The sequence below is a fragment of the Amycolatopsis sp. NPDC051102 genome, from assembly GCF_040682815.1.
Lineage (GTDB): Bacteria > Actinomycetota > Actinomycetes > Mycobacteriales > Pseudonocardiaceae > Amycolatopsis.
The window spans coordinates 164,309-221,979 of sequence record NZ_JBFBBT010000011.1 but is presented as its reverse complement, the minus strand read 5'-3'; the positions used below and the strand labels follow the sequence as shown (position 1 = coordinate 221,979).

General features: G+C 72.8%; 46 protein-coding genes (1 of these 46 cut by a window edge). 13 read left to right on the top strand and 33 right to left on the bottom strand.

Translation table 11 applies throughout. The features are described from left to right. Positions 1–1,107: the 5' portion of a M1 family metallopeptidase gene (locus AB0M93_RS28955; protein ID WP_364278618.1), read on the bottom strand. The gene continues 327 nt to the left of window position 1, outside the view; the window shows 1,107 of its 1,434 coding nt (coding positions 1–1,107); the start codon lies at positions 1,105–1,107; its stop codon lies beyond the left edge, outside the window. Positions 1,108–1,253: 146 nt separating this feature from the next. On the opposite strand from AB0M93_RS28955, the gene AB0M93_RS28950 reads away from it, so the two are divergent. Continuing rightward, a complete protein-coding gene (locus tag AB0M93_RS28950; RefSeq protein ID WP_364278615.1) occupies positions 1,254–4,415 on the top strand; it encodes a BTAD domain-containing putative transcriptional regulator in 3,162 nt (1,053 codons plus the stop codon). 57 nt (positions 4,416–4,472) lie between these two features. On the opposite strand, the gene AB0M93_RS28945 is transcribed toward AB0M93_RS28950, so the two are convergent. The 5 genes from AB0M93_RS28945 to AB0M93_RS28925 are packed head-to-tail and all read right to left on the bottom strand — an operon-like array spanning position 4,473 to position 8,522. Beyond that, positions 4,473–4,886 carry an ATP-binding protein gene (locus tag AB0M93_RS28945; RefSeq protein WP_364278612.1) on the bottom strand — a complete coding sequence of 138 codons (414 nt, stop codon included), beginning with the start codon at positions 4,884–4,886 and terminating at the stop codon, positions 4,473–4,475. Between the two features lie 11 nt (positions 4,887–4,897). Next, on the bottom strand, positions 4,898–5,278 hold the full coding sequence (locus AB0M93_RS28940) for an STAS domain-containing protein (protein WP_364278610.1): 381 nt from the start codon (positions 5,276–5,278) through the stop codon (positions 4,898–4,900). Positions 5,279–5,288: 10 nt separating this feature from the next. Then, positions 5,289–5,729 carry a response regulator gene (locus AB0M93_RS28935; RefSeq protein WP_364278607.1) on the bottom strand — a complete coding sequence of 147 codons (441 nt, stop codon included), beginning with the start codon at positions 5,727–5,729 and terminating at the stop codon, positions 5,289–5,291. Continuing rightward, positions 5,726–7,330: an ATP-binding protein gene (locus AB0M93_RS28930; RefSeq protein WP_364278605.1), complete on the bottom strand. Its 1,605-nt coding sequence runs from the start codon at positions 7,328–7,330 to the stop codon at positions 5,726–5,728. Before AB0M93_RS28930 ends, AB0M93_RS28935 begins: the two co-directional genes overlap by 4 nt. Then, positions 7,320–8,522, bottom strand: coding sequence for a SpoIIE family protein phosphatase (locus AB0M93_RS28925; protein WP_364278602.1), 1,203 nt, complete (start codon positions 8,520–8,522; stop codon positions 7,320–7,322). Before AB0M93_RS28925 ends, AB0M93_RS28930 begins: the two co-directional genes overlap by 11 nt. Before the next feature lie 197 nt (positions 8,523–8,719). On the opposite strand from AB0M93_RS28925, the gene AB0M93_RS28920 reads away from it, so the two are divergent. Then, positions 8,720–9,076, top strand: a complete 357-nt coding sequence (locus tag AB0M93_RS28920; RefSeq protein WP_364278600.1) for a hypothetical protein — start codon at positions 8,720–8,722, stop codon at positions 9,074–9,076. 3 nt (positions 9,077–9,079) lie between these two features. Here AB0M93_RS28920 and AB0M93_RS28915 read toward each other — a convergent pair whose 3' ends face one another. The 3 genes from AB0M93_RS28915 to AB0M93_RS28905 all read right to left on the bottom strand — a co-directional run bounded on the left by AB0M93_RS28915 (position 9,080) and on the right by AB0M93_RS28905 (position 12,816). Further along, complete coding sequence (locus AB0M93_RS28915) at positions 9,080–10,417, bottom strand: DUF2252 family protein (protein WP_364278597.1); 1,338 nt, start codon at positions 10,415–10,417, stop codon at positions 9,080–9,082. A gap of 34 nt (positions 10,418–10,451) precedes the next feature. Next, entirely contained in the window at positions 10,452–11,510 is a 1,059-nt protein-coding gene (locus AB0M93_RS28910; RefSeq protein WP_364278594.1) for a DUF6801 domain-containing protein, read from the bottom strand. Positions 11,511–11,586: 76 nt separating this feature from the next. Next, entirely contained in the window at positions 11,587–12,816 is a 1,230-nt protein-coding gene (locus AB0M93_RS28905; protein WP_364278591.1) for a DUF6801 domain-containing protein, read from the bottom strand. A 333-nt stretch (positions 12,817–13,149) separates the two neighbouring features. Here AB0M93_RS28905 and AB0M93_RS28900 point away from each other — a divergent pair, with 333 nt between their 5' ends. Together AB0M93_RS28900 and AB0M93_RS28895 are read left to right on the top strand one after the other, a co-directional pair. Further along, complete coding sequence (locus AB0M93_RS28900) at positions 13,150–13,713, top strand: hypothetical protein (RefSeq protein ID WP_364278588.1); 564 nt, start codon at positions 13,150–13,152, stop codon at positions 13,711–13,713. After that, the gene (locus AB0M93_RS28895; RefSeq protein ID WP_364278585.1) at positions 13,710–14,894 is read left to right on the top strand and encodes a lipase family protein; all 1,185 of its coding nucleotides are present in this window, start codon (positions 13,710–13,712) and stop codon (positions 14,892–14,894) included. Before AB0M93_RS28900 ends, AB0M93_RS28895 begins: the two co-directional genes overlap by 4 nt. A 124-nt stretch (positions 14,895–15,018) precedes the next feature. On the opposite strand, the gene AB0M93_RS28890 is transcribed toward AB0M93_RS28895, so the two are convergent. Next, entirely contained in the window at positions 15,019–15,612 is a 594-nt protein-coding gene (locus AB0M93_RS28890) for a hypothetical protein (protein ID WP_364278583.1), read from the bottom strand. 39 nt (positions 15,613–15,651) lie between these two features. On the opposite strand from AB0M93_RS28890, the gene AB0M93_RS28885 reads away from it, so the two are divergent. Next, positions 15,652–16,131, top strand: coding sequence for a GtrA family protein (locus AB0M93_RS28885; RefSeq protein ID WP_364278580.1), 480 nt, complete (start codon positions 15,652–15,654; stop codon positions 16,129–16,131). On the opposite strand, the gene AB0M93_RS28880 is transcribed toward AB0M93_RS28885, so the two are convergent. Continuing rightward, positions 16,114–17,310 (bottom strand): helix-turn-helix domain-containing protein, encoded by a 1,197-nt coding sequence (locus tag AB0M93_RS28880; RefSeq protein WP_364278577.1) that lies wholly within the window; start codon positions 17,308–17,310, stop codon positions 16,114–16,116. The genes AB0M93_RS28885 and AB0M93_RS28880 overlap by 18 nt on opposite strands. A 195-nt stretch (positions 17,311–17,505) precedes the next feature. Here AB0M93_RS28880 and AB0M93_RS28875 point away from each other — a divergent pair, with 195 nt between their 5' ends. From AB0M93_RS28875 to AB0M93_RS28860, 4 genes are all read left to right on the top strand, one after another. After that, complete coding sequence (locus AB0M93_RS28875) at positions 17,506–18,705, top strand: helix-turn-helix domain-containing protein (RefSeq protein WP_364278574.1); 1,200 nt, start codon at positions 17,506–17,508, stop codon at positions 18,703–18,705. A 712-nt stretch (positions 18,706–19,417) separates the two neighbouring features. Continuing rightward, positions 19,418–20,323: an alpha/beta fold hydrolase gene (locus AB0M93_RS28870; RefSeq protein ID WP_364278571.1), complete on the top strand. Its 906-nt coding sequence runs from the start codon at positions 19,418–19,420 to the stop codon at positions 20,321–20,323. A gap of 216 nt (positions 20,324–20,539) precedes the next feature. Continuing rightward, entirely contained in the window at positions 20,540–21,895 is a 1,356-nt protein-coding gene (locus AB0M93_RS28865; RefSeq protein WP_364278567.1) for a helix-turn-helix domain-containing protein, read from the top strand. Positions 21,896–21,920: 25 nt separating this feature from the next. Beyond that, on the top strand, positions 21,921–23,114 hold the full coding sequence (locus AB0M93_RS28860; RefSeq protein ID WP_364278564.1) for a helix-turn-helix domain-containing protein: 1,194 nt from the start codon (positions 21,921–21,923) through the stop codon (positions 23,112–23,114). A gap of 149 nt (positions 23,115–23,263) precedes the next feature. Here AB0M93_RS28860 and AB0M93_RS28855 read toward each other — a convergent pair whose 3' ends face one another. From AB0M93_RS28855 to AB0M93_RS28790, 14 genes are read right to left on the bottom strand one after another with little or no spacing between them, the layout of a single operon-like run. After that, complete coding sequence (locus AB0M93_RS28855; protein WP_364278561.1) at positions 23,264–24,370, bottom strand: KR domain-containing protein; 1,107 nt, start codon at positions 24,368–24,370, stop codon at positions 23,264–23,266. Continuing rightward, entirely contained in the window at positions 24,367–25,668 is a 1,302-nt protein-coding gene (locus AB0M93_RS28850; RefSeq protein ID WP_364278559.1) for an AMP-binding protein, read from the bottom strand. Before AB0M93_RS28850 ends, AB0M93_RS28855 begins: the two co-directional genes overlap by 4 nt. Before the next feature lie 17 nt (positions 25,669–25,685). Further along, the gene (locus AB0M93_RS28845) at positions 25,686–26,288 is read right to left on the bottom strand and encodes a hypothetical protein (protein ID WP_364278556.1); all 603 of its coding nucleotides are present in this window, start codon (positions 26,286–26,288) and stop codon (positions 25,686–25,688) included. Further along, positions 26,285–26,791, bottom strand: a complete 507-nt coding sequence (locus AB0M93_RS28840; protein ID WP_364278553.1) for a hypothetical protein — start codon at positions 26,789–26,791, stop codon at positions 26,285–26,287. Before AB0M93_RS28840 ends, AB0M93_RS28845 begins: the two co-directional genes overlap by 4 nt. Continuing rightward, the gene (locus AB0M93_RS28835) at positions 26,788–27,894 is read right to left on the bottom strand and encodes an MlaD family protein (protein WP_364278550.1); all 1,107 of its coding nucleotides are present in this window, start codon (positions 27,892–27,894) and stop codon (positions 26,788–26,790) included. The genes AB0M93_RS28840 and AB0M93_RS28835 overlap by 4 nt, the downstream gene beginning before the upstream one ends. After that, complete coding sequence (locus AB0M93_RS28830) at positions 27,894–28,865, bottom strand: MCE family protein (RefSeq protein ID WP_364278547.1); 972 nt, start codon at positions 28,863–28,865, stop codon at positions 27,894–27,896. Before AB0M93_RS28830 ends, AB0M93_RS28835 begins: the two co-directional genes overlap by 1 nt. Continuing rightward, the gene (locus AB0M93_RS28825) at positions 28,862–29,860 is read right to left on the bottom strand and encodes an MCE family protein (protein ID WP_364278543.1); all 999 of its coding nucleotides are present in this window, start codon (positions 29,858–29,860) and stop codon (positions 28,862–28,864) included. Before AB0M93_RS28825 ends, AB0M93_RS28830 begins: the two co-directional genes overlap by 4 nt. Continuing rightward, positions 29,860–30,855 carry an MCE family protein gene (locus AB0M93_RS28820; protein ID WP_364278540.1) on the bottom strand — a complete coding sequence of 332 codons (996 nt, stop codon included), beginning with the start codon at positions 30,853–30,855 and terminating at the stop codon, positions 29,860–29,862. Before AB0M93_RS28820 ends, AB0M93_RS28825 begins: the two co-directional genes overlap by 1 nt. Next, positions 30,852–31,868 (bottom strand): MCE family protein, encoded by a 1,017-nt coding sequence (locus AB0M93_RS28815; protein WP_364278537.1) that lies wholly within the window; start codon positions 31,866–31,868, stop codon positions 30,852–30,854. The genes AB0M93_RS28820 and AB0M93_RS28815 overlap by 4 nt, the downstream gene beginning before the upstream one ends. Next, complete coding sequence (locus tag AB0M93_RS28810) at positions 31,865–33,061, bottom strand: MCE family protein (protein ID WP_364278534.1); 1,197 nt, start codon at positions 33,059–33,061, stop codon at positions 31,865–31,867. Before AB0M93_RS28810 ends, AB0M93_RS28815 begins: the two co-directional genes overlap by 4 nt. After that, complete coding sequence (locus AB0M93_RS28805) at positions 33,058–33,873, bottom strand: ABC transporter permease (RefSeq protein ID WP_364278531.1); 816 nt, start codon at positions 33,871–33,873, stop codon at positions 33,058–33,060. Before AB0M93_RS28805 ends, AB0M93_RS28810 begins: the two co-directional genes overlap by 4 nt. Continuing rightward, entirely contained in the window at positions 33,874–34,668 is a 795-nt protein-coding gene (locus AB0M93_RS28800) for an ABC transporter permease (protein ID WP_364278528.1), read from the bottom strand. Then, positions 34,665–35,390 (bottom strand): hypothetical protein, encoded by a 726-nt coding sequence (locus AB0M93_RS28795; RefSeq protein ID WP_364278525.1) that lies wholly within the window; start codon positions 35,388–35,390, stop codon positions 34,665–34,667. Before AB0M93_RS28795 ends, AB0M93_RS28800 begins: the two co-directional genes overlap by 4 nt. Positions 35,391–35,395: 5 nt before the next feature. Continuing rightward, positions 35,396–36,958 carry a DUF6801 domain-containing protein gene (locus tag AB0M93_RS28790; RefSeq protein WP_364278522.1) on the bottom strand — a complete coding sequence of 521 codons (1,563 nt, stop codon included), beginning with the start codon at positions 36,956–36,958 and terminating at the stop codon, positions 35,396–35,398. A 252-nt stretch (positions 36,959–37,210) separates the two neighbouring features. Here AB0M93_RS28790 and AB0M93_RS28785 point away from each other — a divergent pair, with 252 nt between their 5' ends. Together AB0M93_RS28785 and AB0M93_RS28780 are read left to right on the top strand one after the other, a co-directional pair. Further along, positions 37,211–38,140, top strand: coding sequence for an ATP-binding cassette domain-containing protein (locus AB0M93_RS28785; protein ID WP_364278519.1), 930 nt, complete (start codon positions 37,211–37,213; stop codon positions 38,138–38,140). After that, the gene (locus AB0M93_RS28780; RefSeq protein ID WP_364278516.1) at positions 38,137–38,970 is read left to right on the top strand and encodes an ABC transporter permease; all 834 of its coding nucleotides are present in this window, start codon (positions 38,137–38,139) and stop codon (positions 38,968–38,970) included. Before AB0M93_RS28785 ends, AB0M93_RS28780 begins: the two co-directional genes overlap by 4 nt. On the opposite strand, the gene AB0M93_RS28775 is transcribed toward AB0M93_RS28780, so the two are convergent. From AB0M93_RS28775 to AB0M93_RS28755, 5 genes are read right to left on the bottom strand one after another with little or no spacing between them, the layout of a single operon-like run. Continuing rightward, a complete protein-coding gene (locus AB0M93_RS28775; RefSeq protein WP_364278513.1) occupies positions 38,967–40,094 on the bottom strand; it encodes a nucleotide disphospho-sugar-binding domain-containing protein in 1,128 nt (375 codons plus the stop codon). The two genes, AB0M93_RS28780 and AB0M93_RS28775, sit on opposite strands and share 4 nt — an antisense overlap. Continuing rightward, positions 40,070–40,846, bottom strand: a complete 777-nt coding sequence (locus AB0M93_RS28770) for an alpha/beta hydrolase (protein ID WP_364278510.1) — start codon at positions 40,844–40,846, stop codon at positions 40,070–40,072. The genes AB0M93_RS28775 and AB0M93_RS28770 overlap by 25 nt, the downstream gene beginning before the upstream one ends. Continuing rightward, positions 40,834–41,124: a phosphopantetheine-binding protein gene (locus AB0M93_RS28765; protein ID WP_043782199.1), complete on the bottom strand. Its 291-nt coding sequence runs from the start codon at positions 41,122–41,124 to the stop codon at positions 40,834–40,836. The genes AB0M93_RS28770 and AB0M93_RS28765 overlap by 13 nt, the downstream gene beginning before the upstream one ends. Further along, positions 41,124–44,948, bottom strand: a complete 3,825-nt coding sequence (locus tag AB0M93_RS28760) for a beta-ketoacyl synthase N-terminal-like domain-containing protein (protein ID WP_364278506.1) — start codon at positions 44,946–44,948, stop codon at positions 41,124–41,126. The genes AB0M93_RS28765 and AB0M93_RS28760 overlap by 1 nt, the downstream gene beginning before the upstream one ends. Continuing rightward, complete coding sequence (locus AB0M93_RS28755) at positions 44,942–50,839, bottom strand: beta-ketoacyl synthase N-terminal-like domain-containing protein (RefSeq protein WP_364278503.1); 5,898 nt, start codon at positions 50,837–50,839, stop codon at positions 44,942–44,944. Before AB0M93_RS28755 ends, AB0M93_RS28760 begins: the two co-directional genes overlap by 7 nt. Positions 50,840–51,046: 207 nt before the next feature. Between AB0M93_RS28755 and AB0M93_RS28750 the strand changes: the two genes are divergently transcribed. Together AB0M93_RS28750 and AB0M93_RS28745 are read left to right on the top strand one after the other, a co-directional pair. After that, positions 51,047–51,832: an SDR family oxidoreductase gene (locus AB0M93_RS28750; protein ID WP_364278500.1), complete on the top strand. Its 786-nt coding sequence runs from the start codon at positions 51,047–51,049 to the stop codon at positions 51,830–51,832. Between the two features lies 1 nt (position 51,833). Continuing rightward, complete coding sequence (locus AB0M93_RS28745) at positions 51,834–52,799, top strand: aldo/keto reductase (protein ID WP_364278497.1); 966 nt, start codon at positions 51,834–51,836, stop codon at positions 52,797–52,799. On the opposite strand, the gene AB0M93_RS28740 is transcribed toward AB0M93_RS28745, so the two are convergent. The 3 genes from AB0M93_RS28740 to AB0M93_RS28730 all read right to left on the bottom strand — a co-directional run bounded on the left by AB0M93_RS28740 (position 52,796) and on the right by AB0M93_RS28730 (position 57,482). Further along, positions 52,796–55,405, bottom strand: a complete 2,610-nt coding sequence (locus AB0M93_RS28740; protein WP_364278494.1) for a CHAT domain-containing protein — start codon at positions 55,403–55,405, stop codon at positions 52,796–52,798. The genes AB0M93_RS28745 and AB0M93_RS28740 overlap by 4 nt on opposite strands. 90 nt (positions 55,406–55,495) lie before the next feature. Next, complete coding sequence (locus AB0M93_RS28735) at positions 55,496–55,666, bottom strand: hypothetical protein (RefSeq protein ID WP_364278491.1); 171 nt, start codon at positions 55,664–55,666, stop codon at positions 55,496–55,498. A 676-nt stretch (positions 55,667–56,342) separates the two neighbouring features. After that, on the bottom strand, positions 56,343–57,482 hold the full coding sequence (locus tag AB0M93_RS28730) for a serine hydrolase domain-containing protein (RefSeq protein WP_364278488.1): 1,140 nt from the start codon (positions 57,480–57,482) through the stop codon (positions 56,343–56,345). Positions 57,483–57,671 lie beyond the last annotated feature (189 nt).

Here is a 57,671-nt window from a genome sequence, read left to right as displayed (position 1 = left end):
CGCGTACTGCTTGTTCAGGTCGACGCCCTCCTTCGCCTCGTCCCACAGCCACTCGGCGTAGGAGGCGAAGCACTCGTTGAGGCAGACGTCGCGCCAGTGCGCGACCGCCACCGAGTCGCCGTACCACTGGTGGGCGTTCTCGTGGACGATCGTCGGGACCGTGCCGGCCCAGCCCGCGGAGTAGATCGGGCGGCTCATGGTCTCGAGCGAGAAGCCGATCTCCTCGTTGAGGAAGATGCCGCCCGCCGCGTCGATCGGGTACGGGCCGAACTTCGACTCGAGGAAGTCGAGGATCTCCGGCAGCCGGCCTTCGGCCTGCTTGGTCGCGTCCGGCGTGCCCGGGGCGAACGCGCTGACGACCGGGGTGCCGTCCTTGCGCTGCCGGCGGTCGAAGGTCCACTTGTCGATCGCGACCGTCGTCATGTACGGCACGATCGGCGTCTCTTCGGCCCAGACGTGCGTGGTGCCGCCCGGCGCCTTGTGCGTCCCGCGTTCGCGGCCGTTGGCGATCACGCCCCACTCGTCGGGCACGGTGATCGCCAGGTGGAACGTGGCCTTGTCGAGCGGGGTGTCGTTGACCGGGTACCAGGTGGTGGCCGACTTCGGCTCGCCAGCGACGAACGCGCCGCCCGCCTTGGCGTACTGCCAGCCGTTGTCGCCGAGCGACGGGTCGCTGATCGGCGCGGGCACGCCGTGGTAGGCGATCGCGACCTTGAAGTCCTGGCCGCGCCACAACGGCCGCGCCGGCGTGATGACGAGCTCGTGGTCGCCGGTCCGGGCGAACTTCGCGTCCCGGCCGTCGACCTTCACCGAGTCGACGGTCAGGCCGTGCAGGTCCAGGTCGAACGAGCTGAGCGACTGCGTCGCCCGCGCGGTGATGTCCTGGTGGCCGGTGAGCTGGTGCGACGCCGGGTCGTAGCCGACCTTCAGGTTGTAGTCGGCGACGTCGTAGCCGCCGTTGCCGTCCTGCGGGTAGTAGCTCTCGCCCGCGCCGTCGCTGCCGGGCTTGGCCGGGCCCCAGCCGTCGCCCGCCGCGGCGACGCCGGCGCCGAGGCAGAGACTGGCGACCACGGCGGCCGCCACCACGACCGGTTTCTGTCCCCTCATGAACGCTCCTGTCCGTGTCGGTGGACTGCGCCCGCAACGTATCGCCACGAACGGGTGAACCGGACGATCGCGTCGCATTTGTCCGGATAATCAGCACTTACGTCGGCCCGCCCCGGCGCCGCGCGTCCGTCTGGAAAGCTGGACACATGCGCGTTGCGCTGCTGGGCCCGCTGCGGGCGGCGGAAGACGACGGCACGCCGATCGACATCGGCGGCGCCCGCCTCCGCATGCTCCTGGCCAGGCTGGCGCTGGACGCCGGGCGGGCGGTGCCCGCCGACGCGCTCGTCGACGGGCTCTGGGGCGCCGAACCGCCCGCTGACGCGGCGAACGCCCTCCAGTCGCTGGTCTCCCGGCTGCGGAAAGCCCTGCCGGTGCCCGTCGAATCCGGGCCGGGCGGCTACCGGCTCGCGGTGGCGGCCGGTGACGTCGACGCCGAGCGCTTCGAACGGCTCGCCGCCGACGGCCGCCGCGAACTGGCCGCGGGCCGTGACGCCCGCGCCGCCGACCTGCTCACCGAGGCCCTCTCGTTGTGGCAGGGCGCCGCGCTCGCCGACGTCCTCGACGCGCCCTTCGCGCCGGCGCCGGCCCGGCGGCTCACCGAGCTGCGGGCCGAGGCGGCCGAGGACCGCTTCGAAGCCCTGATCCGGCTGGGCGACCACGCCGCCGTCCTGGCCGACCTGGCCGCGGCGGCCGACGCGGACCCGCTGCGCGAACGGCTCGCCGGCCTGCGGATCCGCGCGCTGTGTGCCGCCGGTCGGCAGTCGGAGGGGCTGGCCGTCTACGCCGGGATCCGCCGCACGCTGGCCGACCAGCTCGGCGTCGACCCTTCGGCCGAGCTGCAGGAGATCCACGTCGCCGCGCTGCGCGGCGAGTTCGCGCCGCCGTCGCCGATGGCCGACCGGCTGCCGACCCGGCTGACCACGTTCATCGGCCGCGACGACGAGCTCAAGCTGCTGGCCGAGCTGCTCGGCTCCGCCCGGCTGGTGACCCTGGCCGGGCCCGGCGGGGCGGGCAAGACGCGCTTGGCCACCGAAGCGGCGTCACGGCACCCGGCGCACCAGCAGGGCCGCGTCTGGTTCGCCGCGCTGGCCGGCGTCCGCGACCCCGACGACGTCTACGCCACGCTGCTGGGCGCGCTCGAGGTCCGGGAGATCCGCGCCGAGACCGAGATCAATCGCCGTCAGCCGGAACCGGTGGAGCAGGCCGTCGAGGTGCTCGGCGGCGCGGAAGCGCTGCTGGTGCTGGACAACTGCGAGCACGTCGTCGACGCCGCCGCCCGGCTGGCCGACGAACTGCTGCAGCGGGCACCGAAGCTGCGGATCCTGGCGACCAGCCGCGAACCGCTGGCGATCACCGGGGAAGCGCTGTGCCCGCTCGGCCCGCTGCCGGTGCCCGCGGAACGCGCCGCGCCCGCGGAGGCCGCCGAGCTCGACTCGACCCGGCTGTTCCTCGACCGGGCGGCCGCGGTCCGGCCCGACTTCGTGCTGGATGAGTCCACAGTGGACAGCATTGGCGAGATCTGCCGCCGGCTCGACGGAATGCCGCTGGCGCTCGAGCTGGCCGCGGCGCGGCTGCGGTCGATGACCGTGGCCCAGATCGCCGGACGGCTCGGCGACCGCTTCCGGCTGCTCACCTCGGGCAGCCGCACGGCGTTGCCGCGGCAGCGGACGCTGCGCGCGGTCGTCGAGTGGAGCTGGGACCTGCTGGCCGACGCCGAGCTGGTGCTGGCCCGGCGGCTCGCGGTGTTCACCGGCGGTGCCGAGGCGGCGGCGATCGAGGCCGTCTGCGCGGACGAGCTGCTGCCCGCCGCCGACGTGCCCTACGTGCTCGGCAGCCTGGTCGAGAAGTCCATAGTGGACACCGGGGATGGCCGCAACGGCGAGCCGCGGTACCGGATGCTGGAGACACTGCGCGCGTACGCCGCCGAGCGGCTGGTGGAGTCGGGCGAGCACGACCGGACGCGCCGGGAGATGGCGGCCTACTACGCCGAGTTCGCGCAGCGGCTGGAGCCGACGCTGCGCACCGCCGAGCAGCTGGTGGCGATCGACATGTTCGAAGCCGAGAGCGCGAACATGATCGCGGCCCTGCGCAGCGCGATCGAGATGTCCGATGTGGACAACGCGGTCGCGTTGCTGGACGGGATGTTCTGGTACCTCACTATCCTCGGCCAGGGCGGCCGGGTGGGCGGCCTGATCCGCGAGACCCTCGCGTTCGGCGACCGGCTGCCCGCCGACGTCGCCGCCGCCTACCGCGCCCTCCTGTACCTGATGGACGAGGTCCCGGTGCGGACCGACCGGACCGAAATGCTGCAGCTGGTCGACGAATGCGTGCGCACCGGCGCGGTGGACCGCTACCCCGGGCTCGCGGTGGGGCTGCCGATGCTGGCCTTCCTCGGCGGCGATCGCGAGGTCGCCGTCCGTGAGGTGCACCGCGCCGAGCAGCACCCGGACCCGTGGACCCGGGCCGGCGGGTACTGGGTGGACAGCTTCCTGCTCGACGACGAGGGTGACGTCGAGGGCGCGGACCGGGCGCGCGAGCTGGCCCACGCCGGGTTCGAGGCGGTCGGCGACCGCTGGGGCATCGCGATGACGCTGAGCTTCAAGGCGTACGCGCTGTCGCAGGACGGCGACAGCGCGAAGGCCATCGAGACCTACCAGCGTGGGCTGGCGCTTTCGATGGAGCTGCGGTCGCACGAGGACGCCGTGCAGCACTGGTGGCGGCTGGCCGTCGAGCGCGCGCGAACCGGCGACTTCGAGGCGGCCTGGCGCGATCAGGAGGCGGCCGAGCGCTACGGCCGGGACATCACGAACCCGCAGCAGCGCGCCATCCTGATGTTCGGCCGGCTCGAGCTGCTGCTGCGCACGGGCGAGCTGGCCGAGGCGCGGACCCTGCTCGACCGCGTGATCACGATGGGCGGCGACGACTGGTTCCCCGGCGGCATCGGCGACGAGTGGATCCACGCGTTCGAGGCGCGGCTCCTGCTGGCCCGCGACCGCGCCGACGAGGCGGAACCGCACGCGGCGATCGCGATCCGGGCCACGAACCAGCGCGGCGACATGCCGGACATGGCGGGGTCGGTGGAACTGCTGGCGATGATCCGGGCGCGGCAGGGCCGGTACGAGACGGCGGCGCGGGTGCTCGCCGCGTCGGCCGTCGTCCGCGGGCGGCTGGACCTCGGCAGTCCCGAGGTGCGGGCGCTCATCGCCGAGCTGCGCGCGGAGCTGCCGGACTACGACTCGGTCCACGACGAGGTCCGCCGGCAGTCCAAAAAGGACGCCATTGCCTGGCTACTGGCCGAGCTGGGCTGACGCGGTCGTGAGTGGTAAGGCGAGTTAGAACTCGCCTTACCACTCACGACCCGGGGTTCAGCGTGCGTCGGCGACCGGATCCAGGTCCCAGGTCAGCGTCACGACCGTGCCCGCGTCTCCGGACGAGATGTCCGCTCGGTCGGCGCTTGCCCGCAGCAGCAGCAAACCGCGGCCCCGCAACGAGACCGGCTGAGTGTCCGGCACCGGCGTCCGCCACTGCCCGTGGTCGGTGATCACCACCTCGACGCGGTCCGGGGACACCGAGGCGTCGACGTCCACCAGCCCGTCCCCCGATCCGTCGTAGGCGTGGTCGGCCACGTTCGCCAGTGCTTCGTAGGCGGCCAGCACGATGTCGCCCGCGCGGCCTTCGTCGACGCCCGCCGCCAGCACCCACGCCATCAGCTCGTGCCGCAGGCGACGGAGGGCGTCCGGGACCGCGGGCACGCCGTGGCAACCGAACGTTTCCTGCATCCGCGTTCGCCTCACTCGAGTGCTTCGTCGACCGTTGCGTGGACGCCGATCCACGTGTCGAGCCCGGTCGTTCGCAGCGGGCCCGACGTCACCGCCGAATCGCTCACGACCCGCAGCGCGCGCTCGGCCAGCCTGCGGTGGGCGGCCGCGAGCACCTGCAGCCCCGCCGAGCAGAAGAACGTCACCTCGCGCAGGTCGACCACCAGCTTCTCCGGCCCGCCGGCCAGCACCACGTCGACGACTTCCGCGAACTCCGGCGCACTGACCAGGTCGATCTCCCCGGCCACGGCGAGCACCGCGGTGCGGCCACGCCAGTCCAGCGCGACCGCCAGGTCGGTGGCAGGCAGATCCGGCGTCGAAGGGGGCACGGCCACCCATCGTGCCTCACTCACCGCGAATCGGCTACCGGTGCGGGAGCTGCACGACGGTGACCCAGAAGTCGTCGATCTTCCGGACCACTTCGACGAACTTCTCGAAGTCGACCGGCTTGGTGACGTAGGCGTTGGCGTGCAGCTCGTAGCTGCGCAGGATGTCCTCCTCCGCCTCGGACGTCGTCAGCACGACCACCGGGATCGTGCGCAGGCCGGGGTCCTGCTTGATCTCGCCGAGCAGCTCCCGGCCGTCCTTGCGGGGCAGGTTGAGGTCGAGCAGGATCAGCCCCGGCCGCGGCGACTCCCGGAACGGCCCTTCGCGGTGGAGGAACCGGAGCGCCTCGACGCCGTCCTCCGCGACGTGCAGCGCGTTGCGGATCTTGTGGTGCGCGAAGGCTTCCCGGGTCATCAGCACGTCCCCGGGGTCGTCCTCGACGAGCAGGATGTCGATCGGGGCAGGCACCTGCGTCATGCGTCCCCCTTGTCCTCGCGGGCGGGCAGGGTGAAGCGGAAGGTCGTGTCCGCGGCTTCGGTGTCGAGCCAGATCCGGCCGCCGTGGTACTCGACGATCCGGCGGCACAGGGCGAGACCGATGCCGGTGCCCGGGTACGCCGAGCGCGTGTGCAGCCGCTGGAACAGCGCGAACACCCGTTCGGCGTACTCCTCGTCGATGCCGATCCCGTTGTCCGCCACGGAGAACACCCAGTCGTCGCCGTCGCGCTCGGCGGTGACCCGGACCTCCGGCGGCGCGTCACCCTTGAACTTCAGCGCGTTGCCGATGAGGTTCTGGAACACCGCGGTCATCAGCGCCGGCTCGACGCGCACCGCGGGCAGGTCGCCGCGGGAGACCTTGCCGCCGCTGAGCGACAGCGCCACCTCCAGGTCCGCCACCGCGTCGTCGACCAGCGCGCCCGCGTCGGCCAGGACGTGTTCGCCCGGCTTCCGGCCGACCCGGGAGAACGCCAGCAGGTCGTTGATCAGCACCTGCATCCGCTTCGCGCCGTCGACGGCGTACTCGATGTACTGCTCGCCGCGCTCGTCGAGCAGGCCCTGGTAGCGCCGCTGCAGCAGCTGGCAGAAGCTGGCCACCTTCCGCAGCGGTTCCTGCAGGTCGTGCGAAGCGACGTAGGCGAACTGCTCCAGGTCGGCGTTGGACCGCTCGAGCTCGCGCGTGCGGCGGTCCAGCATCGCGTTCGACTCCTCGGCCTCGCGCGTCCGGCGGTCCAGCATCGCGTTGGACTCCTCCGCCTCACGCGTCCGCCGGTCCAGCAGCGCGTGCGCCTGCTCGAGTTCGGCGACCTCGTCCAGGATGCGCTGCCGCATCGCCTCGACGTCGGCGCCGAGCTGGGCGATCTCGCGCGGCCCGCTCCCGTGCACCGGGTGGTGGATGTCGGCGTCCGCGACCTGGCGGACCTCGCCGGCCAGCCGCAGGATCGGCCGGGTGATCACCTGCCGCAGCCCGACGAACAGCATCGCGAACAGGAGCAGGACCAACCCGCCGATGACCACGAACATCGCGTTCAGGAAGTTCGCCGCCGCGTTCAGGTCGACGCGGCCGGCGTCGCGGATCGCGGTGAGGTGGTCGAGCTGGGCGTCGAGGGCCGTGCGGACGTCGACGAACAGCGCCCGGCCGCGCTCGACCTGCGCCGCGGTGACCGGCGGCGCGCCGGGGGCGATGGTCGGCGCGGCCGCGGCCTGCCAGGCTTCGGCCGCGCGGAGCACGGCCGCCAGGTCGTCGCCGATCCGGGTGCCCGGGGCCGCGCCGAGCTGCCGCAGCTGGGCGACGGCGTCGGCCTGCGAGCGGACGCCGTCGGTGTAGGGGACGAGGAATTCCGGCTGCCGGCCGAGCTGGAAGCCGCGGACGCCGCTTTCCTGGTTCAGCAGCGCGGTGGACAGCTGGGAGGCGGCCAGCCGCTGCGGCGCGATCATGTCGAGCAGCCGGGTGCGGGCCTCGGTGAGGTTGTGCAGGGCGATCCCGCCGGCCACCAGCGCGGCGACCAGCAGCACCGCCTCGACGGCGGCGAGGACGGCCAGCCGGCGGCGGATCGGCCAGCCTCGTGCGTCACCGCTCATCGGTCGCGTCTCCCGGGTCGTGGCTGAGCAGGGCGAGGGCGACGTCGTCGTCGAGCGGGCCGGAGTTGAGCCGTTCGGCCCGGGCGATCAGCTCGTCGAGCAGGGCCCGGTTGTGGATGCCGGTCTCCCGCTTGATGTCGAGCACGAGGGCGGCCATCCGCTCGTGGCCGAGCCGTTCGGACCCGGCGCCGACGCGGCCCTCGAACACGCCGTCGGTGTACAGCATCAGTGACCACCCGGGGTCGAGCGGCACTTCCAGCGCGTCCCACTTCGCGCCCTCGACGACGCCGAGGGGAACGCCGAGGCGTTCGCCGGAGAGCAGGTGCCCGTCGCCGGGGGTGAGCAGCAGCGGCGGCAGGTGCCCGGCCAGCGACAGGCGCAGGGATCTTCGGTCCGGCGCGACGACGACCATGCAGACGGTGGCGAACAGCGGCTCGATCCGCTCGTGCACCAGTACCCGCTCGACCATGCTCAGCACGTCGGCCATCGGCAGGCCGGCCATCACCAGCGAGCGCCACGCGATCCGCAGCGCGACGCCGAGCGCGGCCTCGTCCGGGCCGTGGCCGCAGACGTCACCGATCATCATGTGCACGGTGCCGTCGGCGAGCTCGATCGCGTCGTAGAAGTCGCCGCCCAGCAGGGAACCGTTGCGGCCGGGCCGGTAGCGTGCGGCCAGGTGCAGGTGCGGGTCGCGCAGCAGCGGGCTGGGCAGCAGGCCGCGTTCGAGCCGCGCGTTCTCCCGCGCGAGCAGCTGCTGCTGGAGGAACTGCTGCTCGACCTGCTCGGCGCGCTTGCGTTCGCGGGCGAACCGCAGCGCCTTCACCAGCAGCGGGCCGTCGACCTGGTCCTTGACCAGGTAGTCCTGCGCGCCGGCGGCGACCGCGGCGACGCCGGTGGCCTGGTCGTGCTGCCCGGTCAGGACGACCACGGCGACGCCGGGGGCGTGCTGGCCGAGCTTGGTCAGGCCCGACAGCCCCATGGCGTCGGGCAGCTGCAGGTCGAGCACCACGCAGTCGGCGGTGAGCGGGCCGCTCAGCGCGGCGGTGAGCGTTTCGACGCGTTCGAGCGTGTACGGCACGGCCGTGTCCGCCAGCATCTCTTCGACCAGGAGGGCGTCTCCGTCGTCGTCCTCGATCAGCAGCACCCGCAGGCGCGTGCGGGGATCCTGCGATGAGTCGAGCGCGGCGGTCACCGGCGTCTCCCGTTCGGCTGCTCTTGAGCCAGCACATCCAGACGATCAACCCTAGCGGCACCGGCGGCGGCCGCCTACGGCCGTGGAACCGGTCCCACCGGGGTAGCGTTTTATAGCACCCCGGTGTGACACCGGCTCGATAACGGTTCGGGTCACGGCCGTGCCGGAACCGGACGTCCCGTGCCTACGCTGCGCGGATGGCCCACTCCGCCGCCCGTGCCTGGTGGGGTGCGGCGGTGTGCTGGTTCCTCGGGACACTGGCCGGCCGGCTGACCGGCAGCCACACCGCGATCACCGGGGCCGTCCCGCTGCCGGTCGCGGTGCTCCTGTCCGCCGTCTGCGCCGGGCTGTGGGCGTTGCTCGTGTACGCGGCATACCGAGGCAGCAAAGGCGCCCGTCCGGCGCTGGCGGTGGCCGGCGGGCTCGGCATCGTGGACCTGGTGGTGCAGCTCGTCGGGGACGTCGTGACGCGCAACTTCGTGCACGGCGGCTTCTTCCTGGTCGCGCTCGTCCTCTCCGGCGCCGGGTTCACGCTGATGTTCCGGCCGCGCTGACGCTCAGAACAGCGGACGGCCGCTGTTCTTCGCCGTGACGTACGCCTGCCAGTCGCGGGTGACCTGGTCGGCGTAGCTCGTCGCGAAGGCCCGCGTCTCGGCCTGCAGCCCGGGGACGGACGTGATCGCGCCGTCGATCGCCGCGTCGGCCGAGTACGCCAGTCCGGTGCCGGGGATGTCCTGGTCGGCGCGGGCGTGCGCGGCGGCGAGCAGCCGCCCGACGTCCCGGACGGTGTCGTCCCAGATCGCCGACGTCGTCAGGTCGCCGATCTTCAGGTCCTCGGCGAACGGCGACTTCTCCTTGACCAGCACCGGCGTGCTCCCGACGCTCGCCCAGCCCGCCAGGGGGTCCGACTGGTCGGCGAGCCAGCGCAGGGCGAGCGCCGGACGCTGCCCGCCGGTCAGGGTGGTGGCGTCCGGCGCGAGCTGCTTCGGCGCCGGGTCGACTTCCTGCCTGAGCTCGAGGATCCGGTCGTCGGACGCCGCCGTCGTGTCGCCCTCGACGAGCACGTACCAGCGGAAGCGGCCGAGGCTGCCGGTGCCCGCGCCGGTCCGGCGGCGGACGTCCTTCACGACGGCTTCGGACGCCTTGAGCGGCTTGCCCGCGGTGGTCCGGTACGCCGCGATCGCGGTCACGAGCTGGGTGCGCGTCGCCGGCGAGACCGGCTGCAGCTGCGGGTCGTCCTTGAAGTGACCGCCGGTGGTCCACTTGGCGACCAGGTCGGCCCGCTTGTCCCCGGCGGCGGCGTCGATCAGGTCCCCGACGAGGTCGGAGGTGTTGCCCGCGGTCAGCCGCCAGCTCGCTTCGCCGTCGGTCCCGTGGAACTTCGCGATCCACTGCGCGTACTCGGCGACGAAGGTGTTGACGTCGGTGGCGATCTGGCTCGCGCTGCGGCCGTCCGCCCGGCCGGCGAGCACGATCGACACGGCTTCGCGGCGCAGCTCCCACGTCCACGAACCGCGCCAGGCGTCGTCGGTGTCGTTCAACGCGAACTGCTCTTCGTTGTCGGCTCCGCGGTCGGCGCCGGTGTTCTCCAGGTGCGCGTCGCCGGTCAACCAGACGTCGCCACCCGCGTTCGCGTAGGCCGACGAGGGCAGTTCACCCAGGTCGCGGTAGTAGAGCGGCGAGGTGCCCCGGAAGAACGCCCACGCGTTCGACGCCAGCGTCTGCGTCCGCAGGGTCAGCTCGTCGTCGGTCGCGCCGGCGTTGAGGACGTGCAGCGCGTGGTCCCGGTCGTAGATCACCGCCACCGGGTCCCGGCTCAGGCCGGCCGCCTCCCCGGGCGCGGCGGTGGCGAGCAGCGTGACAACGACCAGAGTCCCCACAGTGGTTCGGCGCATTCACCCAGGTATACCGGCCGGAGGTGAGCGGGAGTCAGCGCGCGGTCAACGTCAGGGCGAACGTGTTCCCGTCGCCCTGCACCAGGGAACTCAGGTACGCGGTGAACGTGCCGCAGCCGGTCAGCGGCGGAATCACGTAGCTGCCGGTGACCGGGCCACCCGTCGCCAGGGTGAAGCCGCTGCCGGTCCGCAGGTCGACCGGAACCGGCGCACTCGCCCGGCAGCCCGCGTCGGCGACCGGCAGCCCGAAGAGCGTCACCTGCGGCAAGGCCAGCGCGAACGTCGAGTGTGCGACGAACCCGCCGCCGCCGAGTTCCCCGGTCTGCGGGCCGTCCGCGGTGAACTGCAGGTCCGCGTGGCCGGGCACGAACCCGAACACCTTGAAGTCCGCGCTGGTCTTGTCGAACACCGCCGCGAACTCCGGGCCGGCGTCGAGGGACCCGGTGAGCGGCGCGGTCGCGCCCAGCGCCTTGACCGCCGTCGACCCCGCCACCGCGTAGCGGTACTGGGCCGGCGCGCTGCCGAGGTCGAACGCGAGCAGCACCGGGTCCTGTCCCGCGTCGAGCGTGCAGTCCGAGGTGAACGAGCCGAGCCCGGTGAACGAGCCGTCGGCCTTCTTCGGGGTCAGGCGCGCGCTGAAGCCGCCGATCGTGAGGGTGGTCTTCCCCGCGTTCGGCAGCTGGACCGGCGGGACCGAGCCGGCCGCCCGCGTGGTGAAGGCCCCCGAAGGCGGCACCGCCGTCTTCGCCACGGTCAGCGGCAGGGCGAGCGGCAGCGTCAGCGGACCGTTGGCCAGCGTCACCCCTGCGGACGCCGTCCCTTCGATGCTCGCCGCGCCGACCAGGGCCAGGCCGCGGGCCGACTTGTCCGGCACGGTCACCGCCACCGCGAGGTCCGCCGTCGTGAACGTCCCGCCGGGCGCGGACGGCACTTCGAACGACGCCTTGACCTCCACGTCCAGCTTCTGCAGCCCGATCAGCGGGAACGGGCAGGTGAAACTCAGCTTCTTGTCGATCGGCGTCGACGCCGCCGCGGGCGCGACGACGGCGAGGGCGAGCACGCAGGCGGCGAGCAACGACCGGGCGATCCGCACGGGCGCTCCCCTTTCTCGAGACGTGGCACCGGCCCCCGCCGCGGCACAGGGCGCGCAGCGGGGGCCGGCAGATCGGTCACTTCTTGGTGAGGTTGAGATCCAGCGAGTTGCCGTCGCTCTTCGCGAACGCGCTGACGATGTCGTTGAACGGGCCGCAGTTCTGCAGCGCGGACAGCGAGTAGGTGCCCGCCAGCTTGCCGCCCTTGAGCAGGTCGAAGTCGGGCCCGGTGGTCATCTCGCTCGTCGACGAGGTGGTCGTGCCGCACTTCGGGTCGGTGCTGATCGGGATGCCGAACAGGTTGACCGTGGTGAGGAACGTGTCGAACTTGATGTGCGCCTTGAAGCCGGTGCCCACCAGCTCACCGGTCTGCGGGCCGTTCTGGACGACCTTGACGTCGGAGCTGCCCTGCAGGAAGCCGAACAGCTTGAAGTCGGTGTGCGTCGGGTTCAGCTGCAGGCTGCCGGTGAACTTCTTGTTGGCCAGGTCCACGTCGGCGTCGAACGAGCCGGTGATCGGCGCGGTGCTGCCGAGCGACTTCAGCGCGGTCTGCCCGGTGATGCCGAAGGAGTACTTGATGCCCCCGCCCGGCGGCGTGGTCGTGGGCGGGGTCGTCACCGGCGGCGTGGTCGTCGGCGGCGTGGTGACGGGCGGGGTGGTGACCGGCGGGGTCGTCGTGCCGCCACCGCCGTTGATGGTGATCGTGGCGAGGGTGTTGTTCTGCCCGCTGTCCTGCGTGCAGGGCGCGTCGATCGTGCCGTCCGGCGTGATGCCGGTGACCGAGCCGTCGGCCTTGCGCGGGGTGACCTTCAGGTTCAGGTCGCCCACGGTGATCTTCGCCTGGCCTGCCTGGGTGAACGTCAGCGACGGCGTCTTGCCCGCGGCGTTGATGTTCATTTCCCCGGACGCCGGGATGTTCGTCTTGTCCAGCGTGATCGGGACGCTGACCGGCAGGTTGAGGCTCGGCGCGGCGACGGTCGCGCTCGCCGTCGCGGTGCCCTCGAGCGTCGTGGCGCCGATCAGGCTCAGGCCGCTGACGGTGTCCGCGTTGATGGTGGACACGGCCTTGATGTCGAACGCGCCGGTCGCCTGCCCGGTGTTCACCGTGGTCGGCAGGTCGGTGTTGATCACCACCTTCAGCGACTGCGAACCCACCAGCGGGAACGTGCAGTGGTAGTTCAGCGTCAGCGAAATCGGGTCGGCGGCGCTGGCCTGTGCCCCGACGACGAGCGCGGTGGCGATGAGCCCCACCGCTCCCGCGGCCGCGGCGGCCACGACCGTCTTCTTCTTGCCTGTTGGGTGACTCACGATGGTCCTTCCGTGTATCAACAGTGATACGAAACGGCGGAGCGTTCCCTGGAAATGACCGTCCGGAAATCGCTACCGAACAGTAAACTAACGAGCGCGGATGGCACCGATCAAGGGCTTCCGGTAAAAAGGTCACGCGGACACGGCAAATTGTCACACCGGCACGTCAGACCGACCGGTTTCCTAGCAGCCCGGGGAAGGTTTCCCCAGCACAGGCCCACCGGCGAACCGCTGATGCGCGTAACAAAAGCGGGTGCCGGAATGTTGACGCGCATGCCAACCGGGCATTCTGTTCTTGCTCGCGCGGGAGCGCGCCGCGTAGCTTCGAAACCCATGAAAAGAATGCACAGCGCGGTGCTCGCGATGTCGGCGGCCGCGCTTCTGTCGTGTGCCGCGTGCGGTTCGGACACCCCGCCCGACCCGGGCCGCCACGCCGATCCGGCCGCACTGGCCTGGGTCGACAAGGTGTGCACCGGCGTCGCCGCGGGCTCGGCGAAGCTGGCGCAGCCGCCGGCGGTCGACGACGCCGACCCGGTGAAGACCCGGGACGCGATGGTCGGCTTCCTGGGCCGGCTCGGATCCGCCCTCGACGACATGGCGGGCGGCATCCGCACGGCCGGCGTCCCGCCCGTCCCGGATGGACAGTCCGTTGTGGACAAGGCCACCGGCAACCTCACCGAGACGAAGACCAAGCTCGCCGAGACGAAGGCCCGGATGGAGCAGGCGAAGGTGACCGACCAGCCCAGCCTGCGCAAGGTCATCTCCGAGGCCGACTCGACCATGGGGCAGCTGGCCGACCCGGAGGGCCCGATCAAGGACCTCAAGGCGAACTCCGAGCTGAACCTGGCCTTCAGCGAGTCGGCGACCTGCAAGCGCGTCTACGGGACGGGCTCGTGACCGCCCGCCGCGTGCTCGCCGCGCTGGTGGCCGTGGTCCTCACCACGGCGTTCGCGCCCGCGGCCGCCGCCGCGCCCGCCCCGGGGCCGCTCGACGATTCCTTCTACGTCCCGCCGTCCCCGCTGCCCGCGGGCAAGCCGGGTGACGTGCTCCGGTGGCGGCCGTCGAACGCCGGCCCGCGCAAGGCGTCGGTCGACGCGTGGCAGGTGATGTACCTGTCGACGAACGCGCTCGGGCAGCCCGACGCGGTCACCGGCACGGTCCTGGTGCCGAAGACCGCCGACCGCGCGAGCGCCCCGATCGTCGCGTTCGCCCCCGGCACGCACGGCCCGGCGTTCGCCTGCACGCCGTCGGCGATGATCGACATCGGCGCGTTCTACGAGCAGCCCGGCCTCGACGACCTGCTCGACGCGGGCTACGCGGTGGCGGTCCCGGACTACGAGGGCTACCAGCCGGCACCGAAGACGACCTACGTGGTGGGCCGGTCCGAAGGCCCGGCGGTGATCGACGCGGTCCGCGCGGCGCAGCGGCTCCCCGCGGCCGGGCTGTCGGCGTCGGCGAAGGTCGTGTTCCGCGGCTATTCGCAGGGTGGCGGCGCGGCGGCGTGGGCGGGCGAGCTGCAGCCGACGTACGCGCCGGAGCTGAACCTGGTCGGCATCGCGGCCGGCGGCGTGCCGGCGGACCTCGTCCAGGTGACGCTGCAGCTCGACGGCAAGTTCGGCTTCGGCGTGTTCGCCTACGCCCTGCTGGGCCTCGACCGGGCGTACCCGGAGCTGCAGCTGGACTCGTTCCTCAGCGACAACGGCCGCACGAAGCTGGCCGAGATGCAGCAGAGCGCGTGCACGTTCGAGCTGCTCACGACATACGCGAACCAGAAGATCGCGGACTACACGACCGGCCCGGGCTACATCAAGCCGGCGTGGATGGCGCGGCTGAACGAGAACAAGCTGGGCGGAACGCCACCCCGGGTCCCGGTGTTCCTCTACCACGCGACGGGCGACCAGCTGGTGCAGTTCGCGCAGGCGGACAGCCTGCACAAGACGTACTGCGCGGCCGGGGTCCAGGAGACGTGGAAGACCTACGACACCGACCACATCACGCTGGTCTACACGGGCAACGCGGACGTACTGGCGTTCGTGAAGGACCGCATCGCCGGCAAACCGGCGACGGCGAGCTGCTGACCAGCGTCCACAGGCCGGTCGTGATGTGGACAGCCAGGCTGCGACAGGGGCTTTTCCCGGGCTTCGTCGGGCTGCCCCGATAGACTGGACCTGGGACGCCCCCCGGAGAGGGTGGGGGCGCCCGTCAGCGGTTCCGGCCGCCGCGCGGGTGCTGCTGCCAGGAGCTGATCACCGAACTCACGTACTCGCGCCACTGGTCCGCCGGCGACGTCGTCGACGGCGGCGCCGGGGGCTCGGCGCGGGCGGGTTTGCGGCCCGCCGCCGACGGCGCGCTCGTCGTCTCGGCCGGGGAGTCGCGCACCTGGGCGGTGAGCGGCGACGGCGTCGCGGAAGCGCTCATCGTCACCACCCCCTCGCTCGACGTCGGCGGCGGCACCGGGACCGCCGCGCCGGGTGGCGGCACCGCCGTCCCGCCCACCTGGTGCGGCTGGAGCAGCACGACCGCCGCCAGCCCGAGCCCGACGGCCGCGCCCGCAGCCAGCACGTAGGGCTTCGCGCGGCGGGAGTGGTCGGCGGGCGGGGTCTCCCGCGGGCGCTCGTCGTCGCCGGCCGCCAGCTCGGCGTCGAGCACGGCCAGCGGGTCGGGCGCGGGCTCGGTGGCCGGCTCGCCGGCGAGTTTCGCGTCGAGCTCACCGCGGATCATCAGCGGCTTCGTCTGCGAAAGGTTCACCAGTTCGGCGACCGAGGGAAGTTCGCCCTCCCCGCCTGTGCGTGCCATCGAAAGACCTCCGCCCTGTCGGCGTCACCTGGAGGAACCATGCCCGAGCCGCGAGAGCTGCTCCGCTTCGCCGTCGTCGGTTCGGCCGCGTACGGGGTCACCCTACTGGGCGACTACAGCCTGAAGTTCACCGTGTGCCGGGAGAAGCCGGTGACGGCACTGGCGATCGCCACGATCGTGGCCACGGCGTTCGCGTACCTGCTGTCCCGGCGCTGGTCGTTCGCCACGCGCGGCGGCCACGGTCGGGTGCGGGAGGCGACGCTGTTCTTCGCCGTCAACGCGGGTGCGGTGGCGGTGAACCTCGTGCCGCCGCTGGTGTCGCGGTACGTGCTGCACCTGGCCGTTCCGTACGTCGGCTACCCCGCGCAGGAGGTCGCGGACTTCGTCGCCGGGATGCTGCTGGGCACCTTCCTCGGGACGGCGTTCCGCTGGTGGGGGTACCGGCGGTGGGTGTTCCCGCGGCCGGCCGGCGTCGCGGAAGCAGCTGACTCACGGCGCGCCTCAGCCGTGGTCCGGTAGGGCACGCTCCGCCAGCAGCGCCAGCTCCAGCCGCAGCCGCTCGCTGGGGTCGTCGAGGCGGTCGCCGAACAGCTCCGCCAGCTTCTTGAGCCGGGCCCGGATCGTCTGCGGGTGCAGGTCGAGCAGCCGGCCCAGCTCCGGGGCGCTTCCCCGGGTCCGGACCAGCGCGAGCAGCGTCTCGGCCAGCTGCTCGCGGCGGCGCCCGGACAGGCCGGACAGCGGCTCGAGCGTCGTCGAAGCCAGCTGGACGAGCAGGAACTCGTCGGCGAGCAGCAGCAGCGTCGTCACGTGGTCGCGGCACCAGATCACCGGGCCCGGCGCGTCGAGCAGGCCGCGGGCGGCCAGGTCGACGGCGCGGCGGGCGATCCGGAACGACTCGGGTGCGTCGGACGGCGGCACCAGCGGCCCGACCGCGGCCGTCCAGCCCGGCGGCAGCCCGGCGAGACCGGCCAGGTCGACGTCCGGGGCCGGGGTGAGCGCCGCCGGCGGGTCGCCGGCGGGATCGGCGGGGACGTGCTCCGGCAGCAGCCCGGGCGGGAACTCCGGGGCACCGGGCAGCGCCCGGAACGCCACCGCGGCGACCCGTTCGGGCGCCGGCAGCCCGGACGCGGCGACCAGACCGTCTACTTCGGCCGGTGTCCGGCCGCCGAGCAGCGCGCGCAGCAGGCGCCGGTGCCGTTCGCCGGTCCCGGACACCGCCGCTTCGGCAGCGCTGTAGCCCTCCGCGACGGCGGCCATCGACGTCTCGACGTCGGCGAACATCCCTTCGGCGGCGCCGTACAGGACATCACCGGACAACCCGGCTTCCCGCGCGATGTCGGCGATCCACCGCCAGGTGACCCGGCTCGACACGCGCACCGCCGCCTGCACGGCTTCGCGGCTCAGGCCACTGTGGAACGCCCGGCGCCCGTGCCCGCGGAACCCGGCCAGCCGGTCGGCCTGCCACATCGCGGGCGTGCCGACGCGGTCGACGTCCTGCTCGATGCCGCGCCGCGTCTGCTCGATCGCGACGGCACGCTCCGGCCCCTGGCCGAAACTCCGGGAATATTCCGGAATCTCGGCGGCGATCGCGTCGACGCAGGCCCGCGCGATCTCCGGGATCCGCGGGCGCACCGCGTCGCCGAGTTCGTGCGGCAGCCGGGACCACACGGAGCCGTCCGAGGCAGCGGAACCGCGCATGGGGAATTCAGTCCTCCACTGGGAATTGGTACCGCAGAAATAGCCCCGCCATCTGACACGGAGCGTAGAACGCGCACCCGTCCGTGTCAAAAGGACGAGTGAGCGTCACCCTTTCCGGGAACCGATCGTTGATTTTTCAGTGACACGCGGGTCGGATACGCTCGGCTTCCGCACATCGCACTCGAAGGGGGATTCGTGGTCGAGTACCGCAGCTTCCGCCTGCTGGCCTCGCTGCCGCGCGCGCTGGGCGCGGGCCTGCGCCCGCACGTCGGGCACGCGGCGGCCTCGATGATCCAGGAGGTGCAGCGCACGGTCCCGGCCTACGGCCAGCCGCTCAAGGGCGTGTTCGGCAAGGTGCTGGTGAAGAGCGTCGAGTACGCGGTGCAGCACTGCATCGATTCGATGGGCGAGCCGGCGCTGGCGCACGAGCCGTGGATCGAGTTCTACCGGGGCCGCGGCCGGATCGAGTTCAGCCAAGGCCGCAACCTCGACGCGCTGCAGGACACCGCCACGATCGGGGCGCGGGTGGCCTGGCGGGCGATGCACCCGGCGGTGATCGCGGCGGGTGTCGACCCGGCGGTCATCTCGGTCGCCGCGGAGGCCATCTTCGCCTACGTCGACGAGCTGTGCGCCACCGCGATCGAGGGGTACCAGCAGGCGCAGGCGGAGGCCGAAGGGTCGGTCCCGGTCCGGCGGCGGCGCCTGCTGGAGCTGATCGCGGGCGCCCCGGAGGGGGCGGCGAGCAGCATCGCCGGGCTGGCGGGCGGCGCGGGCTGGCCCCTGCCGGAGACGGCGGCGATGGTGGCGCTGGAGCGCGGCCCGGACGCGGCGGACTTCCCGGCGGACCTGCTCGGCGACGGCGTCCTGGCCGACCTCGACGGCCCGGAGCCGTACCTGCTGACGAGCGACCCGGACGCGGACCTGGCCCCCCTGACGGCCAAGCTCGACGGCTGGCGGGCGGCGGTGTCCCCCACGGTGCCCCTGGCGGACGCCCCGGCGGCGTTGCGCACGGCCCGGCGGGCGCTGCTGCTGTCGGGACCGGACGTCCCGGGCCCGCTGATCTGGTGCCGCGACCACCTGGCGACGCTCTGGCTGCTGGCGGAGGACTTCCTGGCGGCCGAGCTGGCCCGGCAGAGCCTGGACCCGTTCGCGTCGCTGAGCGAGAAGCAGCGGGAACGGCTGAGCGAGACGCTCCTGGCCTGGCTGGAGACGCGGGGCGGGGCCCCGGAGATAGCGCAGCGGCTGGGCGTGCACCCGCAGACGGTCCGCAACCGCCTGCGCCAGCTGGAGGAGCTGTTCGGCGACCGGTTGAAGGACGCGGACGACCGGCTGGGCATGCAGCTGGCCCTGCGAGCGCAACGCCTGATGCGAGCGCACCGGCCGCCGGAGGGCTGAGCTTGGGTGGGTCACCGCCCGGTGTGCGGAGTGATCCGGAGGTCGTTATCGCAGCTCAGCCGTGCCGTGCCGCGGTGGCCACCGCAGGCCGTCGTGACAGCCTCGCCGGCGCTGGCCACCGCAGGTGCAGCCGCCTCACTCAGCCACCCCAAGAGCCTCGCAAGCACTGGCCACCGCAGGCCTACCTCGCCACCGCCGCAGCCTGGCCTGCGCTGGCCCGCAGGCCCAGCCGCCTCACCTGGCCACCGTCGCAGCCGCCTCACCTGGCCACCGCAGCCTCGCCGGCCCCGCCCGCTTACAGGCGCAACCGCCTCACCTGGCCACTGCCGCAGCCTCGCCGGCCGCAGGCGCGCTGTGCCCCGCATCGACCACGCGGTCCAGGGCGCGCACCGGCATCGGGAGCACCCGGCGCCACGGCCGGCGGTCCGGGCGGCGGCGGGGCAGGCCCTGGCCCGGGCGGGCGAAATGGAAACTCGCGCGGCAGGACATCAGCGCGTCCGGTGCGTCATTGCGACCATGCCTCCGAGGATTACCAACCGCCGCCGGAATGTCGATACGCATTCCCGGTGACATCCGGAAAACCCGCACGCGCGGCCGCCTTTCCACAATCCTTCTTGTCATGCACGGGCGACGATTCGCCCGGGTGTCGTTCACCACATCCCCGGACGCGGCCGGATGTCCTAATTTCGGGTCCCGCGAGAAAGGGCCGCCGATGACCGTCAAGACGCTCACCCTGCACGGCCGCCGGATCCGGCTGCACGAGCACCTGCCGCCGTCGGCCGTCCACGACGAAGCGATCGTGCTGCTGCACGGGATCGCGGGCAGCGCCGAAACCTGGGCTCCCGTGCTGGACCGGTGCGCCACGCTCGGCCGCCGCGTGCTCGCGCCCGATCTGCCCGGCCACGGCGAATCCGAGGCGCCCCGGGCGGACTACGGCCTCGGCGCGATGGCCAGCACCGTGCGGGACGTCCTCGCCCTGTCCGGGGTGCGGCACGCGACCGTCGTCGGCCACTCCCTCGGCGGCGGCATCGCCCTGCAGTTCGCCTACCAGTTCCCGGAAATTTGCGACCGGCTCGTGCTGGTCGCCAGCGCCGGGCTCGGGCCCGAAGTGAGCCCGGTGCTGCGGGCCCCCGCGCTGCCGGGCGCCCCGGCCGTCCTGGCCATGGCCGTGAACCGGGTGACGCTCGCGATCGCGCGGGCCGTCGCCCGGATCGTGCGCCTGCGCGACCCCGAAACCCGGGAACTGGCCCGGCACTTCGGCTCGCTGGCCGATCCCGCGCGGCGGCGGGCGTTCCTGTTCATCGCGCGCAGCCTGATCGACCTGCGCGGCCAGCGCGCCAGCGCCGCCGACAAGCTCTACCTGGCCGAAGCCGTGCCGATGCTGCTGATCTGGGGTGCGCGCGACCCGCTCATCCCGGTGAGTCACGCGCACCGGACGGCCGCGTTGCTGCCGGACAGCCACTTGACGGTGCTGGAAAACGTGAAACACTTTCCGCACGTGGCCGACCCGGATCGGTTCTGCATGCTGCTGAACGAGTTCGTCACCGGGACCGCCCCCGCGCGGCTGACCCTGGACGACGTCATCACGCGCCTGACAGCCGCGGATCGGGCCTCCTGAAAAGTTGTCATCCGTGCACCATTCGCCCGCGCCGGAAGTGTCACCTGCCCTCGCCGCGTTCCACCCGTTCGGGTGTAGTCCGGACGGGTTACCGCAAAGTCAGCGGAGAACCCGTTGACAGTGCCGTTCGCGCGAAATTATGTTGCCTGAGCCACAAAATCCGGATCGGCTGTCCCGGCGAAGAGGCCGCTTTTGTTGCCAGCAAGGATAAAACACATGACCGACGTGGACACCGGATTCGCCGCCCCCGCCATGCGGGCCGGCCGGCCGAACCCCGGCGAGCGCACTTCCGGACCGGCCTACCGGCAGCAGTCCGTGTCGGCCGACCGGCCCCGGCCCGCCTACCCACCCGCCCCGCGCACCCCGGCCGATCGCCGGCCGGGCCGCGCTTCCGGCGCGATCGGGCTCTGGGCGTCGCTGCCCCGGGAGCTGGCGGTCCGCTTCAAGCCGCGGGTCGACCCGCTCGCGCGGGCCATCCTGCAGGAGGTCCAGCGGGCGGTGCCCGAGTACCGCCAGCCGCTCGAAGGCGCGTTCGGGCACATCATCACCCAGGGTGTCCGGCAGTCGATCATCCAGTGCCTCGACAGTGTCGGCACCCCCGGTGCCGTGCCGCTCGAGACGTGGACGACCGTCTTCCGCAACCTCGGCAAGATCGAGTTCAACGAGGGCCGCAGCCTCGACTGCCTGCAGACCGCCTACCGGGTCGGCGGCCGGGTCGCGTGGCGGCACATCAGCGAGTTCGGGCAGGCCGCCGGCGTCTCGGCGGACACGCTGTGCACCAGCGCCGAAGCCATCTTCGCCTACGTCGACGAGATCTCCGCGCTCTCGATCGAGGGCTACACGGCGGCGCAGACGCGCGCGGCCGGCACCCGCGCCCGCCGCCGGAGACGGCTGCTCGAACTGCTGCTCGCCGACCCGCCGTCAGCGCCGCAGACCATCACCGCGCAGGCCGCCACGGCGCAGTGGACCCTGCCGGCCGAGGTCACCGTCGTCGCCCTCGAACCCCGCGCCGACCAGCACAGCCTCGCCGCGCCGGACCTGCACTCCGACGTCCTCGTCGACCTCGAGGGCGGCGAACCGTGCCTGGTCACCGGCGACCCGGGCCGGCACCTGAAGAACCTCGCCGAACGCCTGCCGGGCTGGCGCGCGGTGATCGGCCCGGCCGTGCGGCTCACCGACGCGCCGCGGTCGCTGCTCTGGGCACGCCGGACGCTGAAGCTCGTCCAGCGCGGCGTGCTGCCGGACGCGCCGGTGACCCGCTGCACCGACCACCTGTCCACGCTGTGGCTGCTCGCCGACGAATTCCTCGTCCGCGAGCTGTGCGCGCGCAGCCTGGAGCCGTTCAACGACCTCACGCCGAAGCAGCGGGCGCGGCTCGGCGAGACGCTGCTGATCTGGCTGCAGTCCCGCGGCAGCGCACCCGAGATCGCGAAGAAGCTGAAGGTGCACCCGCAGACCGTGCGCTACCGCATGCACCAGCTCGTCGACCTGTTCGGCGACCGCCTCCACAACGCCGACGACCGGCTCGACATGGAGATCGCGCTGCGCGCGGAGGCACTCCTCGGTTCCTGATCCCTCTTCCACAACGAGGTGGGCGATGACGGGACCGCCCGTCGAAACGAATTTCGGGCCGATGCTCGGCGGCGACGGCCGGCCGGGACAGCTGTGGGCCATGCTCCCCCGTGAGCTGGCCGCGGTGTTCCGGCCGCGGCTGCTCGACGTCGCCGACGAGGTGCTGCGCGAGATCCAGCGGACCATCCCGGACTACGCGCGGCCCCTCGACGGACCCTTCGGCAAGGCGCTGCGGACCGGCGTCCAGGCGGCGATCCTGCAGTTCATCGACCGGATCGCGACGTCCGGCCCGGTGCCGGAGGAGCGGCGGCAGGTGTTCGTCGGGCTCGGCGTGCACGAGCTCGCGCAGGGCCGCAACCTCGACGTCCTGCAGGCCGCCTACCGCGTCGGCGCGCGGGTGACGTGGCGGCGGATGGCCGAGGTGGGGACGCGGGCCGGCGTGCCGTCGGCGACGCTGTGCCTGCTGGCCGAGGCCATCTTCGCCTACATCGACGAGCTGTCCGCGTTGTCGATCGAAGGGCACGCGGCGGCGCAGGCGCGGGCCGCGGGTGCGCTGGAACGGCGGCGGCGCCGGCTGCTGGACCTGCTGCTGGCGGACCCGCCGTCGCCGTCGCGGATGGTCCAGGAGGCCGCGACGGCGGCGGAGTGGCCGTTGCCGCACCGGCTCGTCGCGGTGGCGCTCGACGGCCCCGCCGACGTCACCGGGCTGGACGCGCTGGAGGACCTCGAAGACGGCACCCCGCGGCTGCTGCTGCCCGCACCGGCGGACCGCCGTGCGCTGACCGCGGCGCTGGCCGGGCAACGGGCCGCGGTGGGGCCGCCGGTGCCGCCGCGCCAGGCGGCCCGTTCGCTGGCGACGGCGCAGGAAGCGCTGCGGCTGGTGGGTGCCGTCCTGCCGGACGAGCCGCTGACCTGGTGCGAAGACCACCTCGCGACGCTGTGGCTGCGCAAGGAGCCGTTCCTCGTCACGGAGGTGTCCCGGCGCCGGCTCGCGCCGCTGACGGCGTTGACCCCGAAGCAGTACAGCCGCCTGGCCCACACGCTGCTGGCGTGGCTGGAGACGTGCGGCAACGTCCGCGAAGTCGCCGACCGCCTCGCGATCCACCCGCAGACGGTCCGCGCCCGCGCGCAGGAGCTGGAGGCCCTGTTCGCCGACCACCTCCGCCGTCCCGACGACCGGTTCGAGATGATCCTGGCCCTCCGCGCCACCCTCACCTGACCGCCGACGACTCTCCCATCACCCGTGTTGACCCCTCAATCACGCGAGTTGACCTCTCAATCACGTGTGATGACCCTTTCCGCACGGCGGGCCGGTGTGCGGAAGCGGCATCTCGCGTGATTGGAGGGACGTCACGCGTGATTGGAGGGTCAACACGCGAAGTCCGGGAGGTCCATGGCGAGCGGGGCCGGGGCGGGCCAGTGGACCGTGGTGGCGGGGAGGCCGCGGGCGCGGCGCCAGGCGGCGAAGGCGGCGAGCCAGGCGTCGGCCGTTGCCGACGCCATGCGGGCGGGGGCGGGGGACGAACAGAGCAGCCACCAGTCCGGTGGGCAGTCGGCGGTGGCCTCGTGCAGGCGGTGGGCGCCGAGGACCTGGGGGCGCCAGACGGTCTCGACGTCGTCGGCGAGGGCCTCGGCCGCGTGCACCATGCCGCGCAGGGGCAGACCGTCCGCGGTGGCCGCGGCGACCAGCCGTTCCGCGACGCCCGGGGCGGCGATGTCGCCGGGCACGGCCACCGTCTCCACGCCGGGCACGACGACCGTGTTCCGTCCGGAAAGGACGATCCGGGTGGCGCCGGTGGCCGCCAGCCAGCGGGCGATCGCGGGTCCGCGCGCGCCCGTGACCACGTACGCGCCGGGGCCGCCCGGCACCTCGGCCGCGAACGGGACACGGGCCGGCCGCGCCGCGTAGCGGACTTCGTGCCGCCAGCGGACGTCGTCGTCGGGGGCGTCCGCGCGGAGCTCGCGCACCAGGAACTCCAGGTCGGAGCGGGCGTCGAAGTCGACGAGGCTCGCCCGCAGCTCCGGCCGTTCGACCGCGAGCACCCGCACCAGCCCGCGCAGGAACAGCAGCCCCGGCTCGCCGCCCGACTGCGTGAGCAGGCGGAACCGGACGCCGGGGCCGAGCCGGGCGACCACCTCGAGCACGGCAAGCAGCAGCTCCTGCGCGGCCTCCGGGTCGTGGTAGACGTACGGCGCGCCGGTGAGGAAGACGACGCCGCGTACCGGACGTTCGGCCAGGAAGCCCGGCAGCTCGTCGAGGTCGTCGCGGGGCAGGGACAGCGCATCGTCGCCCGCCGCGGCCAGCGCCAGGGCCAGCGCGACGGCCCGCCCGAGCGCGGCCGGGTGCTCGTCGGTGAGCAGCAGCCACGCGCCGGGCCGGGCCGGCGCCGTCAGGGGCAGCGGCGCCTCCGGCCAGGACACCTCGGACGACGAAGTGGCGAACGGGACGCCCGGCGAAAGCGCCGGTCCGGTCACCACAGGCCGTCCCCGTCCAGGTGGCGCGCCCGGGCCTCGCCCGCGGGCAGCACGACGACTCTGCGCAGCGTGAGCCCGTGCCGCGTCGAGACCGCGTGCCGCACCGCGCGTTCGACCTCCCCGCGCGGCGGGACGACGCCGTCGACCAGTTCCAGGACGACCACGGCCTGCTGCCCGGAGAGGGCGAACGCGGCCGCGGCGTTCGGCCGGATCGCCGGGTGTGCCTCCTCGGCCGTCGCTTCGAGGTCCTGCGCGTCGTGGCCGGCGACGAGGCCCCGGCCGGTGACCGACAGCACGCCGGATTCGTCCAGGACGCCCAGATCGCCGGTCCGCAGCCACCACCGCGGCTCGTCGTCGCCGGTGACGAACGCGCAGAAGACCCGCGCCGACTCCGCGGGCCGGTTCCAGTAGCCGCGGGCGACGTTCGGCCCGCTCACCCAGATCTCGCCGGCCGCACCCGGGGGCCGCCGCCGGCCGTCCGGGCCGACGATCGCAACCGTCTGGCCGGCCGGACGTCCGCACGCGACCAGCGCGGTCGCTTCCGCCCGGACGTAGCACTCCCGCAACGCGCCGGGCGCGAACGCGGCCCGCAGCCGGTCCAGGTCCGGGTCGTCCGCGCTCACCAGGGAGCCGGCCGAACCGGGCGCCCGAACCGCCCCGGCCAGGAACTCCCGTCGCTCGACCAGCACCGCGGGCCGGCCGGTGACGACCGGCACCGCCACCCCGAGCAGCAGGCCCAGGGGGTCGCTCGGCGGCAGCCAGGTCACCACGACGGGCCGGTCCAGCAGCTGCGCCGCCTGCTTCGCGTTCGCCAGGACGTTCGCGTGCGTGACCATCACCCCGCCCGGGTACTGCAGGTAGGCCACGTCCTCGGGCGCCGGCGCGGCTTCGGCGAACGGCGCGTCCGGGACGGCGTCCACCGCGAGCACGCGATGGCCACACGTGTCCAAAGTAGACAGAAACTGCCGGGTCGCGGCCACCGTGTCCGCCGTCGTGAGCACGATCGACGGCTGGGCATCGGCCAGGACGCGGGCCCGGCGGTGCGGTCCCGCGGGGATCGCGATCAGCCCGGCCCGGAGCACGCCGAGGAACGCGGCGACGTAGCCGGGTGACGGCGCGACGAGGATCGCCGCGCGCTGCCCCGGCTCGGCGACCCGGCGCAGGGACGCCGCGACGGCGGAGACCCGGCGGTCCAGCTCGGCCCAGGTCAAGGTGGCCGGCCGGGCGCCGGAGAAGGTCAGTGCCGTCTCCTCGCCCGCCACCGCGGCGCGGCGGGCCAGCAGCTTCGAGAGGGTCATGGCTTCCTCGCGCATCCTCAGGCCGCGGACATCCCGGTGACGCGCCACTTCCCGGCGACGCGCTCGGCCGTGACGCTCAGCTGGGCGGCGCCGGTGCTGCGCTGCCCGTCGCCCCTCGTGCCGGTCTGGTCGAGGAACACCAGCAACGCCGCGCGGTCGCCGTCCAGCAGCTTCACCCCGGACGCGACGGCGGTGGAGGTGACCACCAGCTTCTGGTCGGCGGCCAGCTTGCGGACCTGGCCGAAGAGCTGTTCGTACTGCGCGAGCGCGGGTCCGGTGAGGACGTCCTTCGCCGCCTGTTCGCTCTTGGCCGGATCGTCGTAGCGGTAGGAAAAGACCGTGCCGAGCGCGGCACTGATCTGCTTCGCCGCGTCGGCGGTCCCGGCGACGTCGGAAAGCGCGCTGTTGTGCGCGACGACGGCGTTGGTGCTCTGCGCCTCGAGCGTGAACCACCCGGCGACCCCCGCCATCACGACGGCCACCGCCGCGAACACCAGCCGCACCCGCTGCCGTGGTCCCGGGGTCGTGAGTGGCAAGGCGAGTTCTAACTCGTCGGAACACTCACGACCGTGGTGGCGGCCGGCGACCTTCACCACTCGTTTCTTCGTCGGGACGGTCATGGTGCCTCCCCCACGGGAACCTGGCCGAGCCCGGTGACCCGCCAGCCGGCCGGTCCGCGCGTCAGGTCGGCCTGGAACCGGTTGCGTTTGGTCACGGCGTCGCCGCCGTCCGGCGTGACGACCAGCTCGACCGACGCGATCAGCTTCGCCGTGCCCGCGCCGGTGTCCACTTCGGTCACCGCGGCGTCGGTGACCTTCCCGGTGGTGACGGTCTTGGCCTGGGCGATCCGGTCGAGACTCCCCTGCCGGTCGGCCGCCAGCTCGTCGTGGAGCGCGCCGCCGGAGAGGTCGAGCCAGTGCTGGTAGCCCAGCGCCGCCTGCCGGTAGTCCAAAGTGGTCAGTCCGGCGACCGCCGTCCGGCCCGCCTGCAGCGCCTCCTCCCGGACGACCGCGCGCGCGACGCCGTCGTCGTGCGCCGCCTGCCACCAGGTGAACCCCGACCACCCGGCCGCCGCGGTCGCGATCACCGCGACCACCGGCACCAGCCACGTGAAGATCCTCACGGCCGTCCTCCCGGTGCGTTCTGCGAGCCTCGGACGTTCGTCGGGTCGCCCTTCGGCAGCGCGCACCGCGCGGCCGTGTTCAGCGGGCGGACCGACGTGTCGAGGCCGTTGCGGTACGGCGTCGTGTACCCGGTGGTGCACGGCGGTGGATCGAAGAAGGTCAACGACAGTCCGATGTGGACGCCGTCCGGCCGTACGATGGCGCTGCCGGCGGCCACCGCCTCCGGCGCGGTGATCAGCAGCTGACGGGTGCCGTCCCGGTGGGCTTCCAGGACGTCCGCGGTGGTCAGCAGGTTCGCCAGCAGGACGCCGAGGTCGGGGCCGGCGTCGCGGATGAGCGCGCTGACCTCGTTGGCCGCGGCGGGGACCGCCGGGATGAGCGTGCGCAGGTCGCCGTCGGACTGCTTCAACGTCGACGCGAGCAGCTTCGCGTTCGCACCGAAGTCGCGGATCGCCCCCGCCTGCTGCACCTGGGTGTCGAGCACCGTGTGCGCGTCGGTGACGAACCGGGTCAGCGGGGCGACGTGCGCGCTCGCCGCCTGCACGAACTCGATGCCGCGGCCGATCAGCTGGTCCAGCGCCGGGCCGGCGTCCGAGGTCGCGTTGTACAGCTCGTCGACGACCGTGCGCAGCGCCGGTTTGGGCACCGACGCGGCGAAGGAGTCCACTGTCGACAAGACGACGTCGACCGGCAGCGGGATCTTCGTGTCCGCCTGGGTGATCACCGAGCCGTCGTGCAGCTTCGGGCCGCCGTCGGTGCGCGGCCGCAGGTCGACGTACTGCTCGCCGACGGCCGAGCGGTCCGCGACGACGGCCTCGGTGTCGGCCGGGACCGGCGTGGTGCCGGCGTCGATCTCGAGGTCGGCCTCCATCCCGGCCGGCGTCAGCCGCAGTTCGCCGACGCGGCCGATCGGCACGCCACGGTAGGTGACTTCGGCGTTGGTGAAGATGCCGCCGCCCGTCGGGAACTGCGCTTTCACCGTGTAGCCGTGGTCGAAGAACACCTTGTCGAGGCCGGCGTAGGTGGCCCCGACGTAGGCGACGCCGACGACGGCGATGACGACGAAGATCGTCACCTGGACGCGCACGAACCGGGTCAGCATCAGTGACCCGCCTTGAGGAACCCGTTGAGGTAGTCGCCGCGGATGGTGTCCAGGGCGGCGTCCGGGAACGGGAAGGTGAAGATCATCTCCATCGCCTTCGGCAGCTTGTCGCCGGAGTCGGCCAGCCGCCGCAGCAGCGGTTCCAGCGCCTTCAGGTCGGCGACCAGGTCGTCCTTGCTGCGGTTGACCGTGTCGACGGCGACCGTGGTCAGGCCGTCGAGGGACTTGAGCATCTCGACCAGTGCCGTCCGCTGCTGGTTGAGCACGCCGATGCCGGGTGTCAGGCCGTTGAGCGTGGTGGTGATCTGGCCGGTGTGCGCGTTGAGCGTCGCCGCGAGCTTGTTGACGCTCTCGATGGCCCGCGTGATTTCGTTCCGGTGCTCGTCGAGCCCCCGGACGAAGGTGTCCAAACTGGACAGCAGGCTTCGCGCCGCCGTTTCGCGGCCGCCGAGGGCGTCGTTGAGCTGGTGGCTGATGTTCTGGACCTGCGCCACGCCGCCGCCGTTGAGCAGCAGGGACAGCGCGCCGAAGACCTCCTCGATCTCGGGCGTCAGCGTGGAGCGGTCGAGGGGGATGGCGGCGCCGTCGAGGAGCCGGCCGGACGGCGTCGCGTCGTCCGGCGGGGCGAGTTCGACGAACTTCTCGCCGAGGATGCTGGCTTGGCGCAGCCGGGCGACGGCGTTGCCCGGCAGGTCGACGTCGCCGTTGAGCAGCAGGTCGACGACCGCGCTGTGCCCGTCCGGGGCCAGCTCCACCTTGACGACCTGGCCGACCGGGACGTCGTTGACCTTGACCCCGGACTGCGGCACGAGGTCGAGGACGTTGGTGAAGCTCGCGGTGACGTGGATCGGGTGGTCGCCGAGCGCGGCGCCGCCGGGCAGCGGGATGTCGTAGACGCTCACCCCGCTCCCGCAGCCGGTCGTCACCAGCGCGAGGACGACCACCGCGGCGAACTTGGCCGGGGACTTCATTTCTGCTCCGGGAACTCGAGGAGGTTGCCGCGGCCGTCGATGGTCCCGTTCGCCCGGTCGTAGGCGCCGAGGAGGTTCGTCAGCGCGTTCGGGGCCGCGGTGAGCGCCTCGGCGAGCGAGTCCTTCTGGTCCACCAGGACCTTCGTGACGTCGGCCAGTTTGTCCACATCGGACTGCACCTTGCCGCGGTTGTCCTTGATGAACGTCTGCACGACGCTCAGCGCCTGGGTCAGCTCGGTCAGCGCGCCGGAGAACTGGTCGCGCTGGTCGGCGAGCACCTTGCTCAGCGACGCGATCTGCGAGATCGCCTGCTTGACCTGCCCGTCGTTGGCGGCGAGCATCGCGGTGAACTTGCTGATGTTGTCGACCGAGGTGAACAGGTCGTCCTTCGAGTCGCTCGCGGTGCGGGCGAACTCGCCGAGGTTCTTGATCGCCTGGCCGATGGTCTGCCCGGTGCCGCTGAGGTAGTCGGCCGAGCGGGTCAGGACGTCGCTCACCGCGCCGTCCTTGTTGGCGCCGTTCGGGCCGAGCGCCGACATCAGCTGGTTGAGGCTGTGCAGCAGGTCGTCGACTTCGACCGGGGTCGCGGTGCGCGTTCGCGGGATGGACGCGCCGTCGGCCAGCGCCGGCCCGCCGTGGTAGACGGGTGTGAGCTGCACGTACCGGTCGGCGACCAGGCTCGGCGTGATGACGACGGCCCCGGCGTCCGCGGGCAGCTGCACGTCCGGACGCAGTGTCATGGTCACCTTGACGTCGGTGCCGTCCGGTTCCACTTTGGACACCGAACCGATCGCGACGCCGAGCACGCGCACGTCCGAGTTCGGGTAGATGCCGACAGCGGCGGTGAAGTACGCGGTCAGCGTGCGCTTGGCGGGGGCGGTGACCACCGGCCACGCCGCCGAGACGACGAGCGCGAGCACGACGCCGAGCGTGAGAGCCCGCAGTCTCGTCCGCCGTCGCGCCGCCGCACCCAGGTCGATCAGCTGGTGGGCCATCAGCGTCCCCCGTTCTTCGGCGGCTGGCAGCTGCCCGGCGTGGTGCCGGTCGGGATCAGGCCGCAGATGTAGGTGTCGATCCACCGGCCGTTGCCGACGGCGTTGCCGAGCAGCCGGTAGAACGGGCCGGCCAGGCGCAGGCTGTCTTCGAGTTTCCCCTGGTTGCGCTGCAGCACGGTCGCCACGCGGTCGAGCTGGTCGAGCGCCGGACCGAGGGTCTTCTGGTTCTCCGCGAAGAGCCCACGCAGCTGGATCGACAGGTTCTTGATGCCGGTGAACAGCTTCGCGATGGCGTCCTTGCGGGCGTTCAGCTCGGTGAGGAGCGTGTTGCCGTCGCGGATCAGCGCCTGGATCTGGTCGGACCGCTGACCGAGCGTCTTCGACACCTGGTTGGTGTTCTGGAACAGCTTCACCAGTTCGTCGTCGCGGGAAGCCAGCGTCTGCGACAGGGCGGCGATCCCGGTGAACGCCGTCTTGACGTCGCTGGGTGCCGACGCGCCGAGCGTGTCGGACAGCACGCGGAACGCCTGGGCGAGCTGGTCGGTGTCGATGGCGCCGACCGTGCTCGCCAGGTCGTTGAAGACCGCGGTGACGTCGTAGGGCGAGCTCGTGCGCTCGGCCGGGATCGGCTGGGCGGGGTCCAGCTCGCCGTTGCCGACCGGGTCGAGCACGAGGTTCTTCTGGCCCAGCAGCGTCTTGATCTTGATCGCCGCGGTGGTCCGGTTGCCGACCCAGGTGTCGCGGACCCGGAACAGGACCTCGACGTGGTCGCCGGCCAGCCGCACGTCGGTGACCTCGCCGACCTTCACCCCGGCGACGCGGACCTCGTCGTCCGGCCGGAGCCCGGCGGCCTCGCGGAACTCGGCCTTGTACGTCGTGCCGCCGCCGATGAACGGCAGGTCGCCGGAGAAGAAGGTCGCGCTGCCGGCCAGCGCCATGACCAGCGCGGTCACCGCGCCGACGGCGATCGGGTTGCGGCTGCGGAAGGGTTTCACCGGCACCTCGCAGCCGTGACGGGGATGCCCGGTGGCGGACCGCCGGGCGCGGGTTTCGCGTCGGTCTGCACCGCGCACAGGTAGAAGTTCGCCCACGAGCCGTAGGAGAACAGCGTGCCGATCCGGTCGAGCTTCTTCGGCAGGTTGTCGACGAACTGCTGGAACACCGGGGTGTTGTCGGCCAGGTTCTTCGACAGGTCGCCGAGCGCGGTGATGCTGTCCTTGAGCGGCCGGCGGCCCTGTTCGAGCAGCCCGGCGGTCGCCGTGGTCAGCTCGCCGAGGCCGCCGATGGCCTGCCCGATCGGCTTGGCGTCCGCGGCGAGCCCGGTGACCAGCTGGGCCGTGGTGTCGACAAGCGTGTCGAACTGGTCGCCCTGGGCGTTCAGCGTGTCCAGCACGGTGTTGAGGTTGCCGATCACCTGGCCGATCAGCGCGTCCTTGCCCGCCAGGGTCGAGGTGAGCGACGCCGTGTGCCGCAGCAGGCTCTCGATCGTGCTGCCCTCCCCCTGCAGCACCTGAATGATCTCGAACGACAGCTGGTTGACGTCGTTCGGCGACAACGCCTGGAAGAGCGGCTTGAAGCCGTTGAACAGCGCGGTCAGGTCGAGCGCCGGTTTGGTCCGTTCGAGCGGGATTTCCGCGCCTTCGGCGAGCGTCGGCGAGGTGTCGGTGGCGCCGGGGTCGATCGCCAGGTACCGCTGCCCGACCAGGTTCCGGTAGCGGATGGTGACCGAGGCGGACGCGGTGAGCCGGTGCGCGCGGCCGACCGAGAACGCGACGTCGGCGAGGCGGTGCTCGACGACCCGCACGGAGTCGACCTGGCCGATCCGCACCCCGGCCATCCGGACTTCGTCGCCGGGGTTGACCGAGGTCGCGTCGGTGAACCGGGCGGTGTACCCGATGGTCGCCCCGACGTTCGAGTTGGCGATCGTGACCGCGAGCACGGCCGTCGCGGCCGCGGTGACCAGGAAGAAGATCAGGCCCTTGACGGCAGGACCGGCAACACTCCTCATCGGACGGTCACCTCCGTCCCGCGCAGCGCCGGTCCGATCAGGACACTGCTCCAGTCGGGCACGTCCCCCAGCGACGGCCGCAGCAGTTCGGCGACGAGCTGCCGCTCGCCCGGCGAGTTCGCCGGGCCGAGGTCGCCGTCGGTGGTGCCCGGAGCCGCGGCCCCGCCGCCGTAGCACTTCGGGCCGCCGGTGGCGTCGAACCGCGGGGTGTCACGGCCGGGCACGTACTTGTCGCGCGGGTCCTGCACGGTGAGCGTCACGTGCAGCCCCGGTTCGTTCGTGCCCTTGCCGAGGGCCTTCTCCATCAGCGGCTTGAGCCGGTTGACCGCGTCGAACAGGCACGGGAACTCCGGCGAATACCGCGACAGCAACTCCAGCGTGGGCCGGCTCGCGGCGGAGACGCCGATCAGGTTGTCCTTGTTCTTCCGCAGGAACTCGTTCAGGTGGCCGGTGGCGCTGGTGACGCTCGTGTAGAGGCTGTCGAGGTCGTTGCGGGTGTCCACGATGGTCTTCGCGGTGGTCGACAGGTCGGACAGCGCCTGCAGGATGTCCGGCGCGGCGCCGGTGTAGACGTCGGCGGCGTCGGCGAGCCCGGTGACGTCGGCCTTGAACTGCGGCATCAGCGGGTTCAGCTGCGCCAGCAGGTCCTGCAGCTTGACGACGCTGTCGCCGAGGGGTTTCCCGCGGTTGTCCAGCGCCTGGGAGATCGCGCCGAGCGAGCTGTTCAGCTTCTGCGGCTGGACCGCGCGCAGCAGCGGCAGCAGGTCGCCGAGGACGCGTTCGAGCTCGATCGCGTTGGTGGAGTGGTCCTGCCCGATGACGTCACCGGCCCGCAGCGTCCCCTGTGGACTGTCTGGCAGCACGAGGTTGACGTACCGCTCGCCGAACACGGTCTTCGGCAGCAGCCGCGCGGACACGTTCCCCGGCAGCAGCCCGATCTTCGCCGGGTCGAGCGCGAGGTCGATCTCGGCGCCGGTGCGCGTGCTGCGCACCGCCCGGACCTCGCCGAACGGCACGCCCTTGACCTTGACCTCCGCGGTCGGCGCGAGCTGGTTGCCGACGCGGTCCGCCCGCAGCGTCACCAGCTCGGCGTCGTCGAAGTCCTTGTCGTAGATGGCCACCGCGAGCCAGCCGAGCAGGACGAGCACGCCGAGGAAGGCGACCCCGGCGAGCTGCGTGCGGAACCGGCTCATCCGGACACCTTCACCGTGGTCGTCGCGCCCCAGATGGCCAGGGACAGGAACAGGTCGAGCACGCTGATCAGCACGATCGACGTCCGCACGGCCCGGCCCACCGCCACCCCGACGCCGGCCGGGCCGCCGCTGGCGCGGTAGCCGTAGAAGCAGTGCGTCAGGATCACGCCGACGCTGAACACGAGCACTTTGCCGAACGACCACAGCACGTCGCCGGGCGGCAGGAACAGCGTGAAGTAGTGGTCGTAGGTGCCACCGGACTGTCCGAAGAAGACGACGGTGGTGAGCCGCGAACCGAGGTAGGAGATCAGCAGCCCGATGACGTACAGCGGGATGATGGCGATGAACCCGGCGACGATCCGGGTGGTGACCAGGTACGGCATGCTCCGCACGGCCATCACCTCCAGGGCGTCGATCTCTTCGGAGATCCGCATGGCGCCCAGCTGCGCGGTGAACCCGCTGCCCACAGTGGACGACAGGGCGAGCCCGGCGACGAGCGGCGCGATCTCGCGCGTGTTGAAGTACGCCGTCAGGAAGCCCGTCATCGCGGAGATGTTGATCTGGTTCAACGCGCTGAAGCCCTGCAGGCCGACGGTGACGCCGGTGAACACGCACAGGCCGACCATCACGCCGATCGTGCCGCCGATCACCGCCAGCGCGCCGCTGCCGAACGTCACTTCGGCCAGCAGCCGCACCACTTCCCGGAAGTAGCGGGTGACCGCGAGCGGGACGGCCGCGAGCGCGCGGACGTAGAACAGCAGCTGGTCGCCGAGGTCGAACAGCCGGTCGCCGGGTTTGCCGAGGAGCGTCACTCAGGTTCCCTTCGCCGGGACGAGCTGCAGGTACAGCGCGGTGAGCACGGTGTTGACGAAGAACAGCAGCAGGAACGTGATGACGACGGACTGGTTGACGACGTCACCGACGCCCTTGGGGCCGCCCTTCGGGTTCAGGCCGCGGTAGGCCGCGACCACCCCGGCGAGGTAGCCGAAGATGACGGCCTTGATCGAGCTGACGACGAGGTCGGGCAGCTGCGCGAGGGCGTTGAAGCTGGCCAGGTACGCGCCGGGCGTGCCGCCCTGGACGATCACGTTGAAGAAGTAACCGCCGAGCACGCCGACCACGCTGACCAGGCCGTTCAGCAGCACGGACACCCCGACGGCGGCCTGCACGCGCGGCACGACCAGCCGGTGGATCGGCGAGACGCCGAGCACCTCCATCGCGGCGATCTCCTCGCGGATGCTGCGCGCGCCGAGGTCGGCGCAGATCGCGCTGCCGCCCGCACCGGCGATGATCAGCGTCGTCACGATCGGGCTCGCCTGCTGCACGACGGCCAGCACGCTCGCCGCGCCGTTGAACTGCTGGGCGCCGATCTGGCTGGTCAGCGAGCCGAGCTGCAGCGAGATGACCGCGCCGAACGGGATGGAGACCAGGATCGCCGGCGTGATCGACACGCTGGCGATGAACCAGAACTGCAGGACGAACTCCCGCACCTGGTATGGGCGGCGGAGCATCGCGATGAGCACGTCGAGGCCCATCGCGCACATCCGGCCGAACTCGCGCAGGCCGTTCGCGGCCTTCTGCGGCGCCTCGCTGAGGAAGGTCGTCATGGCTGCTTGCACCCGGCGCTGAAGCAGCGCAGCTGGAGGTTCGAGACGAAGGTGTTGCCCGGCCCCGAAACCAGGCCGGTGAGCAACCGGCTGACGTCCTCGTGCCCGACGCAGCCGGCGAACGGCGGTGTGGTGAAGGTCGACGTCACCTTCACCGGCGGGGCCGGCAGCGAAATCGGCACCAGCGCCTTGATGGTGACCGCCGCGGGCTGGGCCGTCCGGCAGTCCGGTCCGACGTCGAGGGGTTTACCGTCCACTTCGACTTCCGAGAGCTTGATGAACACCTTGGCGGTCACGTCCGTGTCGGCGCAGATGTTGGTTTGGGTGGCTTTGCAGTCCTTGTCCTTGCCCGTGTGGACGGTCGCCGTGCCCGAGGCGTCGCCGTCCGGGACGATTTCGACGCGGCCGGTGGTGGGCATGAACCGGAACGCGACGAAGTAGCCGTTCGCCGGCGGGATCGCGAGCTTGCCGGTGATCGGCACGGTGCTGGTCAGCCCGCCCAGGAAGCCGTCGAAGGTCCCCGGCGGGAAGGCGATGTCGGACCCGAGCTTGGCCACGTGGCTCGTGGTCGGCTGCTGCGCGTCCCCGAGGGTGAAGCCGAAGGGGATCTGCGTGGCGGCCTGGACTGCCGGGGCGTTCTCGCCCGGCGCCGCCTCCGCGGCGCCGAGCGAGAACGCGGCCACTGCCAGCACGAGCGGCAGCGAGAATCGGGTCAGCGTCATCGAGTTCACTTCTTGGTGAGGGTCACGTCCAGCTTGTTGCCGGGGCCGGAGGTGAGACCGGTGATCAGGCCGGTCAGGAAGCCGCAGCCGGTGAACTGCGGGATGCCGTAGGTCGCGGTCAGCTTGCCGCCCTTGAGCGGGTCGAACCCGGGCGCCGAGGTCAGCGGCACGTCCGCGGGCTTGACCGTGTGGCACGACTTCGACGACAGGATCGGGAACCCGAACACGCGGACCTTGGTGAGCTGGACGTCGACCTGGGCGTTCGCCTTGACCGCGCCCGCGGTGACCGTGCCGTTGATGGGGCCGACCTGGCCGAGTTTCACCGTCGCGGACGCCGGGATGAAGCCGAGGACGCGGAAGTACACATCGGACTTCGGCAGCGCGAGCTGGGCACCGAACTTGCCGGACGCCGCGTCGAGCTTCGCGTCCAGAGTGCCCGGGCCGAGCGGCAGCGTGGCGTGCAGCTGCTTGAGGACCGACTTGCCCTGCACGGAGTACTTGACCGCGATGCCGCCCGGCGGCGTGGTGGTCGTCGGCGTGGTCGGCTGGGTGGTCGGGGTCGTGGGCTCGGTCGTCGAGGTCGTCGGTTCCGTGGTGGGCGTGGTCGGTTCCGTGGTCGGGGTCGTCGGCTCGGTGGTCGGAGTCGTCGGCTCCGTCGTGGGAGTCGTGGGTTCGGTGGTCGGGGTCGTCGGCTCCGTGGTCGGAGTCGTGGGTTCCGTCGTCGGGGTCGTGGGCTCCGTGGTGGGCGTGGTCGGCTCGGTTGTCGGAGTCGTCGGCGTGGTCGGAGTCGTCGGCTCGGTCGTGGGAGTCGTCGGAGTCGTCGGTTCCGTGGTCGGAGTGGTCGGCTCGGTCGTCGGAGTCGTGGGCTCCGTCGTGGGAGTCGTGGGTTCCGTCGTCGGGGTGGTCGGGGTCGTCGGTGTCGTGGGCGTGGTCGGGGTCGTGGTGCCGCCCGCCGGCTTGATCTCGAACGTGCCCAGCTGCTGGTTCTGGCCCGGGACCGCGACGCAGTCCGAGGTGAACGTGCCGAGGTCGGTCGGCTGGCCGTCCGCGGTGCGCGGGGTCATCGTGGTGCTGAAGTTCCCGACCGTGACCGACGCCGTGCCGGGGCTGGGGAACGTCACCGCCGGGGCCTTGCCGCTGCTCTTGACGTGGAACGCGCCCGACGGCGGCACCGGCGTCGACGCGATCGTCAGCGGCAGGTTCAGGTTCAGGGTCTTGTCGACCGGGTACTTGAGCACGGCCGCGGCCTTAGCCGAGCCGTCCAGCGACGTGGCGCCGACCAGGGCGAGGCCCTCGGTGGCGGTCTCCGGCACGGTGACGTCGACGTCGAAGGTGATCGGCGTCGAGGAGGCGCCCGCGACGGCGTTGTCCGGCAGGTTGGTGTCGATCTTCACCGACAGCACCTGGTCGCCGATCAGCGGGAACGGGCAGTTGTAGCTGAGGGTCAGGCTCACCGGAGCGGCCTGGGTCGGGCCGGCGCCGACGAGCGCGACGGTCGCCGCCACGCCCACGGCGGTCACGACGGCCATACCGTAGGCGGGCTTTCTCGACTTCCACGAAAACTTCACGGCTCGTCACCTCGGGAAATGGGGGAATTTCGGCAAAGCTACCTCCGTGTTTCCGGCGGAACAAGCGGCCGGCGATTCTTTGTCACGCGCATGGCATCGGCCAGGCCAGGAACGATCACGCAGGTCAGGGCTTATCACGCGGGTACGATTCCATTCCGCGAAGATTGTCATGTGTGCGGCGAATGGTGACGATCTTCTTGCCGGGGAACACCTCGTCCCGATACCTTTCCGCAGGCAAGGAAAGGAGCGGCCATGCCCCAGCCGGTCATCGCCGTGACGGACCTCGAGAAGAAGTACGGCGCGGTCACCGCGCTCGCCGGGATCAGCCTCACCGTCGCCCGCGGCGCGGTGCTGGCGGTCCTCGGCCACAACGGCGCCGGGAAGACGACGCTGATCGACATCCTCAGCACGCGCGTGCGGCCGAGCGCGGGCACCGCCCGGGTCTGCGGCCACGACGTCGTGCAGCGCGGCCGCGCGGTCCGGCGGCGGATCGGCGTCACCGGGCAGTTCGCCGCGGTCGACGACACGCTCTCCGGCCGCGGGAACCTCGTGCTGATCGCCCGGCTGCTGGGCGCGAAGCCGCGGCAGGCGCTCGCGCGGGCCACCGAGCTGATCGCGGCCTTCGGGCTGGAAGACGCCGCCGACCGCCCGGCCGGGACGTACTCCGGCGGCATGCGGCGGCGGCTGGACCTGGCCGCGGGCCTCGTCGGCGCGCCGCAGGTGCTGTTCCTCGACGAGCCGACCACCGGGCTCGACCCGGTGAGCCGGGCCGGGCTGTGGACGATCGTCGAGGGGCTCGCGGCGCGCGGCACCACCGTCGTGCTCACCACGCAGTACCTCGAGGAGGCGGACCGGCTGGCCGACCACGTCGTCGTCCTCGGGTTCGGGCACATCACCGTGTCGGGGACGCCGGCGCAGCTCAAGGCCCGGCTCGGCACCCGGACGGCGACGTGCACGTTCGGCACCGAACTGGCGTTGCGGCGCGCGGTGGACGCCCTGGCCCGGCTGGGGCTCGTGACCGGCCGCGCCGGGTTGGTGCTCACCGCGGCGCTGTCCGGCCCGGGTGACATCCCGGTGCTGGTCCGCGCGCTCGACGCGGCGGGCGCGCCGCTGCGGGACCTGACGGTGACCGAGCCGACGCTCGACGACGTCTACCTTTCCCTGCACCGGACAGCGTCGTGACGCAGGCCCGGCACCGCGCGGCCGTCGCCGCGCTCGGCGACCCCACGGCGTGGCCCGACTCCGGCTTCTGGACGCAGGTGCGGGTGCTGACAGCCCGGTCCCTGCGCACGGCGTTCGGCGACCGCCGCCTGGTCTTCTTCGGGCTGCTGCAGCCGGTGGTGCTGCTGTTGCTGTTCAGCCAGGTGTTCAGCGGCGTCGGCGAGCTGCCGGGGGTCGCGGCGTACCAGGGTTACGTGAACTTCCTGGTGCCGGCGACGCTGGTCAACATCGCGATGACGACGGCGATGAGCTCGGGCGCCGGCCTGCTGGCGGAGATCTACGGCGGCTTCACCGGACGGCTGCGGTGCCTGCCGATCTCCCTGTTTTCGGTCCTGGTGGCGCGCACCCTGGCCGACGCGGCGCGGCTGGGCGTACAGCTCGGCGTGACGGCGGTGGCGAGCGTGCTGTTCCTCGGCTTCCGCCCGGCGGGCGGAGTGCTGGGCCTGGTCTCGGCGCTGGCCTTGACGCTGGTCGTCGGCTGGTGCCTGAGCTGGGTGTTCGTGGCCATCACGACGTGGCTGCGCAAGGCGGAGACGCTCCAGGCGGCGTCGTTCGTGGTGATGTTCCCGCTGATGTTCTCGTCGAGCGCGTACATGCCGCTCGACACGATGCCGGCGTGGGTCCGCGCGGTCTCGGCGGTCAACCCGCTGACGTACGCGATCGACGCGACCCGGGCGCTGGCGCTGGGCCGCCCGCTCGGCTGGTCGGTCGTGACGGCGCTGGTGATCGCCGCGGTGGCCGCGGTGGCGGGCTCGATGCTGGCGGCCCGCACGTTCCGCAACCGCGCTTAGCCCAAGGACTCCAGGTGGGTGGCCGCTTCTTCCGCGCCGCCCGCAGCTTCGAACGATTCGCGGATCCGCGCCGCGCCCGGCGCGTACTGGGGGGCCGACTCGATCGCCTCGCGGATGTCCGCCGCCTTCGCGCGATCGAAGCGGATGCGGACGCCCGCCGCGGCCGTGACCACCTGCTGGGCCAGCATCGACTGGTCGTCGCGGATCGGGGCGACCACCAGCGGCACGCCCGCCGACAGCGCCTCGCACACCGTGTTGTGGCCGCCGTGGCAGACCACCACCGCGGCCCGCTCGAACACCGCGACCTGCGGGATCCGCCGGGCCAGCAGCACGTTCTCGCTGACCAGCTCACCCGTCGGGTCGACGACGAGCCCCTGCACGCCCGGCATCCCGGCCAGCGCGTCCACGCTCTCGGCCAGGAACCGCGTACCGGCCGCCGCGTTCGACGTGCCCAGCGTCACCACGACCAGCGGCCGATCGTCCACACTGGACCATGCGCCCGAAGCCGCCGGCAGCGCCGGGCCGACGTACGAGACCGGAACCGCCAGCCGGGACTCGCCGGCCAGTGCCCGGGTCGTGAACGCCAGCACCAGGTGCGGCGAAAACCGCAGGTCACCGAGCAGCACCCCGTGCCGCGCGCGCAGCCCGGCCTGGAGCTCGGTGACCCAGGAGGCGATCTTCGGCAACGCTCCCAGCGGGTCGGCCAGCTCGGTGGACGTCGACGCCGACGTCGCCCACGGCAGCCCGCAGCGCGCCGCCACCAGCGCGCCCGCCATCGCCTGCTGGTCCACGATGACCACGTCCGGCTCGAACGCGGCGACCGCGGCGGCCACCCCCGGCACCATCGCGTCGGCCAGCGGCACCAGGTACGACTCCCACAGGTACTTCAGCGCGGCGAACCCGCGCAGTCCCGGCGGCCGCAAGGCGAGCGAGAACGGCGCCGAGTCCCCGGCCGGGAACACCCGGCCGTCGACCAAAGTGGACAGTTCGGGTACCGGACCGCACCAGGCCACTTCGTGCCCGCGCGCGGAAAGCACCGAAGCCACCGCGCGCAACGGCCTCACGTGCCCGGCCAGCGGCGGCACGACCAGCAGGAACCTCACGCCGAGTGCCGTTCGATCCACTTGAGCACCAGCTCGCGCACCTCCCGGTGCTGCTCCACCAGGACCGAGTGCCCTTGTCCCTCGAACACGTGCAGCTCGCCGTTCGGCAGCACCGACGTGAGGGCTTCGAGGTCGTCGGCCTGGTAGCCCTGACTGCCCAAAATGGACAGCACCGGGCAGCCGATCGCCGCCACCTGCTCCCACGTCAGCAACGGCCCGAGCGGTACCTCCTCGGCCATCTTCGTCGACGTGATCCGCTCGGCCGCCATCCGCGCGAGCCGCCGGTGGTGCGCGCTGAAGTTCGCCTCGATCCAGTCGAAACTCTCCTCCACCTGCAGGAACCGCACGGTGTGGGCGAGGATCGCGCTCATCTTTTCGGCCCACACCTCGGTCGCGGGCTCGGATTCGATGCACACGATGCTGCGCACGCGGTCCGGGCAGGCGACGGCGTAGCTGTAGGCCAGCGTGCCGCCGAAGCTGTTGCCCACCAGGTGCACCGGCCGGTCGACGCCGAGCTGCCGCAGCAGGTCGTCGAGGTCGGCGACGAAGTCCCCGAGCGTGTACCCGCGCTCCGGCCGCTCGGTCTTGCCGTGCCCGCGCAGGTCGTAGCTGATCACGTCGATGCCCGCGGCCGCGACCGGCGGGGCGAGGGTCAGGTAGAAGCTCGCCAGGCTGTCGGTGCCCATGCCGTGCAGGAACACCACGGTCTCGGTGCCGCCGGCGGTCACGAGCTGCACGTTCGTGCGCAGCCCGTTGACGGTCATCGTGGGCACGTGCGCTCCCCCACGAACCGGGCGATGTCGCCGACGGTCAGCCCGATGACGTCGTCGAGATCCTTCTCCGCCAGGTGTTCGGCGAGGTTGACGTCCGCGCCGAAGTGCTCGGAGAGGATGCTCGCGAAGGTCACCAGGTCGATGCTCTCCAGCTGCAGGTCCTCGTGGAACGTCGTGTCCGGGGTGATCTCGATGCCCAGCACCTCGGCGTCGCCGACGAGCTCGGCGAGCAGCTCGGCGACGACGTCGAAGGTGGCGGACGCGTGGTCGATGGTCATTACGTGCTCCTGAGGTGTGCGATGGCGGTGTCCCCTTGCAGCTCGGCCGAGACGGCGAAGCGCGGCAGGTGCCGGTGCCGGCCGGACACCGTGCCGTCGTCGTGGACGCGGATTTCCGCCGGGTAGACGGGTTCGCCGAGCCGGGCCCGGACGGCGTCCTTGACGGCGATCCGCGTCAGCAGCCAGCCGCGCTGCTGCCGCGGCGGGACGGCGGCGAACTCCGCGCGTTCGGCCGCGCTGAGGTAGATCCCGGCGTAGATGTCCCGCGCGGCGACCGTCGGCCAGCGGTCGGTGACCGCGATCGAGCCGTCGTCCCGCCGCTCGCCCAGCAGGTGCTCCGCCGGGAAGGCGTAGACGCGGTGGGCCGCGCGGTCGCACGGGAACCGGACGTCCCGCCAGCCCTCGATCCGCGCCAGCACCCGGCCGTCGCGCACCAGCTCGGCGTCCATTTCGAGGACCTCGGGCCGCGGCAGCCGGACCCGCACCTGGCAGGTGACCCGGGTGCCCGGCGCGGGTTCCGGGCCGTACCAGGTCAGCCGGCCGATCGAGCGGGGGAAGGCGAGCAGGTCGTCGGTCCGGGTGGCCATCAGCCAGCAGCCGAGCAGCTGGCCGACGTTGTCGAGCAGCCCGCCGGGTGCGGACGGCACGACCAGTTCGCCGCGGATGTGCTGCTCGCCGAGCCCGGTCAGCCGGGCCAGGCCCTGGTACGCCGGGCCGTGGAACATCTCCCGCCGCGCGTAGATTTCCTCCGCGCTGAGCGGCGGCGCGGTCTCGGGCCCTGGCACGCCGGCCGGTGCCGGTGGCGGGCCGTGCGTACCCAGTTCGACGGTCAGCAGCGCGTACGGTCCGATCTCGACGGTGACGTGATTGCCTTCGCGGCTCAGCGAAAGCGGCACCCGCTGGGCCGGGGACGCGATCAGCCACCGCGAGAACACGGCGTCCCGCACCGCGACCGCCGTCGTGCCCGGCCACGCGCGTTCGGCGGCCCGGCAGGCGAGGTCGACCAGCGTCGTCGCGGGCACCACCGGCCGGAAGTCGGACTCGTCGGGCCAGTCTTCGCGCTGCCGGAAGAACCGGTGGTCACGCAGGTACGGCATGGCCGCCAACGAGACGTCCACAGTGGACTCGATCCGCCGCCGCGCGGCCGCCGCGACGACGTCCGCCGCGGTCCGGCGGGTTTCGGTGAGCAACGCGGTGAACTCGGCGACGATCGCGTCCGGCACCCCGGCGGGCAGGCTCGGCTCGTCCAGCAGCCCACGCGCGGATTCACCCAGCGAGAGCAGGGAATTACCGGTGCCCAGCCGGATCCGCCGCGGTTCCAGCGCCGCGAAATCGGGGTCGCCGCCTTCGGTCCACAGCGCGGTCGCGACGCGGCGCAGCTGCGCGAGCCCGGGCCGGGTGCCGGACCCGGCCGCGACGACCAAGTGCCGCCGCTCGCCGAGCGTGTCGGTGACGAACGAGTGCAGCTGACCGGCGCCGACCTGCACGAACACCCGGAACCCCGCGTCGTGCAGCGCCTCGGTCAGCTGCCGGAACCGGACCGGGCGCAGCAGGTGGTCGAGGTAGAGCTGCCGGACGTCGTCGGCGGCCGGGGGGTAGGGCCGCGCCGTGGTCGCCGACCACACCGGCACCGCGGGGGCCAGCAGCTCCAGGTCCGCGACGAGGCGCGCGAACGGCTCGAGGTGCGGCTCCAGCAGTGGCGTGTGGAAGCCGGACCGGAACGGCAGCGTCCGGGCCACGATGCCGAGCCCGCGGCAGGTCACCGCGAAGTCCGCGACACTGTCCGGCGGTCCGCACACGATGGTCTGCTGCGCGGCGTTCTCGTGCGAGATCACCAGGTCGCCGGTGAGCAGCCCGGCCGCCCGCGCGGCGGAACAGCCCAGCACCAGGTAGTCCGCCTCGGGCAGCTCGAACCCGCCGGGCCAGTAGCGTTCCAGCAGGTCCGGCTCGGCGCGGTACATCCCGGCCGCCTGCATGGCCGTCCACTCGCCGACGCTGTGCCCGGCGAGCGCGTCCGGCCGGATCCCCAGCCGCCGCAGGACGTGGTCGAGCAGCAGCCCGGCCGACGACACGCTGGTGGCCCGGGCGGGCACGGTCGCCGTCGACCACGGTGGCCGGTCGCGGCCGAAGTGCCGGGCCACGTCGTCGAGCCGCGGCTCGGCGTCGGCTTCGAGGCCCGGATAGAGGAAGGCGGTCTTCCCCTCCGGCAGTAGCGGGTCGATCGTGCACCAGACGTCGCCGCCGCCGTGCCACGACCGGCCCTCGGCGGCCACCTTGGCGATCACCCGGCGGGCCGTGGCCAGTTTGCGCTCGTTCGCGCCGACGATCCCGAGCCGGCAGGGCCCGTCCCCCGTGCCGGGTTTCTCGAGCTGCTCCAACAGAGCTTCCGGGGTGCGTGCGGCCAGGCGCAGCACGCGTTCCGGCTCGTCGACGCGCACCCGCCGCTTCGGCGCCGGATCACCGGCTTCGAGGACGACGTGGGCGTTCACCCCGCCGAAGCCGAACGCGTTGACCGCGGCCACCCGCGGCAGCGCGCCCCAGGGCTCGGCCTCGGCCAGCACCCGGAACCGAGTCTTGTCCAGCAGCGGGTGCGGGTCGGCGCAGTTGAGCGTCGGCGGCAGGACGCCGTGGTGCAGCGCGAGAGCCACCTTGATCAGCCCGGCGACCCCGGCGGTCGGCAGGGTGTGCCCGATCATCGACTTGACCGAGCCGGTCACCGCGCGCGGCCCGTCCGCCGGGCCGAAGACGTCGGCGACGGTGGTCAGCTCCGCGGCGTCCCCGGCGGGGGTGGCGGTGCCGTGCGCTTCCAGCAGGCCGATCTCCGCGGGATCGCGGCCCGCCCAGGCGCGCCGCAGGGCGAGGATCTGCCCGGCGACGGACGGGCTGAGCAGGCTCGCGCCGCGCCCGTCGCTCGACGTGCCGCTACCGCGGATGACGGCGTACACGCGGTCGCCGTCGCGCCGGGCGTCGGCCAGCCGCTTGAGCACGACGACCGCCGTGCCTTCGCCGATCAGCATGCCGTCGGCGTCGCGGGAGAGCGGGCTGATCCGCTGGCTCGGCGACAGCGCGCCGAGCTGGGTGAACAGCGACCAGAGCGTGTCGTCCTGCGTCTGGTGCACGCCGCCGGCCAGCACGGCGTCGCAGCGGCCGCGGGTCAGCTCGCCGATCGCCTGGTCGACGGCGACCAGCGAGGACGCGCAGGCGGCGTCCACTGTGTACGCCGGGCCGCCGAGGTCGAGCCGGTTCGCGACCCGGGCCGCGGCGAGGTTCGGTACCAGCCCGGCGGCGGTCTCGGGCCGGAACTCGCCGAGGGGTTCGAGCAACGCCGTCCGCAGCCGGTCGAGGACGTCCGGACCGGCCGACGGCATCAGCTCGCCGACTGTGCGCGTGATCTGCCGGACCGTGCGAACCCGCTGGTCGAAGCCCTGCAGCCCCGGCGAAAGGTAGCCACCGCGGCCGAGCACGACGCCGATCCGCTCCGGGTCGCCGAGCCGGCCGAGGCCACCGGCGTCGTCGACGGCGGTCACGGCGACGGCCAGCGCCGTCAGCTGGTCCGGCTCGGTGCCCTCGAGCGACGTCGGCGGAACGCCGTGGGCGACCGGGTCGAACACCAGGGTGTCCGCGGTGAAGCCGCCGCGGCGGCCGTGCGTGCGGTCCGGCGCGCCGCCATCGCGGCCGTGGAACCCGGGGTCACGGCGGTGCGGCGGCACCTCGGTGACGGCGTCGGTGCCGTCCACGAGGTTCCGCCAGTACTGGTCCACTGTGGACGCGCCGGGCAGGAACACGCCCATGCCGACGACGGCCACCGGCTCCTGGTTCACCACAGCGACGCCGTGTACAGGACCGACCGGTCCGTGCCGTAGGCGAGTTCGCGCAGCAGGGCCGCGGTGCCCTCGGCCGGGTCGAGCAGGCCGATGTCCCGGCGTTCGTACTCGCGCGCCAGCTCCGGCGACACCATGCCGCCGTGGTCGCCCTCCGGCGCCCACGGTCCCCAGTGGACGGTCACGGCCCGGCCGGGCCAGCTCGTCCCGAGGACTTCGAGCGCGTCGTTCGCGGCGGCGTAGTCGGTCTGGCCGCGGTTGCCGAGCACCGCGGCGATGCTGCCGAAGAACGCGACGAACCGCGGCTCGACGTCCTGCAGCGCAGCGAGCAGCGCACCGGCGCCGTCCACTTTGGTCTCGAAGACGGTCCGGAACGACTGCTCGTCCTTGTCCGCCATCAGCTTGTCGTCGAGCACGCCGGCGGCGAAGACGACCCCGTCGAGCCGTCCGGGCAGCCCCTTGACCAGCTGGTGCACCGCGTCCGCGTCCCGCACGTCGAGCGCGTGGTACGCCGGCTCGCCACCGGCGGCGCGGATCTCCTGCATGGTCCGGCCGATCTCGCGCTGGGCCAGCACGGTCCGCACGCGGCGTTCGATGTCGGCCACCGTGCCACCGCGGCCGGCGAGCACCGCCCGCATCGCGGCCGGGTCGGCGGGCAGGTCGTCCGGTTCGCCGGGCCACGGCGTGCGCCCGGCCAGCTCGATCCGGGCGCCGGAGGCGGCGAACGCGACCGCCGCGCGGGCGGTGATCCCGCGGGCCCCGCCGAGCAGCAGCACCACCGATTCCGGGCCGAGGCCGAGCGCGGCGAGCTCACCCCCGCCCGGGCCGGCCCCGGCGTAGGCGATCGACGGCAGGTCGGCGAGCCGCGGCTCGATCGTGAACCGGCCGCCGTCGTCGTGACCGACGACCGAGGGGCCGTCGCTGAGGGCCTCGTCGACCAGCACCTTCGCGACATCCTGCGTGGCCTCGACGAGCCGCGTGACGCCGTCGCGTTCGAGCGCGGCCGCCCGGACCAGACCGCGCAGCCCGGGGATGCCCGGCTCAGCCGACACCAGCACGGTGCCGCGCAGTGCCTTGAGCAGCGTGAAGACCTCCGGAACACCGCGGCCGGCGGCCAGGACGACGGTGACGTCCGCGGCTCCGCCGACGATCTCGGCGCCGGCCCGGCTGAAGGCGGCGCGCACGGCGTCGTCGTCCCCGAGCACGGCCACGGACTTGCCGTGCAGCCGGGCGGGATCGGGGTCGAGCGGCACCGGGACGCGTTCGAGGCGGTACCGGCGTGGCGCGGCGGACGGCGGTGCCGGGGTCAGCCAGCTCTCGAGGTGCGCGGTCAGGGCGTCGGCGGTGCGGTCGCGGCTGAGCTGGTCGGTGCGGTCGTCGGCGGGCAGGCCCAGTCTGCTCAGCAGCGTCCCGGCGATTTCGGTCCGTTTGATGGAGTCGATCGAGAGGTCGGCTTCGAGGTCGAGGTCGCCGGCGATCATCTCGGCCGGGTAGCCGGTGCGTTCGCTGATCACGCCGATCACGGTGCTCAGGACGTCTTGCTGCGGCACCTCGGCCACCGGTTCCGGCTCGGGTTCCTCGATCACCACCGGCGGCGCCGGAGCGGCGGGGACCGCGCCGCCGAGGTAGCCGAGCATGACTTCCCGCTGGGCGGCCACGAGCTCGCGGGTGGTGCGCAGGAAGTCGACGATCGCCTGGTCACGGCCGGCGGAGGGCTGGGTCATGGCGGTACTCCGGATTCGTCGGGCCGGGGGCAGGGCGGGCGCAGCGGAACCGGGCGCGCGGGCGGACCGCCCGTCGACGGCCCAGGCGGTGCCGGACGGCTCGGGCCGCGACGGCCGCGTCAGCCGTTCGGTGCGGACGTCGACGCCGGCTCGCGCGAGGGTCCGCATCGCCGCCAAGAACCCGTTGAGGTCCGGACCGCAGGCGACGACGGTGTGCGGCTGGTCGCCGAGGATCTCCGCGACAAGCCGCGACAGCACGCGGCCGGGCCCGGCTTCGACGAAGATCCGGGCGCCGGCGGCGTACATGGCTTCGATCTGGTCCTTGAAGCGGACGGGGGAACCGATCTGCGCGGCGAGTTCCCCGCGGACGTCGTCACCGTAGGGTTCGGCGGTCCGGTTCGCCCACACCGGCAGTTGCGGCGATGCTATCCGCTCTTTCGCGAGTTCCGCCGCGAAGACGTCTCCCGCCGGGGCGACGAGCGGACTGTGGAAGGCGCAGGCCACGGGGATCCGCTGGGCGCTGATGCCGGTTTCCCGCAGCCGCCGGACGGCCCGTTCGACGGCGGCCATCGGTCCGGAGAGGACGACCTGCTCGGGTGCGTTGTGGTTGGCCACGACGACGTCCGGACCGATGAGGGTCGGCGTGAGGACGTCTCGCGACGCCTTGACGGCGGCCATGGCCCCGGGTTCCGCGACGTCGGCGATGGCCTTCGCGCGGGCGCGGCTGAGCCGGAGCAGGGTCTCGGAGTCGAAGGCACCGGCGACCGAGAGGGCGACGAGCTCGCCGTAGGAGTGCCCGCCGAGGAAGTCGGGCCGCACGCCGAGCTGGGTGAGCAGCCGCGCGACGGCGGTCTCGACGAGCCCGAGCGCGGGCTGGGCAACGCGGGTATCGGTGAGGGCGGCTTCCTGAGCTTGGACGGCGTCGGCGTCGAAGGCCCGCGGCGGGAAGGCCGTGGCGGCGACGTCGGGGGCGAAACGGAGGAGGTCGGCGAGCTCGGGGAAGTGCACGAAGAGGTCGGCGAGCATGCCGGTGCGCTGACTGCCCTGACCGGGGAAGAGGAAGGCGACCTTGCCGGGGTTCGTGTCCGGCTCGCCGGAGCCGGCAGCGGCGCCCGGGCGCGGCGCGCCGGCAACCAAGCGGCCGGTCCCGCCCACGCCGGAGCCGCTCGCGGCCGGAAGCCTGCCGGGGACACCTTCCCGCAGCTCGCGCGAAACCGTTGCGCCCGCGCGACCGGCGCCGGGGCGCCCCGCCGCGAGGGCCGGCACCTCGCGGCGGATGTCCGTCAGCAGCTCCTCCGCTTCCGGCGCCCAGTCGCGCAGCCCGTGCCGCCGGTCCGGGGCCACCGGAGCCGCCGCGATCACCGCGTGGAAGTTCGTCCCGCCGAAGCCGAACGCGCTCACCCCCGCCAGCCGCGCCGGGTCCGCCCACGGGCGGGCCGTCGTGGTGAACGTGAACGGGCTCGCCGCCGCGTTCCAGGCCGCGTTCGGGGTGCTCAGGTGCAGCGTCGGCGGGACCACCTCGTGCCACAGCGCCAGCGCCGCCTTGATCAGCCCCGCCAGGCCCGCCGCGCACTTCGTGTGGCCGATCTGGCTCTTCACCGACCCGAGCGCGCACGTCCCCGGCCGCGCGCCCGCCTCCGTGAAGAAGTCCGTCAGCGTCCGCAGCTCCGTTGCGTCGCCGACCACCGTTCCCGTTCCGTGGGCCTCGACCAGCCCGACCTCCGCCGGGGACACGCCCGCGTCCCGGTAGGCGCGCGCCAGCGCGCGGTGCTGGCCCTCCGGGCGGGGCGCCGTCAGGCCGAGGGCCTTGCCGTCGCTCGCCGCGCCGATTCCCTTGACCACCGCGTAGATCCGGTCGCCGTCGCGCTCCGCGTCGGACAGTCGCTTGAGGACCAGGCACGCGACGCCCTCGCCCAGCGCGATGCCGTCCGCCGCCGCGTCGAACGGGCGGCAGCGGCCCGTCGGGGACAGCGCTCCCGCCGACGTGAACATCAGGTAGTCGTGGATGCCGTTGTGCAGGTCGACCGCGCCGCAGAGGACCAGCGAGCTCGTGCCCGCCCGCAGTTCCTTCGCCGCGAGGTCGAGCGCGGCCAGCGACGAGCCGCACGCGGCGTCCACCGTGTAGTTCGCGCCGCCGAGGTCCAGGCGGTTGGCGATCCGGCCGGAAATGACGTTCGCCAGTGTGCCCGGGAACGTGTCCTCGGTCGGCTCGGGCAGCTGGGCGAGCAGCTCGTGCGGCACCTCGTCGAGGTAGCCCTCGAGCAGGGACCGCAGGGTGCCCGCGTTCGCCAGGTCGCCGCCCGCCTCCGCGCCGAACACGACGCTCGTGTGCTCGCGGTCGAAGCCGCGGTCCGCGTACCCGGCGTCGGCCAGCGCGCGGCGCGCGGTTTCCAGGGACACCAGCTGGGCCGGGTCGATGCTGCCCATCGCCGACGGCGGGATGCCGAACGCCAGGGGGTCGACGTCCAGCGCGGGCAGGAACCCGCCCCACTTCGAAGCGGACTGTCCGAAGTAGACGTCCGGGTCCCAGCGGTCGCGGGGGACCTCGGTGACGGCGTCTTCGCCGTGGAGGATGTTCGACCAGAAGGCGTCGACGTCAGGCGCGCCGGGGAACGTGCAGGCCATGCCGATGATCGCGATGTCGCGGGAGTCCGCGGTGACCGGCTCTTCCGCGCGGGAAAAGGCTTTCCCCGACGTGACCTCGCGGTGCAGCTCGGCGATCGTCGTCCGGCGATCCCGCAGGACGGCGACCTGGCCGGCCATGTACATGCCCTCGGCCAGCTGGGTGGCCGCGTCGATCGCCTCGCCGTCACGGCGGACGCCCTTGCTGGCGACGCGCAGCCGTCCGGTGTTCAACTCTTCCAGCCGCTGCCACGCTTCGGGCGTCGCGTCGAGACCCGCCTTGACCTGCTCGAACTCCACTGTGTACGGACTGGGCAGGCAGCGCGTGCGGTGCCCCGGTGCGGTCTCGAGCGTCACGGTGGCGTCGGCGGCGAGCGCACGCTCCTGGAACAGGCCGGTGATCGCCCCGTGCTCCACGGCTTCTTCGGTGAACAGGTACGCGGTACCCATCAGGACGCCGGCGGCGTCGAGCGGCTGCGCCATCGCCGCGACCATGGCGGCCGAGCGCGCGTCGTGGATTCCGCCGGCGAAGAGCACCTCGACGTCCTTCGCCGCGCCGAGGACGGCCAGTTGTTCCTCCCAGAGCTCGAAACTCGGCCGCGGGCCGACGTGCCCGCCGCACTCGGCGCCCTCGAAGACGAACCGCCGGATCCCGGCGTCGAGGTACTGGCGGAGCAGCACCGGCGACGGCACGTGCAGGAACGTCGCGATCCCGTCGGCCTCCAACGCCTTCGCCTGCCCCGGTTTCCCGCCCGCGACCAGCACGCACCGCGGTCGCGCCGCCCGGATCGCGGCGAGCTGGGCGGCGCGCAGGTCGTCGGGCACGAAGCCGAGGATGCCGGCACCCCAGGGCCGGTCGCCGAGGCGCTCGGCGGTCCGGGCGAGCAGATCGGTGGTGCGCGCGCCGTCCGCCGTGGCCACCGCGACGAACGGGAACCCGCCCGCGTCGGCGACCGTGGCCGCGAAGCCCGGCTGGTCGCTCACCCGCGTCATCGGCCCCTGCACGACCGGCAGCGACGTCCCCAACGTCCGGCACAGCCGCGCGCCGAACGCCGGCTTCGGCACCGCCGCGCCGACGATCCGGCTCACGTCCTTTGTGGACCGAACGACCACCCCCGCCGCGCCGCCGGCGAGCGCACCCACCGCCGTCCGCGGGCCGGCCACGCTGCCCCACACCGGGACGTCGAATGCGCCGAGAAGCTGTTGCAGCAGAACGAAGTCGCTCAGCTCGCCACCGCGAGCGACCAGGCCCAGCGCGCCGCCGCGCACCGCCTCGGTGGCCGTGGCCAGGTCCGCGACCTCGGCGAGCGCGCCCGTCCACGGCGCTTTCGTGCGGACGGCGAAGGCCGCACCGGCGGGCAGCGGGCCGTCCGTGCGCACGGCGTAGGGCACCCGCACCCGGGCCGCGACCAGCCGGAGGTCCTCCGGATCGGCGCCGTCGAGCACGCCGAGGCCACCGCCGCGCGCGATCGCGGCGACCTCCCCGGGACCACCGACCCCCAGGCACCGCAGCCGTCGAGCGTGCGACGGCGGGACGAGCTCGGCCATCGGCGGGACCTCCTGTACGCGGGGCGATGCGATCTTCAGGAATAACGCACCCGATACGGGAAACGCAATAGTCGTGCTAACGTGCAAAACCGTGGCACAAGGCAGTATCACGACGCTGACCAGCACTTTTATCACCCGCATCGCAACCAGGAAATGTATTTCCAGCACGCACGTGACAATTCGAACCTGAAATATCTTGGAGCCCGCGTGGAACTGACCGGACGCGTGGTCGTGCTGACCGGCGCGGCACACGGAATCGGGGCCGCCATGGCCCGCCGCTTCGCCGCGGAAGGGGCGGCCGGCGTGGTCGTGTCCGACGTCGACGCCGCGGGCGCCGGCCGGGTGGCCGACGAGATCGCGACCGCGGGCGGCCGCGCCGTCGCCGTGGCCGCCGACGCGACGTCCAAAAAGGACCTGAAAGCCCTGGTCGCGACGGCGCGCGCCGAGTTCGGCCCGGTCGACGTGTTCTGCGCCAACGCGGGCGCGGCCTTCGGCACCGGCGTGCACGCGGCCGACGAGCAGTGGCAGAAGTCGTGGGAGATCAACGTCATGCAGCACGTCCACGCCGCACAGGCCGTGCTGCCCGCGATGCTGGCGCGCGGCGAAGGTTATCTGCTGATCACGGCGTCGGGCGCCGGCCTGCTCGGCATCCCCGGCGACGCGCCGTACTCGGTCACCAAGCACGCGGCCGTCGGCCTCGCCGAGTGGCTCGCGATCACCTACCGGCCGCGCGGGGTGCGGGTCAGCGCGTTGTGCCCGCTCGGCGTCCGGACGGCGCTGCTCGAGCCCGGCATCGCGGCCGGCCACCCGGCCGCGCTGGCCATCGCCGCGGCGGCCCCGCTCCTCGAGCCCGACGACGTCGCCGAGGCGGTCGTCCGCGGGCTCGGTACCGAGGAATTCCTGATCCTGCCGCACGAGTCGGTCCGGGAGTCCTTCGCCCGCAAGGCCGGCGCGGTCGACGCGTGGATCGACGAGATGGCCGTGGGAGGCTGAAGTGGAGTACCGCAGGGTCGGCGCGAGCGGGCTCGCCGTCAGCGAGATCGCCTACGGCAACTGGCTGACGCACGGCGAGCCCGGCTGCGTCGCCGCGGCGCTGGACGCCGGCATCACGACGTTCCACACGGCAGCGGCCTGGGACGGCGGCGCCGCGGAAGCCGCACTCGGCGCGGCGTTCGCCGGGGTGCGCCGCGACGATCTGGTGCTGTGCACCGGCGTGTTCTGGCCGGAAGGCCCGGGCCCGAACGATGCGGGGCTGAGCCGCAAGCACGTGATCGCGTCCCTCGAAGGCTCGCTGCGGCGGCTGCGCACCGACTACGTCGACGTCCACCAGCTGCTGCGCTTCGACTACCGGACACCGGTCGCGGAGACGTTCCTCGCGCTCTCGGACCTGGTGCGGCAGGGGAAGATCCGGTACGTCGGGACGTCGGAGTGGACGGCCGAGCAGCTGCTCCAGGCGCACGAGGCCGCCGCGCGGTACGACGTGCCGCTGATCGCGAACCAGCCGCACTATTCGATGCTGTGGCGGGTGCCCGAGGCCCAGGTGATGCCGGTGGGCGCGCGGATCGGCGTCGGGCAGTTCGCGTCGGTGCCGCTCGCCCAGGGCGTGCTGACCGGCAAGTACCGGGACGGGCGGATCCCGGCGGGTTCGCGGGCGGCCAGGCACCCGGACGCCCGGCCGGTGCTCCTGCCGGACCTGCTGGAACGGGTGGCGCTGCTGCGCGGGGTCGCGGACGACTCCGGCCTGACCATGGCTCAGCTCGCGCTGGCGTGGGCGTTGCAGCACGAGACGGTCGCCTCGGCAGTCGTCGGCGCGAGCACGCCGGAACAGGTCACGGAAAACGCCAAGGCCGCGGGCGTCCGGCTCGACCTCGACGTGCTGACCCGCGTCGACCAGCTGCTCGGCACCTTCGTCCAGACCGACCCGCGGCTGGTGTGGTCGCCGCCGGCGCGCGTGCCCTAACCGGCGCCCAGGCAGACGAACGGGCGGCGGAACGGGTCGACGGCGATGGCGTCGGCCAGCGCCAGCGCCGGGCTGTCCCGGACGGCCAATGCGCGGTAGTAGTCGTCCATCGCGGCCGCCGAAGCGAGGTCGCCGACGCGCGACAGCGGCGCGATCACCGTCCGGGAGCCACTGGCCAGCAGCGCGCTGGCGAAGCCGAGAGCCTCGTCGCCCGGCCGGATCCGGTTCATCGCCAGCTCGCACGCGGCGAACACCACCTGCCGCGGCGGCTGGCGCAGCCCGGCCATCTCGTGCCCGAACAGGGCGCCGTCGGCCAGTTCGAGCCGCGAGAACAGTGCGTTCTCCGGCTCGTGCGCACCGTGCGCGGCGAAGTGCGCGAGCTTCGCGCCGTCCATCGCGCGCAGCACGGACTTCACGGTGGCCTTGGCGCCGGTCATCGTCGTCGCGGTGCGGTAGTGCGTGGTCAGCTTCTCGAGCTCACCGCGGGCCCCGGCCAGCCCCGGTCCGCGGACCAGTACGATCTTGCGGGCCCGCGAGGACTTCGTCAGCTCCGCGGCGAGCCAGGCGGTCGCCGACGGCGCGACGACGGCAGGCCGGCCCCGCAGGCCCGGCAGCACGCCCCACGGCACGGCGTAGAGCGGGCCGGTCGGGACGATGACCAGCTCACGGTCGCCGATGAGGCCGGCCAGCGGCTGGATCAGCTGCACGTCGAGCTTGTCGGCCTGCTTGTGCGCCGAAGTCATGACGACCTCGGCGAGCCGCGCGGGCAGGTTGTCGGGCGCAAGGGCGTCGAGGTCGACGTTCAGCACGCGCGCGGACTCGGCGGCGGCCCCGGCGGACCCGAGCCGCACGAGCCGGCACTCACCCCCGGCGACGACGACGGCGACGAGCTCGTCCCCGGAAGCGGCGAAGCTGACCATGGCCCGGTCCCCGAGCCGCCCGACGACCTCGGCGAGCCCCGCGACGGGCCGCGGACGGCCCCACCGCCCGGTGTGCCACCCGAGCCGCTGGGCCTCCCGCAGCCGTTCGTTGTACTTCGCCCGCAGGGCGGCGCTGGGGTGTCCGTCGTGCTGGGCTTCCTGGATGGCTTGCCCAAGCCCGCGCACCTCGGCCACGCGCGCGGCGAGCTCGGGATCGGTCCCCGCCGACAGCGGTTCGTAGCGGTAGGTCTGGGCACGGGTCCGTTCGAGCCAGACGAACAGCCGCCGGGCGTCGCTGCGTTCGAGCACGAGCTTGACGGCGAGATCGGCGAGCTCCTGCCCGTGCAGCGCGGTCCCGGAGACGAGGTCCAGCCCGCCCATCCGGTCCCGGACGGCGTCCAGTTCGGTGAGCCCGGACCGGATCTCGGTGAGTGCCTTGGCCCGGTCCCCCTGCGCGACGGCGAGTTCGGCCCGGCAGAGCCGGCGCAGCATCCGGTAGTCGATGGGGGTGAGTTGCCCCGGCCGCGGCACCAGCTGCAGGGTCTCGACGGCCCGCTTGAGGTTGCCGCGCCGGATGTCCAGCCGGACGGCGAGCATGCGGGCGGTGGCGGCTTGGTCGGCGAGCTGCGGGACCGGCATCTTCGCGGCCTGGCGCAGAGCACGCGTCGGCAGGCTCGCGGGCACCTCACCGGTCGCGAGGGCGTCCCGCGCGTCGGCCTTCAGGCCCATCAGGGTGGCGTTGGCGGTGCAGGTCAGGCAGCCGACCTTGAGCATCCGGCGACGCGCGGAGTAGGCCATTTCCCTGGCGAGTTCGACGTCATCGCCCATCAGGGCGGCGGAGGCGCGGTAGAGCTCGGCCAGCGCCAGTTCGCGGCTGACGCTCTGTTCCTCGACCATGACGGGCAGGATCTCGTCCAGGTGGGCCCCCGCCTCGTCCGCGAGGCCGGCCGCGAGCAGCGCCTCGGCCTGCGCGAGCCGCAGGGTCGGCGGGATCTCCATGTCGAGCGCGCGGTAGCTGCGCTCGCACTCGTCGTAGAGCCGCAGGGCTTCGGGGACGTCGCCCATGCGCAGGGCGAGCGTGCCCAGCGTCCGCCGGGTGCTGGCGGCGTTGCCGCGCAGTTCGTACTTCTCCGCGAGTTCGAGCGACCGGGTCAGGTCCGCCTGCGCTTCGCGCACGTTGCCCAGCCGGATGTGCACCCAGGCGCGGGACGCCAGCGTCATCGTGAAGGCACTCATCCGCGACTCGGGCTCGGTGCCGTTGGCCAGGCGGTACTCCTGGTGTTCGATCGCCCGGTCGAACGAAGCGAGGCTTTCGTCGTTGCGCCCGACCCCCATCAGCCGCATCGCGTAGTTGTGGTTCAGCGAGCCGTTGAGCTCGGCCCGCAGGACGGGATCTTCGACGGCGTTGATCAGCAGCCGGACATCGTCCAGGCCCGCCAGCCCGGCGGCGAGGTCGTTGGAGATCTCCGAGGAGATCGCGGTCATGGTGCTGGCCAGGCGGATGCGCGTCACCAGCCAGTCGGTGCGGTGCTCCGCCGGCACCGGATGCACGGAATCCAGCAGGCTCATCCCCCGGCGCAGGAGCCGGAGGCTCAGGTGGTACCGCGCGATGCACGAAGCATCGGCGGCGTCCTTCTGCAGGGAACGAACCCTCTCGATCACCTCGGCGGGGTCCAGGTCAATCACGGGCACTCACCTATGACAGCACAGGCTTCGGCAAAAAGAAGCCCGCCTACCGGTAGATCAGTAGGCGGGCTTGCCTCAGCTAGGCCGGTGTCAGGGCGTGACACCCTGGTAGCAGCCGTTCGCGCACTCGGTGTGCACCGGGTGGTCGACGTGGATCTTGCCGTCCGCGTCCGTCCACTGCACGATCGGCTGAACCGGCTGCGCCGGCTCCTCGACCGGCTCCGAAGCTTCGCCGGGCTTGACATCCGTGGGCGTCGACATGGTCGATCTCCTCTCCCCTGGGGATCTTCATGGGGACGCTGCCGTGACGGTGAGTCCCCCGCCGCGAGGCCCTCTCCCCGCGAACGGCCCAATAGTTGCACATCGGCGCATTGATCGGGAGAGTTTTCGCTACGGAAAGTCAGAGCGGATCGTGTGAGCAGGCGGAACGTCCCGACCGGAACGTCCTAACGGGTGAAGTCTGTAACGACGTCCATTGCGGACGTGCATTCCCGCAGCCGGGGGAACGGTCGAGAGGCCGCTCGCAGGTACGTGTTGCTCCCGCCACGGACCGTGACTGGAGGGGTTCTGGTTCGGGCTGGTGCGTCCTTTGTGGACGGTTTGGGGGCTGCCGCGGCGAGCGGTCAGGCGGGGGCGCGGGGCGGGCTACGCGGTGGCCACTGCGGGCGGCCTTGTGGGCCGCGCGGACGGGCCATACGGCCGCCCCCGCGGTCGGCGCGGGCGCGCCCTGTTGGGCTCACGCGATCGCCACTGCCTCCGGCTACGCGGTCGCCCCCACGGACCGCAGAGCCATCCCGGCCCAAGCGGGCGTGCCGCGGTCGCCGTTGCGGCGGCCTTGTGGGCCGCACGGACGGGCGCGGTTGCCCCCGAGCACGCCAGCCGCCCCCTGAGCCCGCGGGCGCCCCCGTTGGCCACGGGGGCGCCGCTACCGAGGCTCCTAGGCCGTCGCTGCCGCGTGGACTGCGCTGACCAGGCGGGCGTTCTCCGGGGCCGCTCCGCCCGGGAAGGCGAACCGGCGGCGGTTGTAGCCGTAGGCGAGGCCGCTGCGGGGGTCGGCGAATGCCTGTGAGCCGGCCGCGCCGCTGTGGCCGAATGCGCCCTGGCCCAGCGTCGGGTAGTCGTCCGAGACGATGGCGAAGCCGAGGCCGAACGCGTTGTGGTTGCGGGTGGACAGGTCGACGCCGATCGAGTGGATCTGGGCGAACTCCGCCGCCGTCTCCGGCCGCAGGAGCGGCTCCGGGCCGCTGATCGCCGCCGCGTACATGCCGGCGAGGCCCCGTGCCGACGCGACGCCGCCCACCGAAGCCGGGCTCAGCTGCCGGACCAGCTTGATGTTCGGCAGGTCCCAGAGTTCGGGGGCCTTCGGGTGGTTCCGGTTGAACGCGATGCCCGTGATGCTGTCCGGCCCCGTCGCGTTCGCCTCCAGCTGCGCCAGCTGCTCCGGCGTCGGCAGCATCGGCTGCGTGGTCAGGAACCGCGGCTCCAGCTCCTCGGGCAGCCCCAGGTAGAAGTCCAGGCCGAACGGCTTCCGGACCCGCTCCTCGTAGTGCTCCTGGATGCTGCGGCCGGTGACGCGCCGGACGACCTCGCCGGTCAGCGCGCCGATCGTCAGCGCGTGGTAGCCGAACGCCGTGCCGGGCCGCCAGTACGGCCGCTGCGGGGCGAGCCGCTCGGCGATGACGCGGTCGTCCGCGATCTCTTCGGCCGTGAACCCGGCGTCCGCGCCGACCACGCCCGCGCGGTGCGCGAGCAGCTCGCGCAGGGTGAGCCGGTCCTTGCCCGCGGCGCCGAACTCCGGCCAGTAGTGCGCGACCCGCTGGTCGAGCTCCAGCACGCCGTCCTGGACCAGCAGCGCGACCACCAGGTGCGCGGCACCCTTCGTCGAGGAGAACACGCCGGTCAGCGAGTCACCGGTGATCTCGGGGCCGGTCCACAGGTCCACGACGCGCTCACCGTCGACGTGCGCGACGAGCTGAGCGGCGTAGTCACCGCCTTCGTCGGCCGCGACGGCGGCGAACTCCGCGCGGACGGCCTCGAACCCGTCGGCGACGGTCCCCTGGATGTGCTCGGACGACATGGCAGCTCCCTCAGTGATCACAACGCCTGCGCCAGGATCCAACCGCCGCGGTGCCGAGGTATTCCGCCCCGCACGGCCGGATATCCCGTCGCGCGCCGACCTCACGCCGGCGATGGCGACCTGGGTGCGCTGTGGTCGCGCCGCTGCCGATCGGCGGGCCGGCACCGGTCTCCGGCGCCTACGCCAGGA

Coding starts and splice junctions, on each gene's coding strand:
- AB0M93_RS28950 (WP_364278615.1), top strand. CDS start 1,254: ATGCGCGTTGCGCTGCTGGGCCCGCTGCGGGCGGCGGAAGACGACGGC.
- AB0M93_RS28945 (WP_364278612.1), bottom strand. CDS start 4,886: ATGCAGGAAACGTTCGGTTGCCACGGCGTGCCCGCGGTCCCGGACGCC.
- AB0M93_RS28935 (WP_364278607.1), bottom strand. CDS start 5,729: ATGACGCAGGTGCCTGCCCCGATCGACATCCTGCTCGTCGAGGACGAC.
- AB0M93_RS28930 (WP_364278605.1), bottom strand. CDS start 7,330: ATGAGCGGTGACGCACGAGGCTGGCCGATCCGCCGCCGGCTGGCCGTC.
- AB0M93_RS28920 (WP_364278600.1), top strand. CDS start 8,720: ATGGCCCACTCCGCCGCCCGTGCCTGGTGGGGTGCGGCGGTGTGCTGG.
- AB0M93_RS28915 (WP_364278597.1), bottom strand. CDS start 10,417: ATGCGCCGAACCACTGTGGGGACTCTGGTCGTTGTCACGCTGCTCGCC.
- AB0M93_RS28900 (WP_364278588.1), top strand. CDS start 13,150: ATGAAAAGAATGCACAGCGCGGTGCTCGCGATGTCGGCGGCCGCGCTT.
- AB0M93_RS28890 (WP_364278583.1), bottom strand. CDS start 15,612: ATGGCACGCACAGGCGGGGAGGGCGAACTTCCCTCGGTCGCCGAACTG.
- AB0M93_RS28885 (WP_364278580.1), top strand. CDS start 15,652: ATGCCCGAGCCGCGAGAGCTGCTCCGCTTCGCCGTCGTCGGTTCGGCC.
- AB0M93_RS28880 (WP_364278577.1), bottom strand. CDS start 17,310: ATGCGCGGTTCCGCTGCCTCGGACGGCTCCGTGTGGTCCCGGCTGCCG.
- AB0M93_RS28870 (WP_364278571.1), top strand. CDS start 19,418: ATGACCGTCAAGACGCTCACCCTGCACGGCCGCCGGATCCGGCTGCAC.
- AB0M93_RS28865 (WP_364278567.1), top strand. CDS start 20,540: ATGACCGACGTGGACACCGGATTCGCCGCCCCCGCCATGCGGGCCGGC.
- AB0M93_RS28860 (WP_364278564.1), top strand. CDS start 21,921: ATGACGGGACCGCCCGTCGAAACGAATTTCGGGCCGATGCTCGGCGGC.
- AB0M93_RS28850 (WP_364278559.1), bottom strand. CDS start 25,668: ATGACCCTCTCGAAGCTGCTGGCCCGCCGCGCCGCGGTGGCGGGCGAG.
- AB0M93_RS28845 (WP_364278556.1), bottom strand. CDS start 26,288: ATGACCGTCCCGACGAAGAAACGAGTGGTGAAGGTCGCCGGCCGCCAC.
- AB0M93_RS28835 (WP_364278550.1), bottom strand. CDS start 27,894: ATGCTGACCCGGTTCGTGCGCGTCCAGGTGACGATCTTCGTCGTCATC.
- AB0M93_RS28830 (WP_364278547.1), bottom strand. CDS start 28,865: ATGAAGTCCCCGGCCAAGTTCGCCGCGGTGGTCGTCCTCGCGCTGGTG.
- AB0M93_RS28825 (WP_364278543.1), bottom strand. CDS start 29,860: ATGGCCCACCAGCTGATCGACCTGGGTGCGGCGGCGCGACGGCGGACG.
- AB0M93_RS28815 (WP_364278537.1), bottom strand. CDS start 31,868: ATGAGGAGTGTTGCCGGTCCTGCCGTCAAGGGCCTGATCTTCTTCCTG.
- AB0M93_RS28810 (WP_364278534.1), bottom strand. CDS start 33,061: ATGAGCCGGTTCCGCACGCAGCTCGCCGGGGTCGCCTTCCTCGGCGTG.
- AB0M93_RS28800 (WP_364278528.1), bottom strand. CDS start 34,668: ATGACGACCTTCCTCAGCGAGGCGCCGCAGAAGGCCGCGAACGGCCTG.
- AB0M93_RS28795 (WP_364278525.1), bottom strand. CDS start 35,390: ATGACGCTGACCCGATTCTCGCTGCCGCTCGTGCTGGCAGTGGCCGCG.
- AB0M93_RS28785 (WP_364278519.1), top strand. CDS start 37,211: ATGCCCCAGCCGGTCATCGCCGTGACGGACCTCGAGAAGAAGTACGGC.
- AB0M93_RS28765 (WP_043782199.1), bottom strand. CDS start 41,124: ATGACCATCGACCACGCGTCCGCCACCTTCGACGTCGTCGCCGAGCTG.
- AB0M93_RS28755 (WP_364278503.1), bottom strand. CDS start 50,839: ATGGCCGAGCTCGTCCCGCCGTCGCACGCTCGACGGCTGCGGTGCCTG.
- AB0M93_RS28735 (WP_364278491.1), bottom strand. CDS start 55,666: ATGTCGACGCCCACGGATGTCAAGCCCGGCGAAGCTTCGGAGCCGGTC.
- AB0M93_RS28730 (WP_364278488.1), bottom strand. CDS start 57,482: ATGTCGTCCGAGCACATCCAGGGGACCGTCGCCGACGGGTTCGAGGCC.